Source organism: Pseudomonas sp. TNT2022 ID642 (assembly GCF_028656995.1).
In the GTDB taxonomy this organism is placed as follows: Bacteria; Pseudomonadota; Gammaproteobacteria; order Pseudomonadales; family Pseudomonadaceae; genus Aquipseudomonas.
The window spans coordinates 1-57210 of the sequence record NZ_JAMDGW010000033.1; the positions used below are offsets into that span (position 1 = coordinate 1).

Consider the following 57210-nt stretch of genomic DNA (forward strand, 5'->3'; position numbering starts at 1 on the left):
CCCAGCCCTCTCCCGGAGGGAGAAGGGGTCGACCGAGGTGTCTTGCATCAGACATCGACCTGAAAGACCGAGTCGATTGTGGATTCATTGGATATGAGCTCAAAAGCCCCTCACCCCAGCCCTCTCCCGGAGGGAGAGGGGGCCGACCGAGGTGTCTTGCGTCAGACATCGACCTGAAAGACCGAGTCGATTGTGGATTCATTGGATATGAGCTCAAAAGCCCCTCACCCCAGCCCTCCCGAAACGTCGGACCGCCCGGAGGGAGAGGGGGCCGACCGAGGTGTCTCGCGTCAGACATCGACCTGAAAGACCGAGTCGATTATGGATTGATTGCTGCGGTATATAGGGTCGTGAAATTTGGTTCGATCATGGATTCCCAACTGAGCTTTCAAGTCGGTGAACCTCTCCAATATCCCCCAATCGGTCCCCTCTCCCCCTGGGAGAGGGCTAGGGTGAGGGCAATTCCAGCGCCGAAAGTCGCCCTTCAATAAACCGCCGCTCCGGCTCTTGTCGGGTCAACTCCAAGGCCCGCAAATACGCCGCCCTCGCCTCTCCCACCCTGCCCAACTGCCGGCAAAACTCCGCCCGCGCCGAATGCGCCAAGTGGTAATCCTGCAACTCGCCCCGCGCCAGAATCCTTTCAATCAGATTCAATCCGGCCAACGCCCCATCGCGCTTGGCCACTGCCACCGCCCGGTTCAACTCGATCACCGGCGAAGGCACCGCGCGCAACAGCACGTCATACAAGCCGACGATCTGCTCCCAATCGGTTTCTGCCGCGGACGGCGCCTCGGCATGCACTGCGGCAATCGCCGCTTGCAGACAATAAGGCCCAAACCGCCGCGTGGTCAGCGCACGCTCAACCAGCGCACAGCCTTCGTCGATCAACGCGCTCTCCCACAATGAACGATCCTGATCATCCAGCAGCACCAACTCACCACTCGACGAGGTACGCGCCGAGCGTCGCGATTCGTGCAACAGCATCATCGCCAACAGCCCCATGACCTCCGGTTCCGGCAGCAACTCCATCAACAACCGCCCCAGCCTGATCGCCTCACGGGTCAAATCCTCACGGGTCAATTCAGCCCCGCCCGACGCCGAATACCCCTCGTTGAACACCAGATAAATCACCCGTAACACGCTGTCGAGGCGCTCGGGCAATTCGCTCAGGCTCGGTACTTGATAAGGAATTTTCGCATCACGGATCTTGGCTTTGGCCCGCACGATGCGCTGGGCAATCGCCGCTGGCGCCGAGAGAAATGCACGGGCGATTTCCTCGGTGGTGAGGTCGCAGACTTCACGCAAGGTCAGCGGCACTTGTGCATCCGCCGCCAGCGCCGGGTGACAACAGGTGAAGATCAGCCGCAGACGATCGTCTTCCACGTCTTCGCCACTCCAGTCGGCCTGTTCCAGTTCTTCCAGTTGCGCCAACAGCAAGGGTTGCGAGGCCTTGAACCGCGCACGCCGGCGCAACACGTCAATCGCCTTGAACCGCCCGGTGGACACCAGCCAGGTGCGCGGGTTGTCCGGCACGCCGTCGCGCTGCCAGCGCTCGACCGCGACGAAGAACGCCTCATGCAAGGCTTCTTCGGCGAGGTCGAAATCACCCAACAGGCGAATCAGCGTCGCCAGAATCCGCCGCGAGTCTTCGCGATAGACCTGCTCGACCCGCGCCCGAACCTCAGACATTCAACTGCCGCACCGGCCGCACTTCCACGCTGCCAACCCGCGCCGCCGGAATGTTGCCGGCAACCTGAATCGCCTCGTTGAGGTCCTTGGCGTCGATCAGATAGAAGCCGGCCAATTGCTCTTTGGTTTCGGCGAACGGGCCGTCGGTAATCGACAGTTTGCCGTTGCGCATCCTGACGGTCGTGGCGGTCTGCACCGACTCCAGCGCCTCGGCGGCAACCATCCGCCCGCTGCCCTGAATCGACTCGGCATAAGCCCAGCACTCGGCGTCTTCCGGGCTGTCGGGCGACGAATGCAGCAGGCGCTCATCGCTGTAGACCAGGCATAAATACTTCATGGCGTTCTCCTGAATCGGACGTTTCAACTATGGCTGAAGATCAGGGAGTCACATCAAACAGGGTCGCGCCGCTCATCGGATCGAACGGCGCCGACCAGTGTTCGTGGGCGATTTTCCAGGCCCCGCCAACCTGCCGATAGCAGGCGGTGACGCGCATCCAGCAGCTCTGGGTTTCGCCTTTCTCATTGGTGCCGCCGCAGTTGGCCACCCAGTGGGCGAAGGCGATGTTGTCGGCGCTTTCGATGGCGATTTCATGGAATTCGAAAATGTGCGGGCCTGGGCACATTTCCATGCACTCGACCCAGTGCGCGCGGTAGGCCGGTTTACCCTTGAATTGCAGGGCCTTGATCGCATCGAACGAGACGATGTCGTCGGCGTACAACCCCATGACTTTCTCCACGTCTTTGGTCATGACGGCTTCGCGGTAGGTGTTGATCAGGGTCTGGATTTCAGATTGTGCGCTCATGCTGTTCTCCGTGTTTTTGTTGTGAAGACACCCTTAGTCGTTCGGCAATCGGGTAGATCGACAGACGAAACAAAAAATTTCCACTGAAGCCAAAATCGCTAGAATCCGAGGCTCATCTTTGTAGGAAAAAGGAAATTCCCGTGTCAGCCCAACTCGTGCCGTACGACAGCCTCAACGCCTTGCAGCGTGAGCAAGTCGAGGCGATTGAAATCCATGCCGAGCAGATCAAATTCTCCGGCGATATCCATGGTGCCTTGCACACCCTGCTGTCGAAACCCGGCCCGGGCGTGAAGGGTTTTGCCCTGTTGGCAGACGACGTGCCAGTAGCGTTTTTGCTGCTCAAACGCCCGCCGGTGTTGCCGGCCTGGGCCGATGAACACAGCGCCACGTTGCATGCGTTGCAGGTTGATCGCCGGGCGCAGGGCAAGGGTTACGGCAAGGCCTGTCTGCAAGCGTTGCCCGAAGTTGCGCGTCAGGCGTGGCCGGAGATCAAGGGGCTGGAATTGTCGGTGGACGCAGACAATGATGCGGCGATCGCGCTGTACGCCAAGCACGGTTACGTCGACAGCGGCGAAGCGTACAAGGGCCGGATCGGTTACGAACGGCGCATGGGCCTGTTTTTCTAAGTCATCGAGGGATGCACGATGATCGATTCAATCGAAGCACTGGAAGCGATTTACGGACTGCCGCATGAACGAGCGGTGCGCAAACAGATTGGTTTTCTCAACGAGGATTATCAAGCGATGGTGCGCCTGTCGCCGCTGGTGATCGTCAGCTCGGTAGGCGCTGATGGCCTTGATAATTCGCCGCGTGGGGACAAGGCCGGGTTTGTGCGGATCATTGATGAACGCACCCTGGCCCTGCCGGATCGCCCGGGCAACAACCGCATCGATACCTTGCGCAATGTGCTGCACGATTCGCGGGTGTCGTTGCTGTTCATCATTCCGGGGATTGGCGAGACGTTGCGGGTCAATGGCACGGCGAGGATCAGCGCGGAGCAGCAGTTGTTGGAGAGTTTTGCGGTGAATGGCAAACCGGCGAAAACGGTGTTGCTGGTGACGGTGGAAGCGGCGTTTTTTCATTGTTCAAAAGCGTTCGTCCGCTCGGATGCGTGGAACCCGGACACGCATCTGCCGCGCTCGGCCCTGCCCTCTGCCGGCGCCTTCCACAAGCGCCTGAATGATGGGCAGTTCGATGCCGACACCTACGACCGTGAAGCGCCGAAACGGGTAAGCGACACCCTCTACTGACCCTCCCGTGAATGATCGTTCCCACGCTCTGCGTGGGAATGCCTCTTGTGACGCTCTGCGTCACGATTTTGGGACGCAGAGCGTCCCCGGCTGCATTCCCACGCGGAGCATGGGAACGATCATTGACAGGAAGAAATGGGTCAGAGGGTCAGGATCATCTCGTGCCACGCCATGCCGCCGTGGTCGGACTCAGACGGTTTGATATAGGCAAAACCAAACCCGGCATACAGCGGAATGTGCTTTTCCTTGCACATCAAATGAATTGTCGCCTTATCCATCCCGCGCATACGTTCAATGAACTCGCCCATCAAGCGCTTGGCCAAGCCCTGCCCCTGATAATCCGGATGCACCACCACCGACATGATCACCACGTTCGGCCCTTGCGGGTCGTGGCCAATCAGTTCCTTGAAGGCCTCGTCCGACATCTGCACATCAAACGCCGCGCCGGAATTGACGAAGCCTGCCACCACGCCATCCACTTCAGCGACGATAAACCCTTCCGGCCAAGTGGCAATGCGCGTGGCGATTTTCTCGCGAGTGGCGGCTTCGACACCTTCGTAGGCAACGGTTTCGATGGCGTAGCAGCGGTCCAGGTCGGCGGCGGTGACGTTGCGGATGACGGTGTTCATGGCGGCTCGAAAATCAGCAGAAGAAAGTGCCGAAAGCATAAAGGAATAAGGCCTGCATATCGATGCGCACGGGCGGCGTAAAGCCTGCGTATAAGTGCTTTTCTTCGTGTTCGCGGCGGGCTATTTCTCAGGTGTGTCTCTGATCACCCTTGGGGGAAACCGTTTATGAGCAGCGTTGAAATCGGCCTGTTGATGGTGTTGGGCATCAGTACGTTCGGCTTTATCACTCTCGGCATCGACCTGTTGCGGGCGCGACGGTTGGGCAAGGGTAAACGCGGTTGAAAACCATGAGGCGGATCATTGATCCGCCTCATGGTTGTCGGCTCAGGCCTTGGTATCGACCGGTACGCAGATTTCCAGTTTGCCGGTGTGCAGCCGCGGATTGAAATCGGCGCTGTAGCGCTCCAGTTCCGGGGCGTTGAGCTCCACGTAATGAGAGCTCGGCAGCCAGGTCTTGTAGATGTATTGCAGGGTTTGCGGCAACTGATCGAGCGGTCCCTTGTGCTCAAACACCGCGTACTGCCGGGGCAGCACTTCTACCCACTGATAAACCTTCTGGTCGAGGTCATCGAGCTTGCTGATTTCCACCCCGGCGATGTAATCGAAGCCACCCTTGCCGTCGAAATTGCTGCAAACACCGTAGGTCACTTCGTTCTTTTGCCCCTGGATCTTTCCCAGGTGCGGCAAGAACTTTTCCCACAGCGCCGGGATGTCTTTGGCTGTGTCTTGAGTAAATCGACCGCGAAAGCCTGCAATCAGCAGGAAGTGTCCATGTTCGAAGCGAGGTTCAGCCACTTCGACGCGTGTTTGCTCATCCATGACTCGACTCCTGGAACAAAAAAGGGGTTCGGCTGGGAGTATAGAAAGCCAAACCCAATTCGCACGCTTACAGCGAATGCAACTGCTCGACGGCGCCCGAACCGACAAACTCGTTATAGCCGGATACGATCACGTAGACCGCGAAATAGCAGAAGATCGCTGCAGATGCCATATAGGAATAGCGCAACAGCTTATCGCCCAGCAGCTTGCCACCGTGGCTCGCGGCGAAGCATAAACCCGCCGACCAAAGCAGCCCGGCGCAGAGGAAACCGCCAAGGAACAGCGCCGAACTCAAAGGGCCGCCGCCACCGGAACGCGCGATCAAGGTGCCGCCGACCGCTGCAAACCAGAGAATCGCGCTTGGCGATGACATAGCGAGAAAAATCCCCCGGAAGAACTCCTTGCGATGGGAGTTCTGCCCTACCTCGGCGGTCGCGGCCAGTTGCGCTTCGTGATGGATCGCCGAGTAGATCATCTTCGCCGCAAAGTAGATCAGCAGCGCCGAACCACCGATCCACAGCACCCAGCGCACGGTTTCGAACTGCAGCAAAACCGTCATCCCGGCCAGCGCCAGCACCGCGTAGATCAGGTCGCCGACGCAGGTGCCGAGGCCCAGCGCAAAGCCCTGAAAGTAACCGCGCTGCATCGCCAGGGTGATCATGGCAATGTTGGCCACGCCGATATCCAGGCACAGCGAGAGGCTCAGCAAGAAGCCGCTGGTGAATTCCATCTACCGATTTCCTTGGGACAAAATTGTTTACAAACGGGCTGGACAGTATGCCATCACTGACCTTATCTTCCGCCACAGGTCACCGCAGTGACCAGCGTCGCTCGGACGGTTCCGGGCGCTTACGTTATCCGAGGCAACAATGGCCGAACAAGGTTCGCCGCGCCGCTTTGCGCGCATAGATCGACTCCCCCCTTACGTTTTCAACATCACCGCCGAGCTGAAAATGGCCGCGCGTCGTCGTGGTGAAGACATCATCGACTTGAGCATGGGCAACCCCGACGGCGCCACGCCGCCGCACATTGTCGAAAAACTCGTACAAGTTGCCCAACGCGAAGACACCCACGGTTACTCGACGTCCAAGGGCATTCCGCGCCTGCGCCGGGCGATTTCCAACTGGTACAAGCAGCGCTACGAGGTCGATATCGACCCGGAAAGCGAAGCCATTGTCACCATCGGCTCCAAGGAAGGCCTGGCGCATTTGATGCTGGCGACCCTGGATCAGGGCGACACCGTGCTGGTGCCGAACCCGAGCTACCCGATTCATATCTACGGTGCGGTGATTGCCGGCGCTCAGGTGCGTTCGGTGCCGCTAGTGCCGGGTGTGGATTTCTTCGATGAGCTGGAACGGGCGATTCGTGGCTCGATCCCGAAGCCGAAAATGATGATCCTCGGCTTCCCGTCGAACCCGACTGCGCAGTGCGTGGAGCTGGATTTCTTCGAACGGGTGATCGCCCTCGCCAAGCAGTACGACGTGCTGGTGATTCACGATCTGGCTTACGCCGACATCGTCTACGACGGCTGGAAAGCCCCGTCGATCATGCAAGTGCCGGGCGCCAAGGACATCGCGGTGGAGTTTTTCACCCTGTCCAAGAGCTACAACATGGCCGGCTGGCGCATCGGTTTCATGGTCGGTAACCCGGAACTGGTCAACGCGCTGGCGCGGATCAAGAGCTACCACGACTACGGCACCTTTACCCCGCTGCAAGTGGCGGCGATTGCTGCGCTGGAAGGCGATCAGCAATGCGTGCGCGACATCGCCGAGCAGTATCGCCAGCGCCGTAACGTGCTGGTCAAAGGTCTGCATGAACTGGGCTGGATGGTCGAGAACCCGAAAGCTTCGATGTATGTCTGGGCGAAGATTCCTGAGCAGTACGCGCATCTGGGTTCGCTGGAGTTCGCCAAGAAACTGCTGGCCGAAGCCAAGGTCTGTGTTTCGCCGGGGGTGGGGTTTGGTGAGTATGGCGACGATCACGTGCGCTTTGCGCTGATCGAAAACCAGGACCGCATTCGTCAGGCCGTGCGCGGCATTCGCGGGATGTTCCGGGCGGATGGCTTAGCCCCGAAATCCATAGCCTGACGCACTGATCGTTCCCACGCTCCGCGTGGGAATGCCTCAATGGACGCTCTGCGTCCGCTTTGGGACGCAGAGCGTCCCGGGCTGCGTTCCCACGCAGAGCGTGGGAACGATCACCCACAAAAAAACCGCATCGCTGCGGTTTTTTTGTGCCTGCGAGAAGCCGCTTAAACGAACAGCGACAACAACAGGATAAAGCCCAACGCAACGATGGACAGGATGGTTTCCATCGCCGTCCAGGTCTTGAACGTCTCGGCCACGGTCATGTTGAAGTACTGCTTCACCAGCCAGAAACCGGCGTCGTTCACGTGGGACAGAATCAACGAACCGGCGCCGGTAGCGAGTACCAACAGCTCACGGTTAACGCCCGGAATCATCCCCACCACCGGCACGACAATGCCCGCGCCGGTAATGGTCGCCACCGTGGCCGAACCGGTCGCGATACGAATCACCGCTGCCACCAGCCACGCCAGCAGGATCGGCGAGATCTGCGCGCTGACCGCCATGTGGCCGATCACGTCGCCCACGCCGCTGGTCACCAGCATCTGCTTGAAGCCACCGCCAGCACCGATGATCAGGATGATCGCGGCGGTTGGCGCCAGGCTCGCGTCGAGCCACTTGAGCATCTGCTGGGAACCGATGCCCTGCTTGTGCCCGAAGGTGTACAGCGACAGCAGCAACGCCAGCAGCAGTGCCGAGATCGGGTGACCGATCATGTCCATCCAGGTGCGGAAGAAGTGGCCGTCCGGCAGCGCCACGTCAGCGAAGGTTTTCAGCAGCATCAGGAACACCGGCAGCAGCACGGTGATCAGGGTAATGCTGAAGCTCGGCAGCGTGGTCGAGTCGTCATTTTCACGGGCCAGTTGATCGACCAGTTCCTGATTCGGGTGACCCGGAATGTGCTTGGCGATAAACGTACCGAAGATCGGACCGGCAATGATCGCGGTCGGCAGCGCAACGATCAGACCATAAAGAATGGTCTTGCCGATGTCAGCGCCGAACACGCCGATGGCCAGCAGCGGGCCCGGGTGCGGTGGCACCAGACCGTGCACCGCGGACAGGCCGGCGAGCAGCGGGATACCGATCTTGATGATCGACACGCCGGTGCGACGCGCAACGATGAACACCAGCGGAATCAGCAGGACAAAACCGATTTCGAAGAACAGCGGAATGCCCACCAGGAACGCGGCGAACATCATTGCCCACTGGACTTTGTCTTTACCGAACGCACGGATCAGGGTCTGGGCGATCTGATCCGCCCCGCCCGACTCGGCCATCATTTTGCCGAGCATGGTGCCCAGCGCGAGGATGATGCCGACGAAACCGAGCACGCCACCGAAGCCGTCCTGGAACGCCTTGATGATGGTGCCGATCGGCATGCCCGACGTCAGACCGAGGAACGCGGCGGCGATGGTCAGGGAAATGAACGGGTGAATCTTGAATTTGGTGATCAGGATAATCAGGCCGATTACCGTGACCACTGCATCGAGCAGCAGGAACGTCTCATGGGACATGCCAAACATTGGGGGTGTCTCCTGGATTGTTGTTGTTATTAAAGCGGGTTAAACAGAAGTCGGGAGGACAGCGCTATCTCTTTCAACACACTCATACCGCCTGCTTCAGACCGTTGGCCTGCCACCAGACATGAGCCTGGGAAGCCAGTTGTTCAACGCTGTGGACCGAAGCATTCAGAGCCAATGTCAACGGCTCGCCTACCGGCGATTCGAGCGTGGCGAACTGGCTTTCGATCAACGTGGCCGGCATGAAGTGGCCCGGACGATGGGACACACGCTCAGCGGCAACTTCAGGGGTCAATTCAAGAAACACGAAGCCCAGGCCGGGCAAGGCGCTGCGCAACACTTCGCGATAGCTGTGTTTAAGGGCCGAGCAGGTCAGCACCGGGCGTTTGCCCGATGCATCGACGCGACGCAGTTCATCGCACAGGCTGTCGAGCCAGCCGGCACGGTCGTCGTCGTTCAGGGGGATCCCCGCGCTCATCTTTTCGATGTTCGCGGCCGGATGGAAAGTATCGCCTTCAATGGCAGTGGCGCCGCTCAATTGGCACAGGGCCTCGCTGACGCACGTCTTGCCGCAACCGGCAACGCCCATGATGACCAGGGCGGTGATGGGATGACTCATATAACACCTCAGCGCGCAGACAGCGCTACCTTTGCTAGCTATGACTCTAGTGCACAGGCAGAAGTTGCCGACGCCTTCTTGTCGTTTTTTTGGGTTGCAGCAGGTTTGTTCCCAACACCAAAAAGCGAAGATCAGGCAGGACCTCGCTTACGCATTTACAGCTGCATCAGGACAGCGCTACCTTAGTGCCTTGATTTTTGTTTGGCAAGCCGTCGATGACCACCCCTAAAAACGATAAAAATACTCGCACCACCGGCCGTCCCACCCTCAATGAAGTTGCCCGCCTGGCCGGTGTCAGCCCGATTACCGCCTCCCGCGCCTTGCGTGGGGTCAGCACGGTCGCCACCGAACTGGTGGAAAAAGTGCAGAAAGCCGCGCTCGAGCTCAACTATGTCGTGAACCCCGCTGCCCGCGCGTTGGCCTCGGCGCAGAGCCATTCGGTGGTGGTTCTGGTGCCTTCGTTATCCAACTTGCTGTTCATCGATACGCTGGAAGCCATTCATCGGGTGCTCACGCCCAAAGGCTTTGAAGTGCTGATCGGCAACTTCCACTACTCGCGCGATGAAGAAGAAAACCTGCTGCGCAACTACATGGCCTATCAGCCACGTGGTTTCTTGCTGACCGGGTTTGACCGCACGGAAAGTTCGCGGCGGATGATCGAGGCGAGCAACATTCCCTGCGTGTACATGATGGAGCTCGACAGCGCCGCCGGAGTGAACTGCGTTGGCTTCTCGCAACTCAGTGCGGGTGAGACGGCGGCTGAGCATTTGCTCTCCCGTGGGCGTAAGCGTCTGGCTTACATTGGCGCGCAGCTCGATCAGCGCACCTTGTTGCGTGGTGAAGGTTTTCGCAAAGCGCTGCAGAAGGCCGGGCGTTATGACCCGGATCTGGAAGTGCTGACGCCTCGCTCTTCATCGGTGGGCTTGGGCGGGGAACTGTTTATGCAATTGCTCGCGGCGCATCCGGATGTTGATGCAATCTTCTTTGGTAATGACGACCTGGCGCAGGGAGCGTTGCTGGAAGCACTGCGCCACGGCATCAGGATTCCCGAGCAGGTGGCGATTCTGGGTTTCAACGACTTGCCGATGTCCGAGCATATGGTGCCGCGCCTGAGCAGCATCAACACCCCGCGTGAAGCGATTGGCCGGCGCGCGGCGGAGCAGATGCTGACGTTGATGGCGGGTAACAGCGTAGCGCGCCCGGTTGAAGACATGGGCTTTGAACTGAAGATCCGCGAAAGTACCTGAAACTGTCGCGATCCCCTGTAGGAGCTGCCGAAGGCTGCGATCTTTTGATTTTGCTCTTAAAAACAAGATCAAAAGATCGCAGCCTTCGGCAGCTCCTACAGTTTTATGTGGTGCTCACAAATGCTGAGTTGAAACACAATCCCTGTGGGAGCGAGCCTGCTCGCGAAAGCGCTATGTCAGATAAGCGTGTGCCGACTGACACGACGCTTTCGCGAGCAGGCTCGCTCCCACATTGGATCTCCACAGTCGCTAGTGGCTGAGCAGGTCAACGAGGGCATGCGCGCCTTTCTGTAGCGGCTGGCTCTTGAGCCACACCGCGTGCACGGGCATCACCAGACCGTTTTCGATGTTGCGAAAATTCAGTCGTTTCAGTCGCCCGGACTCGATCCGCGACTGCACCACCGACAGCGGAAAATTGCCCCAGCCCAATCCCGCCTCGACCATTTCCATCGCTGTCTCAAGGCTGTCCGTGCGCCAGTACGACTCCGCCACCAACGGTCGCGTCTCACTGATCGGCAAGTCGCGACTGGCGACGATGATCTGCCGCACATGCACCAGATCCTCGAGAAACACATCCTGCCCCTGCAACAGCGGGCTGTCCGCCGCCAGCGTAGCGATCATCCGTTCGCTGCCGACGAACTGGAAACGCTCCAGCACATTCATGCTCAATCCGGCGAACGCCAGACACACGCTGACCCGGCCGCTGTGCAGCATCGCCAGCACGTCATCCTGCGGCGCGGTCAGCACTTCGATGTCGAGCAGTGGATGACGCTCGGCGATCACCTTGATCGCCGCCAGCAAACGCCGCCGGTCGATGTCCGCAACCACGCCGATCGACAACTTGCTCTCCAGCCCCAACGACAGTTCCACCGCGTGCACTTGCAGTTGCTTGAGTTGCTCGGCGATCAGCCGTGCGTGCGGCACCAGCGACAGCGCCATCGCCGTGGGTTGCGGTTCGCGATGGCTGCGGTCGAACAGCAGATAACCCAGTTCGGCTTCAAGGTTGCCAATGCTCATGCTGACGGCGGAAGGCACCCGACCCAATGCGCGAGCCGCCGCCGAAAACGAGCCGCGTTCGATCACGGCAAGAAACAGCTCGATGCTGTCGCTGTTGAAATTCACCCTGAACACCTATCAATAGAACTGAAAGTAGCTGACTTTTTCTGTCAGCCCTATTGAAGCTATCTTTCGCCGCCTTCGCCAGTCCCACTGGCCAACAAACGGCAAGAAAGAGGCAAATCCCCATGCAAGGCGTCAAACGCAAACTGGTCTATGTGTCGCTCTACGAAGTGATCGGCATGACCTTCTCCGCCCTCGGTCTGGCGCTGTTGTCCGGCACATCCCCGGGCAGCACCGGGCCGCTGGCGGTGATCATCACCACCATCGCCGTGACCTGGAATTTCATTTACACCACGATGTTCGAACACTGGGAAAGCCGCCAGCAATCGCGCACCCGCACGGTGAAACGACGCATCGCCCACGCCGTCGGCTTTCAACTGACGCTGATCGTGTTCCTGATACCGCTGATCGCGTGGTGGATGAACATCAGTCTGGTGCAGGCGTTTCTGCTGGATCTGGCGCTGATCATTTTCATTCCTTGCTACACGTTCGCCTTCAATTGGCTGTTTGACCGGATCTTCGGCTTGCCGGCCTCGGCGCTAGCGGATTCGGCGGCTGCGGCATAAATCGTTAATTCGTAAGCAGATATTGCGAGAATTCAGCGGTTTATCTGTTTAATCCGCCGATATTCACAATCCGTCAACTCCGATAGCAGGCTAAGCTTTTCCATCAATAAAAAATGGATCAGCCCATGACTGCACACGCCCCCGCCGCCGCGACAAGCAACGGCATCGACCCGATCCGCGCCGCCCAGGTGTCCGCCCGCATCGATCGCCTCCCCGCTGTCGCGACGATTTGGCGCTTGGTGGCGCTGCTGTCGATCGGTGGTTTTTTCGAACTCTACGACCTGTTCCAAACCGCCTACATCAGCCCCGGGCTGATTCGCGACGGCATCTTTGCCACTGGCAATCAGGGCGTATTCGGTTTCTCCGATCAGGCTGCGTTTGCTTCGGCGACGTTCCTCGGCCTGTTCCTTGGCGCCAGCCTGCTCAGCCCGTTGGCGGATCGCTTCGGGCGACGCGCGATCTTCACCTTTGCGCTGGTCTGGTACACGGTGGCGACGGTGTTGATGGGGATTCAGAGCTCGGCGCTGGGCATCATCTGCATGCGCTTTCTGGTTGGTATTGGTCTGGGCATCGAGTTGGTGACCATCGACGCCTACCTCTCGGAACTGGTGCCCAAACGCATGCGCAGCTCGGCCTTTGCCTTCGCGTTTTTCATACAGTTCCTCTCGGTGCCGGCCGTGGCGCTGATGTCATGGTGGCTGGTGCCTCAGGCGCCGTTCGGCATCAGCGGCTGGCGCTGGGTGGTGTTGGCCAGTGCGGTGTTTGCGCTGTTTATCTGGTGGCTGCGCAAGCGTCTGCCGGAATCGCCGCGCTGGCTCGCGCAGCATGGCCGCTTTGATGAGGCCAACCGAATTCTCGACACTATCGAAGCCCGCTGTGAAAAGGATCACGGTAAACCGCTGGACGCCCCCGAAGCCGTTCCGGTCGATGTCGAAGGCAAGGGCCGCTTCGCCGATATCTGGCAGCCGCCGTATCGCCGTCGCGCATTGATGCTGATCGTTTTCCACATTTTCCAGGCCATCGGTTTCTTCGGTTTCGGCAACTGGCTGCCGGCGCTGCTGTCCGGTCAGGGCGTCAGCGTCACTCACAGTTTGATGTACGCCTTCATCATCACCCTCGCCTACCCGCTCGGCCCGTTGCTGTTCGTGAAATTCGCCAACCGCTTCGAGAACAAGTGGCAGATCGTCGGCTCGGCCCTCGGCGCGATGACCTTCGGCACCTTGTTCGCCTTGCAGACCAGCGCGTTCGGGCTGATCTTCTGCGGGGTGATGATCACCTTCTGCAACGCCTGGTTGAGCTTCAGTTATCACTCGTACCAGAGCGAACTGTTCCCGACCAACATCCGCGCCCGCGCTGTGGGTTTCTGTTATTCGTTCAGTCGCTTGTCGACGGTGTTCAGCAGCTTGCTGATCGGCCTGTTTCTCGACAACTTCGGCACACCGGGCGTACTGGCGTTTATCGTCAGCAGCATGCTGATCGTGATGTTGACCATCGGCTGGTTCGGCCCGCGTACACGCAATCTGGCGCTGGAGAACATTGCCCATCGCTGAGGGTGGCAACGGTCATCCTCTGCCGCTTATCGGCAAGGGATGACCGCCACCAACACCTGACTGACGAGCAACTTGTTGAAAAAAAAGAATTTATTCAGAAGGCACGGTAATTGCTCCGCTACGCCAGTCAGCAATTACCTACAGGTCCACACATCATGTTGATCAGTGCCAAACAACAGCAAATCATTCATCTGCCAAAAGCGCTGAATGACGATGCGACGTCCACCGCTGCGGCCGGTCTGCAAGGTGGCCTGCACGGCGCCATGCTGCAAACCCTGCAAAACCAGACCCAGGCGCAAACCGCTGAAGCCACCGCCAAGGTGCAGGACTCGGCCACGCAGATCGCCACCCAGCAAGTCAGCGAAGCCTCGCGTATCAGCGACAACGTTGACGAAGCGTTCGCCAAGACCCGCGTCAACCTGCAAGCCACCGATGCCACCACGGCCTCGGCAAAATCCGCCACCGATGAATTCAAGGACTACATGAGCAAGACGCCGGAACAGCGTCTGCGCGACAGTATTCTGCAGTCGATGGGGCTGACCGAAGATGACATCAAAGCCATGCCGCCGGAGAAACAACTGGCCATCGGCAAAGAGATCGCCGAGCGCTTGCAGGACAAGATGAAGCTGGCGCAGGCGGAGAAAGACAACGATGTGAAGGACAGCGACAAGCAGGCGGACAAGTTTCTCGCTGCGCTCTGAGACCCCGCATTCCTGGCTACCGCACGGTATCCCTGTAGGAGCTGCCGAAGGCTGCGATCTTTTGATCTTGCTTCCAACAACGAATCAAAAGATCGCAGCCTCGTTCCACTCGACAGCTCCTACAGGCCACTTTGTGGAATCAGTTCAGTTGCAGGGTTTCGTTGAACTGACTGATCGCATCCACCACATGCCTTGAGCCCTGCTGAATCTCCAGAATCACCTCCCCCGCCTCATTCGCCAGCTCAACCCCGAGCCCGGTGCGGCTCAGACTTGATTGCATGCTCGACACCGCACTCAGCGACAGGTCATGGTTCTTGCGCACCACATCGACAATTTCCAACGTCGCCTGACTGGTACGCGCCGCGAGGCTACGCACCTCGTCCGCAACCACCGCAAAGCCGCGCCCATGCTCCCCGGCCCGCGCCGCTTCAATCGCAGCATTGAGCGCCAGCAAGTTGGTCTGATCGGCAATGCCGCGAATGGTCTGAACGATGGTGCCGATGATGTCCGACTGTTTGCTCACCGCATCGATACTCGCCGCGGCTTCGTTGAGGTCGCGGGAAATGTCCTGAATGATCTGCACGGTTTGCTGCACGACCTGTGAGCCTTTTTGCGCGCAGGCGTCATTTTGTACCGAGGTGCTGTGGGCCGATTCGGCAGCGTTCTGCAGCGTGGTCATCTGATGGGTGATGTCGCTGGCGAACTTGACCACTTTGTACAAGCGGCCCTTGGCGTCGAACAACGGGTTGTACGAGGCTTCGAGGTAAACCATCTGCCCCGACTTGTTCTTGCGCTCGAAACGGTGCGAGTGATATTCGCCGCGATTGAGCGAGGCCCAGAATGCCTTGTACTGCGAGGACTCGGCTTCAGCGCGATGGCAGAACAGGCTGTGATGATGGCCGACGATTTCGTTGAGCGAGTACTGCATGGTCTTGAGGAAGTTGTCGTTGGCGGTGATGACATTGCCTTCCGGGGTGAACTCGATCACCGCCATGGAGCGACTGATCGCTGCCAGCATGCTTTCTTCTTCGTGTTCTTTATTCACCCGAGCGGTGATGTCGGCAGCTACTTTGATCACACTTTGGACTTGCTTGTCCGGGCCATACACCGGCATGTAACTGGCTTCGAGCCAGACTTCCCTGCCGGCCTTGTTCAAACGCAGAAAAGTCCCGCTGATCGGCTCACCGCGAGCCAGGTCACGCCACAATTTGGCGTACTCCTCGCTGCGATAGAAAGCCTCTTCACAAAACACCCGGTGATGTTTGCCGCGTACTTCATCGGCGCTGTAGCCCATGGTCTTGCAGAAGTTTTCATTGGCATCCAGAACGATACCGTCAGGGCTGAACTCGATCATTGCCATCGAACGGCTGATGGCGGCCAACTTGGCATTGGCCTCGGTCAGGGCGCAGCTGAAGCGCTCGATTTCCTGCAGGTCAGCCTTGTGATGTAGGTTGAACATGGTTGTATCACCTTCCGCGCGGACTTTTGATTTGATGAAAGTTCGTTTCTTTCACGATCCACCACTACGTTCCACAGAACAGGCACACGCATTCCTCCACGGGAGGAAGTTGTCAGGTGATAAATGATGATCAATCGGAGCGTCCATGCAGCGACGCTCTAATCAAGACATCCTTCTCTTGATAGCCCGCACGCGGGCCAGCCCTAACGCGTTGAAGAACTTCCATGTAAGCGACGCTCCTTGTTGGTTCAGTGTCGGTGCCTTGGGTTGCGCACTCTGGCAGCATGAATTCACGGACCAACGATGTGTTTCAGCCATGTTTTGACATGACGGTCGACATAGTTAGTTACGAGAAGCATAGCCAGTGCCAAGACCTGCGCAAGGCCACTAGTCGGCCAGTATCTGGCACTTTTTGCACAAGAAACGGTTCAGCGCCGGGAGAATTGTTGCCGGGGCAGACGCTTTCGCGAGCAGGCTCGCTCCACATTGGAATGCGTCTCTCCTGTGGGAGCGAGCCTGCTCGCGAAGGCAAAAATTGTAGCGCTACAAAAACAACAGCGGAATCAGCAGCAAGGTGCTCAAGGCACGGCCCAGCCAATGACTATTAAGAACAATAGCGAACCAGCCGCCATAGACGCCGATCAGTAACAGCCAGGTCGGCCACTCGGTACGGGCAGTGAAACGTTGGCGCAGGGTTTCGATCTGCTGACGATGGGCGGCGTCGAAGTAATGGGGCATGGCGTTGCTCGGAACGGGATTCTTGCCCATCTGTGCAACGACGCTGCGCAATCTTGCAGATTATTTTCAGGTTCAGGCAGGAGCCCGAGAACCGGGCTCCGGAAAGGCGTGATCAATGGCCGAAGATGTCGACTTTCTTGGCTTTCTTCTCCGCGCGCTTTTCAATCGCGGTCTTGGCCGGTTTCTTCTTCGCGGCATTCTTTGAATCCATACCTTTGGACATGATGCGTACTCCACTCACAGGGGATGTGAGGTCAGGTATACACCTATCCAGAGCCGTGCGTTCTTTTATAATCGCCGCTTTGCACGCCGACAGTCCGATCCCATGCCCGACACCCAATACAGCCTGCTCGACGAGTCGCTTTGGCCGTTGATGAACAAGTTTTACCGCAGCCACCAGTCCTCTATGAAAGCCGTTCGCGATGCGCAATTGTGGGTCGCGCGACGGGGCGAGATTGTTGCCGCGTTGTGCTTGCGGCCGGTGGCGGGCGGGCACTGGTTGACCGGGTTATTTGTTGACCCGGGGTGTCGCGAACAAGGGCTGGCCGCGCAGCTGATCGCGGCGGCGGTGCAGGATGTGAGCGAGCCGGTGTGGCTGTTCTGTCATCCGGATTTGCGTGAATTTTATGAACGGCGCGGGTTCACCTTCGATCCGGCCCTGCCCCAGGCGATGGCCGAGCGGTTGAGCCGGTATGCGCGGAGCAAGCCGATGATTGCGATGGAGCTGATTCCTGCTCAATCCTGATGTGCAATGCAAAACCAATGTGGGAGCGAGCCTGCTCGCGAAAGCGGTGTGCCAGTCACAGATCTGTCACTGATATTGCGCATTCGCCAGCAGGCTCGCTCCCACAGGGATATGTGCTGGGTCTTGGATCAGTCGTCTGCTGTGGGATCAAGATCCGGGAACATCACTTCGGTAAAACCGAACTTGCTGAAGTCGGTGATCCGCGACGGGTACAACCGGCCGATCAGGTGATCGCATTCGTGCTGCACAACACGTGCGTGGAAGCCCGACGCCGTGCGCACAATCGGCTCGCCCTTCGGATCAAACCCTTCGTAACGAATCTGCTGATAACGATCCACCGCACCGCGCAAACCCGGCACCGACAGACACCCTTCAAAGCCCTCTTCCGTCAACGGACTCAACGGCGTGATCAACGGATTGATCAGGATCGTCTGCGGCACCGCTTCAGCGTCCGGGTAACGTTCGCTGTGTTCAAAACCAAAGATCACCAATTGCAGATCGACACCGATCTGCGGCGCGGCCAGGCCAACGCCACCGACGCTTTCCATGGTCTGGAACATATCGTCGATCAACTGCCACAGCTCAGGGCTGTCGAACATCTCGGCCGGTACTGGCGGGGCGATACGCAGCAGGCGCTCGTCGCCCATTTTCAGAATTTCACGGATCATGATCAGACTTCGTCAGTGTCCGGCTTGAGCGAATGATCGCGGCCCAGGCCCGAGACGTGTTGTTTGGGATGTTCATCGAGTTCGCCGGGGACTTTCTCACCCGCGTCCTTGCCCTCGCTGGACATGTGCTCGATCACCGCATTCATCTCGGCGCCAAGCAACAACACCGCGGCGGAAATGTAGAAATACAGCAACAGCACGATGATCGCCCCGATGCTGCCATACATCGCGTTGTAGTTGGCGAAGGTTTTCACGTAGAAAGCGAAGCCCAACGAGGCGATGATCCACACCACCACGGCCAGCACCGAACCTGGGGTGATAAAGCGAAATTCCTGTTTCACGTCCGGCATCACGTAGTAGATCAGCGCCACGGCGACCATCATCAGAATCACGATCACGGGCCAGCGTGCAATCGTCCACACGGTGACGATGAAGTCTTCCAGCCCCACCTGCGCGGCAATCCAGCCCATCACCTGCGGCCCGAGCACCATCAGCGCGGCGGCCACCAGCAGCATGCCGGCAATGCCGACGGTGTAGACAATCGACAGCGGGAAACGCTTCCAGATCGGCCGGCCTTCGACCACGTCATACGCGGCGTTCATCGCGCTCATCATCAAGCGCACGCCCGCGGAGGCGGTGTACAGGGCGATGACGATACCGACGGAAAGCAGGCCACCCTTGGATTGCTGCAACTGGTCGATCACCGGATTGACCTGCTCCAGCGCCTGCGGGGGCAACACCAGTTCCGATTGCAGGCGCAGCCAGGAGAAGAAATCCGGCAGGTGCAGGAAGCCGATCAGAGCGATCAGAAACAGAATGAACGGGAACAGCGAAAACAGCATCTGGTAGGCCAGTGCCGAGGCATAGGTCGACATCTCGTCGTCGACAAATTCAGTGACCGTGCGCACCATCACCCGGTGCAGGGGCAGACCTTTCATGTCCGGAAAAATCATTCGCGTCTCCTTTCGCCGCAATACAGGTTGAAGTCGTGGCGACTCAGGGGCCGTTTTTTACATCACGGTAGCCTGTTTGGCGAACCTCGTCGGGTTGCTGCAGGCTTTTGACACAAAAACGGCCATCCTTGGATGGCCGTTCATGTCTTTCGTTCAAGGCTGAATTACGCCTTGTCGACGCCTTTTTTGACCGCGTCCTTGGCTTTGCCGACGGCTTGCTGGGCTTCGCCTTTTTTCTCTTGAATCTTGCCTTCGGCTTGCAGCTTGGTGTTGTCGGTGGCTTTGCCGACGCCTTGCTTGATGTTGCCGACCGCTTCATTGGCCATGCCTTTTACTTTATCGCCTGTGCTACTCATGGTGTTTCTCCTTGGTGCAATTAGGGGGAAAAGTCAGTACGTAATGATTGACTGGCCGGGTTTGCGCCAAGTTTCATTTATTTTCGAGGATTCATTTCGTCGCGGCGTGCAGGTTGGGCTTTATGTTTGCGTGCGTAGCCCCGAGAATGCGCAACATATGGGCGCCAAGCGCCAGGAACTGATCCCGCAGGAATGTTATGAAACTCGATAAAACGCAGGCCATCGCCCGACGCAACAAGGAACTGGGCGGTGCCGTGCTCGGCACCAACAACTGCCACTTCGCCGAACTGAACCGTAACCGCAACATCTGGTGGTTCGACTTGCCGGTGTCGCGTCTGGCCATCGGTCAGTACGAGTGGATTCACCTGCTGATGCACACGCCAGCCACTGACGAATTGCTGCATCTGAAAGTGCCGACGGTGTTCCTGCGTGAAAAGCTTGAAGGGCTGGTGATTCGCAACGAAGGCAAGCGTAAAGCGGCGTTGAGCCTGGAATTGAGTGCAGACAAGGATTCGTATCTGCAGGACATGCGTCCGGCGGGGACCAATGTGAATTTTGCGCCGTTCCGTCAGTAGGATTTGTGCTGTCCCCTTTTCCCCTCACCCTAGCCCTCTCCCAAGGGAGAGGGAACTGACCTAGGTGTCTGGACGAGGTACACCGACCTGAAATATCGAGTCGAACTCAGATTCTGAAAAGCCCCCGATCAGCTCCCTTCCCCCTCGCCCCCCTGGGTGAGAGGGTTGGGGTGAGGGGGTAGGATTTACCGGACACTGCAAACTCTCCCGCATACACCAACAAAAAGCCCCGCATCTGCGGGGCTTCGTGTTTTTAAGCGGCGGACTTGGCCTTGATCTTCTTCAGTTCTTCATCGCGCAGCTCACGACGCAGAATCTTGCCGACGTTGGTGGTCGGCAGCGCATCGCGGAATTCCACCGAACGCGGCACCTTGTAGCCGGTGACGTTGGCACGCATGTGATCCATTACCTGCTCTTTGGTCAGGGTCACGCCCGGCTTGGCAACGATGAAAATCTTGATCGCCTCGCCCGACTTCTCGTCCGGCACGCCGATGGCCGCGCACTGCAACACGCCCGGCAGGGTCGCCAGCACGTCTTCCAGTTCGTTCGGGTAGACGTTGAAACCGGAGACCAGAATCATGTCTTTCTTGCGATCGACGATGCGCATGTAGCCGTCCGGCTGGATCAGCGCGATATCACCGGTCTTCAGCCAGCCTTCGCTGTCGAGCATTTCATCGGTGGCCTCCTGACGCTGCCAGTAGCCCTTCATCACTTGCGGGCCTTTGACGCACAGTTCGCCGATTTCACCCAGCGGCTGCTCGACACCGTTATCGTCGATGACTTTGCACAAAGTAGATGGCACCGGAATACCGATGGTGCCGATCTGAATGTTCTGGATCGGGTTGACCGTGGCCACCGGGCTGGTTTCGGTCATGCCATAACCTTCGCAAATGGCACAACCGGTGACCGCTTTCCAGCGCTCGGCAGCGGCCAGTTGCAAGGCCATGCCGCCGGACAAGGTGACTTTCAGCGCGGAGAAATCCAGCTTGCGGAAACCTTCGTTGTTGCACAGCGCCACGAACAACGTGTTGAGGCCGACGAAACCGCTGAACTTCCACTTCGACAGTTCCTTGACCATCGCCGGCAGGTCGCGCGGGTTGCTGATCAGGATGTTGTGGTTGCCGATCAGCATCATCGCCATGCAATGAAAGGTGAACGCGTAGATGTGGTAAAGCGGCAGCGGCGTGATCAGGATCTCGCAACCTTCATTGAGGTTGGAACCCATCAGCGCTTTGCACTGCAGCATGTTGGCAACGAGGTTGCGATGGGTCAGCATCGCGCCTTTGGCTACGCCGGTGGTGCCACCGGTGTATTGCAGCACGGCAACGTCGCCGCTGTCGGGATTGGCTTCAGCCACAGGCTGGCCCTGGCCCTTGCTCAGCACGTCGTTGAACTTGACGGCTTTTGGCAAGTGATAGGCCGGGACCATTTTCTTCACGTACTTGATGACGCTGTTGATCAGCAGACGCTTGATCGGCGGCAGCAGGTCGGCAACTTCAGTAACGATGACGTGTTTGACGCCGGTTTTCGGCACCACGGCTTCGGCCAGGTGCGCCATGTTTGCCAGGCAAACGAGGGCTTTGGCACCGGAGTCATTGAATTGGTGTTCCATTTCCCGCGCGGTGTACAGCGGGTTGGTGTTGACCACGATCAGCCCGGCGCGGATAGCACCGAAGACGGCCACCGGGTACTGCAGAACGTTGGGCAGTTGCACGGCGATTCGATCGCCGGGCTGCAAATCGGTATGCTGTTGCAGATACGCGGCAAACGCACCGGACAATTCGTACAATTCACCGTAAGTGATTGTCTTGCCCAGGTTGCTGAAAGCCGGTTTGTTGGCGAAGCGTTGGCAGGATTGCTTCAACACTGCCTGAATGTTCGGATACTCGTCCGGATTGATGTCGGCAGCAATTCCAGCCGGGTATTTATCCTTCCAAAAGTCTTCGATCATGGAAGCCCACTCCTCAGCAACGCGAATTCTTCACCGCATTTGATGCGATTATTATTGGTGTGTGTTTGGTATTGGTGAATCTGGCTTTTATATAGGCCGAGAAGTCACAAAGCGCGCCGAGAGTAGCAGCTTTGCCAAGGGTCGACTAGAGCCAAAAGCGGCCCCTACAGTCATTATCATGACTCAAGACTATCTAGCAGTCATTTTAGAGCAAAAATCCTAGAACACCTTTGAAGCCCCGGTTTTCGGGGACTTAAAGCAAAAGATCGCAGCCTTCGGCAGCTCCTACCCTGGAATGCTTTTCCTGTAGGAGCTGCCGCAGGCTGCGATCTTTTCGCTTCTGGTCTTTAAGCGATATCGCGCAACTCACGCCGCAGAATTTTCCCGACAGGCGTCATCGGCAATGACTCACGCAACACGATGTGTTTCGGCACCTTATACGCAGTGAAATTCTCTTTGCAGTAAGCCTTGAGCTCTTCAAGACTGACCCCGGTTTCCCGCGCCACCACAAACAGCTTCACCGCCTCGCCCGAACGCTCGTCCGGCACACCGATCACTGCGCAGTTGGCGACTTTCGGATGGGCCATCACCACGTCTTCGATCTCGTTCGGATACACATTAAAACCGGAGACGATGATCATGTCCTTCTTGCGATCGACGATGCGCACGAAACCGTCCGGATCGATCACCGCGATATCACCGGACTTGAACCAGCCCTCGGCATCCAGCACTTCGGCCGTGGCCTCAGGCTTGTGCCAGTAGCCCTTCATGATCTGCGGACCTTTGATGCACAACTCGCCGCGCTCGCCCATCGGCTGCTCGACACCGTCATCGTTGATGACTTTGAGCAACGTGCCCGGCACCGGCAGGCCAACCGTGCCCAGCCGCGATTGATCGCCGTACGGGTTGGTGCAGGCCACCGGTGAGGTTTCGGTCAGGCCGTAACCTTCGGTGATGCGGCAACCGGTTATCTGCTCCCAGCGCTCGGCGGTGGCTTTGACCAACGCGGTACCGCCGGAGTTGGTGAGCTTCAGGCTGGAGAAATCGAGGGTCTTGAAATCCGCGTGATCCATCAGCGCCACGAACAAGGTGTTCAAGCCCAGCAGCGCCGAGAAGCGCCAGTTCTTTAGCTCTTTGATGAAGCCGGCGATGTCGCGCGGGTTGGTGATCAGCACGTTGTGGTTGCCGGAAACCATCATGCACATGCAGTTCGCGGTGAAGGCATAGATGTGATACAGCGGCAGCGGCGCGATCATCACTTCCTGGCCTTCGCGCAGCAGCGGCTGGCCGTCCGGGCCGAGCTGGGCGAGACAGGCGCGCACTTGCTGCATGTTCGCCACCAGATTGCCGTGGGTCAGCATCGCGCCTTTCGCCAGCCCGGTGGTGCCGCCGGTGTATTGCAGCACGGCGATGTCGTCGAGGCTGACTTTCAGCGGTTTGATACCCAGGCCGCGGCCCATACGCAGTGCGCTTTTGAAAGAGATCGCCTGCGGCAGCGAATACGCCGGGACCATCTTCTTCACTTTGCTGACCACAGTGTTGACCAGCCAGCCCTTGGCGGTGGGCATCAGGTCGCCCATCTTCGCTTCGATCAGGTATTGAATATCGGTGTCGGGCAGCACTTCCTGGACTTTCTGCCCGAACATGTTCAGGTACACCAGCGCCCGTGCGCCGGAATCCTTGAACTGATGGCGCATCTCCCGCGCGGTATACAGCGGGTTGGTGTTGACCACGATCAGCCCGGCACGCAGTGCACCGAATACGGCAATCGGGTAATGCAGGACGTTGGGCATCTGCACCGCAATGCGATCCCCCGGGACCAGATCGGTATGCGCCTGCAAGTAACCGGCGAAGGCGGCGCTCTGGCGCTCGAGTTCGGCGTAGGTCAGGGTGATACCCATGTTGCTGAACGCCGGGCGATCGGCGAACTTCTTGCAGGAACGCTCGAACACCTCGATCACCGACTTGAACTCACCCATGTCGATGTCCAGCGGTACGCCGGCCGGGCGTTTATCGTTCCAGAAATCAGGTTGCATTGTTCTTGTCCTCTTTACCTGAGCCGATCCGGGCCGCTTTCTGTCATTTCTGAAAAAGCGGAGCTTCACGGACACTAGCAGTTATGGCCATTGAGGCAAATATGGACAAAGCCGTCATTGACCGTGTGAATCTTCCTGCCGTGGCGTGGGCTGATCAGACGCGCTATACAATGTCCCGACTCTGAGCAAAGGAATCGCCATGATCCACGACACCCTATGGCTGGACGCGAGTGACCGCAGCCGCCTCTTCGTCAATCAATGGCTGCCCGCCGCGCCATTGAAAGCGGTGATCCTGCTGGCCCATGGCATGGCGGAACACAGCGGCCGCTACGCACGACTGGCCGACACGTTTTGCGACAAAGGATATGGCGTGTACGCCCCGGATTTGCGCGGACATGGCAAAACCGCCAATCACGGTACCCTCGGCCACTTCGCCGATGATGATGGCTGGTGCAAAGCCATCGGCGATCTGGCCAGCCTCAACCAACACATCGGCCAACAGCACCCCGGCGTGCCGATCATCTTGCTGGGCCACAGCATGGGCAGCTACCTTGCCCAAGGTTATCTGCTGCACCACAGCGCCAGCCTGCACGGGGCGATCCTCAGTGGTTCCAACTTTCAGCCCGTTGCGCTGTACCGCGCTGCGCGGCAGATCGCCCGTGTGGAGAAACTGCGCCAGGGTGGCAAGGGCCGCAGCGCGTTGATCGAATGGTTGTCGTTCGGCTCGTTCAACAACAAATTCAAACCGGTGCGCACACGCTTTGACTGGCTGAGTCGTGATCCCGCCGAAGTCGACCTGTACGCCAATGACCCGTTGTGCGGCTTTCGCTGTACCAATCAACTGTGGATCGACCTGCTCGGCGGCTTGCAGCAGATCAGCAAAGCGTCCAATCTCGCGCAGATCGACCCGGGCCTGCCGCTGCTGGTAATCGGCGGCGAATGTGATCCGGTGAGTGAAGGCAAGCGTCTGACAGATCTGGCCAATGCCTTGCGCTCGGCCGGCAGCCAGCACCTGCAATTGAAGATTTACCCGCAGGCGCGGCACGAATTGTTCAACGAAACCAACCGCGACGAAGTGATCGCTGATGTGCTGGCCTGGATCGATCAGGCCCTGAGCCATCCGCGCCCTCAGCGCAGCGAATAAATTTTTAGTGGATTCACTGAATCCGTCACAGGAATCGAGACCGATGACCCAGGTTACCAACATCCCTTACGAAGCCCTTGAAGTCGGCCAGACCGCCAGCTACAGCAAGACCGTCGAAGAGCGCGACATTCAACTGTTTGCCGCGATGTCGGGCGACCACAACCCGGTGCACCTGGACGCCGAGTTTGCCGCCGCGAGCATGTTTAAGGAGCGTATCGCTCACGGTATGTTCAGTGGCGCGCTGATCAGTGCCGCCGTTGCCTGCGAGCTGCCTGGGCCGGGCACTATTTATATCGGTCAGCAGATGAGTTTTCAGAAGCCGGTGAAGATCGGTGACACGCTGACAGTGCGTCTGGAAATCCTCGAGAAGCTGCCGAAGTTTCGTGTACGCATTGCCACGCGCGTGTTCAACCAGCGTGATGAGTTGGTGGTGGATGGCGAGGCGGAGATTCTGGCGCCGCGTAAGCAGCAGACGGTGACGTTGCCGACTTTGCCGGCGATTAGCATTGGCTGATTGATTAGCGGGGTGTCAGGTAAAGCTTTTCCCCCTCACCCCAGCCCTCTCCCCAGGGGGGCGAGGGGGAAAGGGAGCCGATCTTCGTGCTTTTCAAAACCTGAGTTCACCTCAGATCGCTAAAGTCGGTGTATCTCCAACAGCCACCTCGGTCAGTCCCCTCTCCCTCCGGGAGAGGGCTAGGGTGAGGGGCTTCTGCTTTTTCCAGACACAAAAAACGCCAGACTAGCTGGCGTTTTTTATAACCGACAAGCGCTTAAGAACGAGCGCGAGCCTGGTTACGCAGGGCTTTCACCTGGTCGTGGTTGCGTTGTACGCCGTGGTATTGGCGTTCAACCAGGTCACGAATACCTACCAGATTGTGCTTGCTGATTTTCTCGAGGGCTTCTTTGTAAGCCTTCAGCGCATGGTCTTCACCGCGCTCGGCTTCGTTCAGCACAGCTTCTTCGTCCTTGCCGGTGAACATGGCTTTGACGTCGACCCAGCGACGGTGCAGGTCGCCGCTGACGCTGGTGGAAGTTTCCGGATCGCCGCCCAGCTTGCGAACTTCGGCTTGCAGTTCTGCTGCAGCGGTTGCGCAATCGGCAGAGCGGGTGACAAACAGGGTTTTCAGTTCTGGATGCTTGATGTCTTCAGCGCAAGTCTTGAACCCTTCCTGACCGTCCTTGCTGGTTTCAATCAGGTCATTGAGTACAGAGATGGCTTCTTTATTCATGTCGGTCATTTTTCAATTCCTTGCGATTGGTTGAAGATGCAAGGGATGTTGCAGTGTGCGTGCCAGCTTTTTTATTTATAGAATTTCTTTAATTATCAATGATTTAAAGATAAGTGAACTATCTGTATCACGGTTATTTGCATGATCTGTCATTTGGCCTGCATGCAGAATGCCTGTATTTTCCAAGCTGATTTGAAGCCAGGCGATCTCACTGATGAATCCCGAAAAACTCGAACTGTTGATCACCCGCGAAATGCCCTTCGGCAAGTACAAGGGCCGGATCATTGCCGACCTCCCGGGGCCGTACCTGAACTGGTTTGCCCGTGAAGGTTTCCCTCACGGCGAACTCGGCGGCCTGCTCGCGCTGATGCAGGAGATCGACCATAACGGCCTCTCGGACTTGCTCGAACCGCTGCGCGCCAAACACGGCAAACCTGCCCCGCGCCATTGAAGCGCCCTCCTCTCTAGAGTCAGCCGACCATGCCCGACAACACCCGCCGCGCCCGTGACGAAGCCTTTTGGCAAACGTTCGCCGACCGTTACGACGTTCAACCCGGCCCCGTGAACCTGGAAAACGGTTATTTCGGGCGCATGTCGCGCACGGTGATCGAGGAATACCAGCGCAATATCGAGCTGATCAACACCAGCAATTCGGTGTACGTGCGCCAGCGTTTCGAGCAGCACGACAACCTCGATATCCGTGCGCAACTGGCCGAGCTGATAGGCGTACGCGCGCAGAGCGTAGCCTTCACCCGTAACGCCACCGAAGGTCTGCAGTCGCTGATCCGCAACTACAACCGCTTGCAACCGGGCGATCAGGTGCTGATCAGTGATCTGGAATACGACACGGTCAAAGGCGCCATGCGCTGGCTGGCCAGACATCGTGGTGCCGAGGTGATCGAGATTGCCCACGCGCATCCGGCGAGTTACGACAGCCTGCTGGAGACTTACCGCGAAGCGTTCAGCGGCCACCCGAAGATCAAGCTGATGGCCCTGACTCACGTCACTCACCGCACCGGCCTGGTCATGCCGGTACAAGCCATCGCCGCGCTCGCCAAAGAGCATGGCGTCGATGTCATCCTCGACGGCGCCCATGCGCTCGGTCAGATCGAGTTCGATCTTGAAGCACTGGGCATCTCTTTCGCCGGATTCAACCTACACAAATGGATCGGCGCGCCACTCACCCTCGGCTTCCTCTATATCGCCCCGCAACGATTGGCCGATATCGATCCGGACATGGATGAAATGCATTACCCGGCCAATGATATCCGTGCGCGCACGTCGTACAGCACGCCCAACATTCCAGCACTGATGACCTTGCCGCTGGTGTTCGAGGAGCACCGCTCCCTCGGCGGTGCGCCGGCCAAGGGTGCTCGCGTCAATTATCTGCGCAATCTGTGGGTCAGCGCGGTGCGGCATTTGCCGGGTATCGAGGTAATGACGCCAGACGATCCACGGCTGTATTGCGGCATCACATCGCTGCGCTTCACCCGCCACGACAATCAACAGGCGATGGCCGAGCGTCTGCTCAACGACTACAACCTTTTCACCGTGGTGCGCAACGGCGCCGCCAGCGGGCCGAGCATCCGCATTACACCGGGGCTGACCACCACCGCTGCCGACATGCAGTTACTGGTGCGGGCGCTGAACGAACTGCGCTAAAACACCGCGCCTGTGGACTTCTCGTAGCCAGCAAGGCCGATCTGCGACGACACCGCAAAGGTGTCGACGCCGATCGTCAGGCTGCCGAAGTAGCCGTCCTCAAGACCTTCCTCGCCAATCGGTCGCAACACCAGTCGCGAAGCATCATCCCCCGCCGTTTCACAGCTACAGACATCCGGAAGATGCAGCCGTCCAGCCCAGGCCTCCTGATGTGACTGCGGGTGTTGATCATCACTGGCGATGCACACGGTCATGGCGATGCACGAGGCCCCGCCAGAGTGCTGATCCGGGTAAATACTGGTAAACCGCACGATGCCTTGGCTGTCGGTCGACTGGGCGCCGCACAGGCTGTCGGCGCCAATGTCCTGTTCGATCCGGACCTGGGCGCCAACCACTGGCTCACCGGTCATGGCGTCGACCAGGGCCAGACGTAAAACCAAGGGCAGGCCTTCGATGCCGCCACTGATGTTGCGCACCTTGCCTTCGGTTTTGCGCCAATCGAAGCTGCCAGGGATATGAGTTTGCCGTTGCCGAAGAGGCTGATGGGGCAAGTCTGCTGATTGATGGTCGTCCATGAGGCGTTCTCTCTTCCGTAAGATGAACGCAGATTAGCGCCACGCCAACGCGGCTGTGCGGTAACTATGTATCGCGTCGTAACGGTGTCGATGTAGGAGCTGCCGAAGGCTGCGATCTTTTGATGTTGGCGCTCAAGAGCAAGGTCAAAAGATCGCAGCCTCGTTTCACTCGACAGCTCCTACATAGCTTCTACATAGCAATTTTCAGGCAAAAAAAAACGGTGCACCGACCAAGCGCACCGTAAAGCCGTAGAACACACAACGAAGTGTCTGGTAACAATCAGTCCAGCAGCGCCAACGCCTCTGCGGTGCATTCCTGAATACGCGCCCAGTCGCCATTCTTGATCCACTCCGGATCAAGCATCCAGCTACCGCCCACGCACATGACGTTTTTCAGCGCCATGTAGCTCTTGATGTTGGCCGGGCCGACGCCGCCAGTCGGGCAGAATTTCACTTCGCCGAACGGGCCGCCGAGGGCCTTGATTGCCGCCACGCCACCGCTGACTTCCGCCGGGAACAACTTGAAGCGGCGATAGCCCAGACCATAGCCTTCCATGATGCCGGAGGCGTTGCTGATGCCCGGCAACAGCGGAATCGGGCTGTCGACGCTGGCTTCCAGCAGGTCACGGGTAATGCCCGGGGTGACGATGAATTGCGAACCGGCCGCTTCGGCAGCAGCCAGCATGTTGCGATCCAGTACGGTGCCGGCGCCGGTCATCAGTTCCGGGCGCTGGTCGCGCAGGATCTGAATGGCTTTGAGGCCAAACTGCGAACGCAGGGTCACTTCCAGCGCGGTGAGGCCACCGGCGGCCAGGGCGTCGGCCAGTGGCAGCACGTCCTGTTCGCGAGCGATGGTGATCACCGGCAGGATCCGCGCCTTGGCGCAGAGGCTGTCGATCAGGGCAACTTTGTCCGCCATGGAAACGGTCGGGGATGGGGTTGTCATAGCGGCTGTTCCTTGGCTCATGGGCACCAGTAAATCTCTAACGTAGGTTGCAGAAACGCGCGCACCGGCATGGCGGCGACGTCGTCGGATGCCAGTGCGGCATTCAGGGTGATCAGTTTCGACTGACCGGAAATCGACAGAATCTTGTGCCGGGCCGAAGCCAGCAGCGCACGGCTCATGGTCAAGCGCTGACGCGGCACGCTCGGCGCCAGCATCGGCCAGCAACGGCGTGTGCCATCGGCTTGCAAGGCTTCGGTCAGGTTCGGGCTGTCGGGGAACAGCGACGCGGTGTGGCCGTCATCGCCCATGCCCAGCACCAGCACGTCAATCGGCGGCAATTCCGCGAGCAATCGATCAGCCTGTTCAGCAGCCTGCTCGACGTTGGCCGCCGCGCTATAAAGGCTGAGGAACTGCGCCTTGGCCGCCGGGCCTTTGAGCAAGTATTGCTTGAGCAAACCGGCATTGCTGTCGGCGTGTTCAACCGGCACCCAGCGTTCGTCGGCGAGGGTCACGACGACCTTCGACCAGTCCAGATCCTGCTTGGCCAGGTGCTGGAAAAACGCCACCGGGCTACGACCGCCAGACACCACCAGCACCGCGTTGCCGCGTGCCGCAATGGCGTCGCTCAATTGCTTGGCGACGTTCAGCGCCAGACCTTCGGCCAACAGCACCGGGCTCTTGAATTCGTGAGCGTTCACGCCCGCAGGCAGTTGCACATCAGATATCGCCATACCACGACCTCCCGTCCCGCGTGATCAATGCAATGGAGCTCATCGGCCCCCACGACCCGGCCGCATACGGCTTGGGCGCGTCACCGGATTTTTTCCACCCGGCGATCAGCTGGTCACACCACTTCCACGCGGCTTCGATTTCATCTTTACGGACAAACAGGTTCTGATTGCCGTTCATCACTTCCAGCAACAACCGCTCATAGGCATCGGGGATCCGCGCGCTACGCCAGGTGTCGGAGAAATTCAGTTGCAGCGGGCCGCTGCGCAGTTGCATGCCTTTGTCCAGGCCCTGCTCTTTGGTCATCACGCGCAAGGAAATGCCTTCGTCCGGTTGCAGGCGGATGATCAGTTTGTTGCTGATCTGCAAGCGCTGCTCAGGGGCGAAAATGTAGTGCGACGGTTCCTTGAAGTGGATGACGATCTGCGACAGTTTCTGTGGCATACGCTTGCCGGTACGCAGGTAGAACGGCACGCCGGCCCAGCGCCAGTTGCGGATATCGGCACGCAAAGCGACGAAGGTTTCGGTGTCGCTCTGGGTGTTGGAATTCGGTTCTTCGAGGTAACCCGGTACGGATTTGCCTTCGCTGTGGCCGGCGATGTACTGGCCGCGCACCACCTGAGTGGTCAGGCCTTCCGGGCTGATCGGTGCCAGCGCCTTGAGCACTTTTACTTTCTCGTCACGGATGCTGTCGGCGGAAAGATCGGCCGGCGGGTCCATGGCGATCAGGCAGAGCAACTGCAACAGGTGATTCTGGATCATGTCGCGCAGTTGGCCGGCCTTGTCGAAGTAGCCCCAACGGCCTTCGATGCCGACCTTCTCGGCCACGGTGATTTCCACGTGGGAGATGTAATTCTGGTTCCACTGGGTTTCGAACAGGCTGTTGGCGAAACGCAGGGCGATCAGGTTCTGAACGGTTTCTTTGCCCAGGTAGTGGTCGATGCGGTAGGTGCGGTTTTCCGGGAAGAACTGCGCTACCGCGTCGTTCACCTTGCGCGACGATTCGAGGTCGGAGCCGATCGGTTTTTCCAGCACCACGCGGGTGTTTTCCGCCAGACCGACTTTCGCCAGATTCTCGCAGATCGCGCCGTACACCGCTGCCGGTGTGGCGAAGTAGGCAATCATGCGTTGCGTGCTGCCGGCCAGTTCGGCCAGCGCCACATAATCTTCGGATTTGAGGAAGTCGACGTGCAGGTAGGTCAGGCGTGCGAGAAAACGCTCGGCGACGGCCTCGTTCAGCTCTTTGCCCACATAGCGACGCAGTTCGGCGGCGATGAACGCCATGTGCTGTTGCTGGGAACCTTCTTCACGGGCCAGCGCGATGATGCGCGTGTCCTCGTGCAGCAGGTCGGCGCCATCGAGATGATAAAGGGCAGGAAACAGCTTGCGCAGGGCCAGATCGCCAAGCGCGCCGAACAAGGCAAAGGTGCACGGTTCAACCGTAATCGAAGGCATGATGTTTGTTCTTTTATCAAGTTAAGCTACAAATACCTTTTTTCAAGGCATCACTCAAGGGAAAATGTAGTAATAACCACAACATTTTCGCAAAATACAGATTCCGAGTGGTGGTCGGTCGGAGCCATCAGTAGGATAGGCCACCGTTACGGGCCATATCAAAGGCCCAATTTGCATAGCCCGGCGCACCTTTGCGCAGGTGAATTAGGAATTCCATATGGACCGCGTGCGAAATTTACTGGAACAGATCCAGAGTCGCCTTGAAGACCTGAACAAGGCCGAACGCAAAGTCGCCGAGGTGATCCTGCTCAACCCGCAGCAGGCCACCCGCTTCAGCATCGCCGCCCTCGCCCAGGCAGCCTCGGTGAGCGAACCGACGGTCAACCGTTTCTGCCGTTCGTTCGGTGTCAGCGGCTATCCCGAACTCAAGCTGCAACTGGCGCAGAGCCTGGCCAGCGGCGCGGCGTATGTCAGCCGCGCGGTCGAGGCCGACGACAATCCCGAGGCCTACACGCAGAAGATTTTCGGCAGCGCCATCGCGTCCCTGGACAGTGCGTGTCAGGCACTGGATCCGAACCTGATCAGCCGCGCTGTCGACCTGTTGATTCAGGCGCGACAGATCCACTTCTTCGGCCTCGGCGCTTCGGCACCGGTGGCACTGGATGCGCAGCACAAGTTCTTCCGTTTCAACCTCGCCGTCACCGCGCACGCGGATGTGCTGATGCAGCGGATGATTGCGTCGGTGGCGCACACCGGTGAGTTGTTCGTAATCATTTCCTACACCGGCCGTACGCGCGAGTTGGTCGAGGTGGCGCGCATTGCTCGCGAGAACGGCGCTTCGGTGCTGGGTTTGACGGCGGAAAATTCGCCGCTGGCCAAGGCGAGTACCTTGAGCCTGAATATTCCGTTGCCGGAAGACACCGACATTTATATGCCGATGACTTCGCGGATCATTCAGTTGACCGTGCTGGATGTGTTGGCGACGGGGATGACGTTGCGTCGTGGCGTGGATTTCCAGCCGCATTTGCGCAAGATCAAAGAGAGCTTGAATGCGAGCCGGTATCCGGTGGGTGACGAGTTTAATTAGGACGCTTCGCGTAAAAGATCGCAGCCTTCGGCAGCTCCTACAGGGGTTGATCGTTCCCACGCTCTGCGTGGGAATGCAGCCCGTGACGCTCCGCGTCACTGGACGCGGAGCGTCCCTTGAGGCATTCCCACGCAGAGCGTGGGAACGATCATCAAGCCGCCGCCCACGCCTGCAAACTCAAATGCGCCTTCTCCCCCGGCGCCAGATGCAGACTGTCCGTCCCGCCCGCCGCCGCTTCAACACAGACAAACTCGGAAATCTCATCCCACGTCACGCCCAACAGCGGCCGCGCGCCCGGATGCCACACCACCGTGTCCGCACTGTCGCCGGTATCAATGCACAACTCACGCTGCCAAGCGTGATCTTTCAACTGCAATTCGCCGTCATGCTGGAACACCCGCTGACAGCCGCCATCCACCCGCAACTCGCCTTCCTGCTGGCAAACCTGGCGATTCAACTGGTCATAACCCTGCGCACCTTCAAGCCCAGACAGCGCTATCTCACCAACATCGCCAATACGCCAGTAAGCATGCAAAGCCTGGCTCAACTGGCACGGCATGTCGTCCTGATGCTCGGTGCTCAGGCGTAACTCCATGCGTTCGCCCAGATGTGCGTGCAGGTCAACCTGCCAGTCGCACAGCTGCAATTGCCAGTGCAGGCGCACGCCATCTTCGGCGCTGCTGCTGTCGAGCAACTTCCAGTCGAGCAAACGCGCCCAACCATGCGATGGCCAGGCGTTTTCGCTCGGATGACGGCCATACCACGGCCAGCACACCGGCACACCACCGCGAATAGCGCCGACATGCGGCCACTTCGCCGCACACCACAACCACGGCTTTTGCCCGCGCGGCTGAAAGTGCAGCAACTGCGCGCCCTGACGACTGAACACCGCCTGACACAGCGGGTGATCGATCACCAACACGTCGCGCATCTGATAGCGCTCCCAGGCGAACACCGGTTGTTCACGCAGGGATTTGAAGAAGCGTTGCAGCGGATGCTCATGCATTTGCCACGATCCTGAACTCGACTTTCACCGGGCGGCGCCAGCCCCAAAAAAAAGCGGACAGCCTTGGCTGTCCGCAAATATGCGCACATAGAGAGGAGCTTATCGCAGACGCGTTAGAACGTAGACTGAATTTTCAGGCCAGCGACCAATGCGTTGTCCACTTCATCCACACCACCCGGGTGAGTGATGTACTGCAGGTTAGGACGTACGGTCAGCCAGTTGGTGACGTGGAAGCCGTAGTTGATCTCGTAGTTGTATTCGGTTTCACGAATTGGCGAGAACACCGGATTGTCGTAGTCCGACACACCGTTGGAAGCGTTCAGCAGCTCGGCGTTTTTCTTCACGTCATCGTTGACGTGGATACGCGCCGCACCGATACCGACGTCATCCTTCGGACGCGCGTCGAACGGGCCTTTGTAGACAAACATCACCGACTGATAGTTGTCGATGAAGTTGGTGTCTTTGTCGTGGAACGTGGCGTTGGCGGCGATATTCAGACCGCGAGAAGCATCACCGTTGTGGCTGGTGAGTTGCTGTTGCGCCACGAACCAGTAGCCGCTTTTGCTGCTGTGGGTTTTGTAAGCGTCGCGCGTGGTTGCCGCGTCGAAACCGTTGACGTCTTCACGAACGTCGTCGGCATCGGCCGTGCTCTTGTAGTAACCGACGCGGTATTCGCCTGGCAGGCTGTTGACCTTCGGCGACCAGACCAATTCAACCGGCAACACAGTACCTTTGGTGCCGCTGCCGCTGAGCTTGAAGCCGTTGCCGTGTTCCAGCTGCGACGGGTTCTGGTTGTACGCGCCGATCTGCGCGTAGAGCTCGTCGTTGATGTTGTACTTCACACGGATCGCGGCCTGGCTGACGGGCCAGTTGTACCAGATGTTGGTCGCCCAGTTACCCACTTGGGAGCCGCAGAACGCGAGGTTCTGGAAGTCGCACGGGAAGGTGTTGAAGTCTTCGCCTTCACCGAAGTAACCGGCCTTGACGTCGAGTTTGTTGTCGAAGAACTGGTGCTGAATCCACAACTGGGTCAGACGCACCATGTGGCCACGGCCGTAAACTTCTTGCGAGGAGCTGAGGGTGCCGGCACGCGGATCGCCAACGCGGTCGTTGGAGATGTTGTAGCCGTTACGGTTGGTCAGCTGGATCTTCGCCTGAGTGTTATCCCAGCCCCACAGCTTTTGCAGATCGAGTGCCACGCCCAGACCGAACTGGTCAGCGTAACGCGCGGTCTTGTCGTCGTTGTAGCCACCGTTCAGGTTGCCACCGACTTCCCCAACGTAGTCGGCCTTGATGTCGATACCCTGCTCGATCAGCTTGGTACGCTCGCCACCCCAGTCGCCGGTCATCCATTTCGAATCGGAACTGAAGGCATCCGCCGCCATGGCATTACCGGCCAGCACCAAGGCCGCCGCAGCCGACACTTGGCAGATCAACCGGGCATTGACGTGTTTCTTTTTCATCCCTACATCCTCGTCTTTATTGTTATTAACTGTTTTTATCTAACGCGGTTTACATAAATTGCGATGGATTACAGGCAATCCACCGCGTGCTCCTTTTGGAATCCAGCTCCCACATGACCGCATTCCAGCATTGATCTTCAGCGGCCTTTGAATTGCGCCACGTTCGCAGACCGCGCATCGGTCTGTGGTTGCCCGGCAGTGCCGAGGCGCTCGCCAGTGTTGGCATCGAACAACAACACTTTCGACGGATCGAATTGCAGCGTCAGGTTCTCGCCCACCTGCGGTGCCACGTCCGGCGCCAGACGGCAGCAAACCTTGGTGTCATTCAGATTGACGAACACCAGCGTGTCCGGACCGGTCGGCTCGGTGACCTGCACTTCGGCACGAATGCTCGGCAGGCCATTGCCCTCGCCGTTCGCCAACACGATTTGCTCCGGGCGCAGGCCGAGGATCACTTCGCGATCTTCAAGACCGGCGTCCTGCATGCTCATCGGCAACTCGCAACGCGCCTGGCCGCTGTCGAGCAGCGCCAGCAGACGACCGTCCTTGCGTTGCAGGCGCAGCGGGATGAAGTTCATCGGCGGCGAACCGATGAAGCTCGCCACGAACAGGTTGGCCGGGTCGTTGTAGATCTCTTTTGGCGTGCCGAACTGCTGGATGATGCCGTCCTTCATCACCGCAACCTTGTCGCCCAGGGTCATCGCTTCGATCTGGTCGTGGGTCACGTAGACCGTGGTGGTTTTCAGGCGCTGGTGCATCAGTTTCATTTCGGTGCGCATCTCGACGCGCAGTTTGGCATCGAGGTTGGACAGCGGTTCGTCGAACAGATAAATCTTCGGCCGCCGCGCCAGTGCACGGCCCATCGCCACACGCTGTTGCTGACCGCCGGAGAGCTGACCCGGTTTGCGATTGAGCAGGTGTTCGATCTGCAGCAGCTTGGCCACGCGCGCGACTTCTTCGTCGATCGCCGACTGCGCCATCTTGCGGATCTTCAGACCGAACTCAATGTTCTCGCGCACGCTCATGGTCGGGTACAGCGCGTAGGACTGGAACACCATGGCGATGTCGCGATCCTTCGGGCTCATGCCGCTGACGTCCTGATCACCGATCATGATCGCGCCGCCGGTGATGGTTTCCAGGCCGGCGATGCAGTTCATCAGGGTCGACTTGCCGCAGCCCGACGGGCCGACGAGGATCAGGAACTCACCATCCTTGATCGACAGTTCGATGTTCTTCAGGGTGTCCGGCAGGCCGGCACCGTAGGTCTTGTTTACGTTGCGAAGTTCGAGCGTTGCCATGATTACCCCTTGACTGCGCCGGCCGTCAGCCCGCGCACGAAATACTTGCCTGCGACCACATAGACCAGCAGGGTCGGCAGGCCGGCGATCATCGCCGCTGCCATATCAACGTTGTATTCCTTGGCGCCGGTGCTGGTGTTGACCAGGTTGTTCAGCGCCACCGTGATCGGTTGCGAATCACCGCTGGAGAACACCACACCGAACAGGAAGTCGTTCCAGATTTGGGTGAACTGCCAGATCAGGCAGACCATGATGATCGGCGTCGACATCGGCAGAATGATCCGGCGGAAAATCGTGAAGAAACCCGCACCGTCGAGGCGTGCAGCTTTGACCAGCGCATCCGGAATGCTCACGTAGTAGTTACGGAAGAACAGCGTGGTGAACGCCAGACCGTAAACCACATGGATAAACACCAGACCGGTGGTGGTGCTTGCCAGGCCCATCTTGCCGAGGGTGAACGAGGCCGGCAGCAGCACGGTCTGGAACGGCAGGAAGCAGCCGAACAACAGCAGACCGAAGAACAGCTGCGAACCGCGAAAGCGCCAGAACGACAGCACGTAACCGTTCAACGCACCGATGGCGGTGGAGATGATCACGGCCGGAACGGTGATCTTGATCGAGTTCCAGAAGTAACCGTCAACCGTGGCCCAGGCCTTGACCCAACCGATGCCGCTGACCACGGTCGGCCAGCTCAGCAGGTTGCCGGTGCTGATGTCTTCCGGGGTCTTGAAGCTGGTCAGCAACATGACCACCAGCGGCACCAGATAAAGCAGTACGGCGATGATCAGCACCGCGTAGATCGCGATGCGACTCAGGCTGATAGCAGGTTTGGCAGCGAGACTAGTCATTGCGCTTGGTCCTCAGCTCGGAATACAGGTAAGGCACGATGATCGCGAGGATCGCACCGAGCATCAGAATCGCACTGGCCGAGCCCATGCCCATCTGGCCGCGACTGAAGGTGAAGGAATACATGAACATCGCGGGCAGGTCGGAGGAATAACCCGGACCGCCGGCGGTCATCGCCGCGACCAGGTCGAAGCTCTTGATCGCGATGTGCGCCAGAATCATCACCGCACTGAAGAACACCGGACGCAGGCTTGGCAGCACCACTTTCCAGTAGATCGTCGGCATGCTCGCGCCATCGATCTGCGCGGCACGGATGATCGATTGATCAACGCCACGCAGGCCGGCGAGGAACATCGCCATGATGAAGCCCGAGGCTTGCCACACAGCAGCGATCACCAGGCAGTAGACCACGCGATCAGGGTCGATCAGCCAGTCGAGACGGAAGCCTTCCCAACCCCAGTCACGCAACAATTTGTCCAGGCCCATGCCCGGGTTGAGCAGCCATTTCCACGCGGTACCGGTAACGATCATCGAGAGCGCCATCGGATACAGGTAAATGGTGCGGATAAAGCCTTCGCGACGGATGCGCTGGTCGAGGAACACCGCCAGCAACACACCGATAACTAACGTAATGCCGATGAACATGCCGCCGAACACCGCGAGGTTTTTGCTCGCGACCCACCAGCGGTCGTTGTCGAACAACCGCGCGTATTGCGCCAGACCGGCCCACTTGTAGTTGGGCAGGAACGTCGAGGTGGTGAACGACAACACGAACGTCCACAGGATGTAGCCATAGAAGCCCACCAGCACGATGAACATGCTCGGCGCCAGCACCAGTTTGGGTAGCCAGCGTTGCAATGCATCGAACGGCGAGGCCTTGCTGAACACAGCAACAGAACTCATGGGGAAATCCAGTACAGGGAATAAAAACTACAGTGAGATCCCTTGTGGGAGCGAGCCTGCTCGCGAAGGGCGTGTGTCACAACGCCGTCGCAAGCAGGCTCGCTCCCACAGGAGAAGCCTGTGCTACCGACGCTTATTTGGACGACTTGATCGCTGCGCCCAGTTTCTTGGCAGTGTCGGCCGGGTCGGCTTTCGGGTCGTTGATGTAGTTGGTCACGACATCAAAGAACGCGCCTTGCACGGCCAGCGTGGTCGCCATGTTGTGCGCCATGCTTGGTTGCAGGCCGCCGGACTTGGCGTCTGCCAGGAAGTCCTTGGCAGCGGTCTGTGCGCAGGAATCGAAGCCGAGTTTCTCCATGTCGTTCAACATGTCGTTGCGAACCGGGATCGAGCCTTTGTTGATGCTGAAGACTTTCTGGAAGTTTTCACCCAGCACGACTTTGGCGATGTCCTGCTGACCGGCCGCAGTGCCTGCGTCCTTCTGCTTGAACACGGCCAGCGAGTCGATGTTGTAGGTGAACGCCTTGTCGGTGCCCGGGAAGGCGACGCACTCGTAGTCCTTGCCGGCGACTTTCTTGGCGGCGGTCCATTCGGACTTGGCCCAGTCACCCATGATCTGCATGCCGGCCTTGCCGTTGATGACTTTGGCCGCTTCCAGGTTCCAGTCCTGACCTTTGCCGTCGGCATCCATGTAGGTCGCGACTTTCTTCAGCTCGGTCAGCGCCTTGACCATTTCCGGACCGGTCAGCGCGGCGTTGTCCAGATCAACCAGAGCTTTCTTGTAACCATCGACACCCATGACCGAGAGCACTACAGCTTCGAACACGGTGCTGTCCTGCCAAGGCTGACCGCCGTGAGCCAGCGGAATGAAGCCCGCAGCCTTCAGCTTGTCGCCAGCGGCATAAAATTCTTCGAGGGTGGTCGGGTTTTTGGTGATCCCGGCTTTCTTGAACACTTGCGGGTTGATCCACAGCCAGTTCACGCGGTGAATGTTCACCGGCACGGCCACGTAATCACCGTCGTACTTCACGGTATCGGAGACTTTCTTGTCGAGCAGGCTGTCCCACTTTTCCGACTTGGCGACGTCTTTCAAAACGTCGGTGTCGAGCAGGCCAGTGGACGCCCATTCCTGAATGTCCGGGCCTTTGATCTGGGCGACGCCAGGCGGGTTGCCGGCAACGGCACGGCTTTTCAGCACAGTCATGGCAGTCGCACCGCCACCACCGGCGACAGCGCCGTCTTTCCAGGTGAAACCGTCTTTTTCGACTTGCGCCTTGAGCACATCAACAGCGGCTTTTTCGCCACCGGACGTCCACCAGTGCACGACTTCGACCGAACCTTTGGATTCGGCAGCGGAAACACTGAGAGGCAGAATTGCGAGCGGGAACAGGGAGGCGACAGAAATGACAGTAGCGAGGCGAGAAATCGCATTCATCTGAGATGTACCTTTCTTGTTGTTATGCATGCAAGTCTGGTGCTTGCGCTGCACAGGAGTTTAAACAGGACGTTTCCCTTCGCAGGTAACGAAGGGACGCGCGAATGTCACCGTATGGTTACACAGGAGTGCCCTGAGACAACTGCGCCAAAGCAGTCGCCATGCTGGGTGACAAGGGTAGACGAGGGATCAGCACGGCTTGCCAGGCGTGATACAGATCGGGTTTACCCGGCCAGATATCGGCACTTGGCAGGTTTTGCGGATTGAGTTCGTGGTGCCAGCTACCGCCGCAACGGTCGATGAAATTCATCTCGCAGAATTCCCAGAACAGTCGGTACCAGGTTTCGTATTGCGCATCGCCGGTGCGTTTGAGCAAGGCACTGGCGGCGGCGCTGGCTTCGGCGTGGGTCCAGTGCAAGCGGTGGCGAACTACCGCTTTGTTGTCCCAGTCGAGGGTGTAGACGATGCCCGGCAGACCATCGACGTCCCAACCGTTGCGGCAGTTGTTCTCGAACAGTTTTTGCGCATCGGTGGCGAGCCAACCGGGCGTGAGCATGCCGGCCTGAACCCGCGCCGCTTCGAGGTGCAGCAACAGCCGCGCCCACTCGAAACCGTGGCCCGGCGTGGTGCCGTAAGGGCGGAAACCATCGGCGGGATTGTCGTGGTTGTATTCGCGCAGTGGCTGCCAGTCGCGGTCAAAGTGCTCGATGACCATATAACCGTTGCCGGCGGCGTGACCGTGAATCACTCGCTCGACGATGCGTTGCGCGCGCACCAGCCAGCGCGGATCTTCGGTGACATCAGCAAGAGCGAGGAACGCTTCGGTCGCGTGCATGTTGCTGTTGGCGCCGCGATAGGCTTCTTCTTCGCTCCAGTCACGGTTGAAGAATTCGCGCATGGCGCCCTCTTCTTCGCTCCAGAAATACGTGTCGATGATGTCGATGGCGTCATCCAGCAACGCTTGGGCGCCGGGACGTTTGGCGACCACCGCAGAGCTGGCGGCCAGCGCAACAAAAGCATGCAGATAGGCGTTCTTGCCGGTGTTGTCATCGCGGTGTTCGGCGACGGCAAACCAGCCGCCGTGCATGGCATCACGCAACGGCCCACGCAGGGCGGCGATGCCATGATCGACCAATTCAGCAAAACCCGGCAGGCCCTGAATGTGGGCCATGGCGAAGCTGTGGGTCATGCGCGCGGTGTTCATGGTTTCGGCCTGCGCGTTCGCTGGCAGACGGCCGCGTTCGTCGAGGTTGCCGAAGCCTTGCGGGAGTTTTGCTGCCTTGGCGAAATCCAGCAGACGCAGGCCTTCGGCGGCGAGCCATTGCTGGTGGGCAGAGGCGTTCAGCCAACTGCTGAAGCCGGGTTGGAAGAGATCCATGGGTGGCCTTTTTTGTTGTTATGACTGCGGGGAGTCTAAACAACGGGCCGGGGTGGGCTTGTAACGAAGGGGGCGGGGTTTGTCACCAGATCGTGACAAAAAGCGACCCTCACCCCAGCCCTCTCCCGGAGGGAGAGGGGGCCGACCGAGTGGTGCTGAGGTATCCGACGACCTGACACATCGAGTCGATTATGGATTCGCTACCGGACTTCCAGGTCGGCGTATCTCTGCAGCATCCCCCCGGTCAGTCCCCTCTCCCGGAGGTAGAGGGGGCCGATCGAGGTGTAATGAGCTTTCCGCCGACCTGAAATACCGAGTCGATTATGGATTCGCTACCGGACTTCCAGGTCGGCGTATCTCTGCAGCATCCCCCGATCAGTCCCCTCTCCCTCTGGGAGAGGGCTAGGGTGAGGGGCTCTTTTGATCTAATCCGCTGAACGCGGCAACTGCAACGTCACCCGCAACCCACCCTCACGCAGATTCTGCAACGTCACTTCCCCACCATGACTGTGGGCAATGTTGCGCGCGATGCCCAATCCCAAGCCATACCCCTGCTGCTGCCCCGCCAATCTGAAGTGCGGCTCAAACACCTGCTCCAAACGCTGCTCCGGCACCCCCGGTCCTTCATCATCAACGTGCAAGACAAACGCGCTGTCATCGTCATCAATGTGCAGATGCGCGTTCTGCCCGTACTTCAAGGCGTTGTCGATCAGGTTGCCGATGCAACGCTTCAACGCCAAAGGTTTACCCGGATACGCCGCCAACGCGCGACCATGCTGAGTCACCCGACCGTTGCCGTTCGGCGCAAGATAGGGCTCGACCAGACAATCAAGCACGTGGTTGAGATCCACCGGTTCGATGTTCTCGTGAATATCGGTGTCCTTCACACATTGCAACGCGCCTTTGACCAGCAGTTCCAGCTCATCCAGATCGCGGCCGAATTTGGCTTGCAACTTCTCGTCTTCAAGCAATTCGACGCGCAAACGCAAACGCGTAATCGGTGTACGCAGGTCATGGGAAATCGCGCTGAACAACTGGCTGCGCTCGGTCAGGTAACGGCTGATGCGCTCGCGCATGGTGTTGAAGGCGCGCCCCACTTCGACCACTTCACTGCCACCGCCCTCGGCCACCGGCTCGACATCAGCGCCCAGTGACAGATCCCGTGCGGCACGCGCCAGACGCTTGAGCGGCCGGCTCTGCCAATGCACCAGCAGGCCGATGAACAACAGCAAGAATCCGCTGGTGAGGACGATGAACCACACCTGCTGCGACGGCAGTCCCTGTTCTTCAAGACTGGTGTACGGCTCGGGCAACAGTGAGGCGATGTACAGCCATTCGCCCGGGGCCATTTGAATCTGCGTGACCAGTACGGGTGGATTCACCGGCTCCAGGGTCAGCGCGTAATGCGCCCAGGAACGTGGCAATTCATCCAGCTTCAGCCCGGCGTTGAAGATGCGCAGGTCTTCGGGACTGACAAAGGTCACCGAGATATCGGTGTCATGGCCCAAGGTCTGCCGCAGCACTTCGTCGACCGCTTTCATCACCGCCGCTTTACGCGGCGTGACCGGCAGTACGTCCATGCCCAGCGGCTTGTCGTTGAGCGTCACGACAAAGCGGGTACCGCCCATGCTGCGCAACTGATCGAGCACCAGCGGCCGATAAGCCACCGGCAACGAGCGGAAGTAACTGACGCTGGCGGTCATCGAATGGGCAAGGCTGCGAGCGCTGGTGACCAAGCCTTCGAGCTGCGTGGCGCGCAATTGCGAGACCCAGATCACGCTCGACAATGTTTGCGCGAACAGCACCGCGAGCAAGGTCAGCAGCAACATCCGCCCGAGCAGCGAACGCGGCACCGGCACTTTGGCGGCGAGTTTGCGCAACGACTCAGTGACCATTGCCGGCAACCACGTTGGCTGCCAGTTGATAGCCACTGCCGCGCACGGTGCGAATCAGTCGTGGCGGTTTCTCGGTATCGCGCAGACGCTGGCGCAAACGGCTGACGGCCATGTCGACAATGCGATCGAGCGGCATCAGGTCGCGGCCCCGGGTGGCGTTGCCGATGGTGTCGCGGTCGAGGATTTCCTGCGGGTGATCGAGGAACAGTTTCAACAGGGCGAAGTCGGCACCGGAGAGAATCACTTCCTCGCCGTCGGTGTGAAACAACCGATGGCTGACCATGTCCAGCCGCCACTCGTCGAAGGCCAGTACGTCACTGCCGCTGCGCTCCTGACCGAATTGCGCACGACGCAGCAATGCCTTGATGCGCGCTTGCAGTTCGCGGGGGCTGAAGGGTTTGCCGAGGTAATCGTCGGCGCCGAGCTCCAGACCGATCACACGGTCGGCTTCGTCGGAACTGGCGGTGAGCATGATAATCGGCACCTGCGCCTGACGCGGATGCTGACGCACCCAACGGCACAGACTGAAGCCGTCTTCGTCGGGCAGCATGACATCGAGGATCACCAGATCGCTCGGCGCCTCGTTGAGGGCCTGGCGGAAACTGGCACCGTCGGCGGTGGCCCGTACCTGAAACCCGGCGCGGGTCAGGTAGGTTTCCAGCAACTCGCGTATTTCCTGGTCGTCATCGACCAACAATATCGACTTGTTGACTGAGCTCACTTCGAAGGCATCCTTGTTGTTGGAATTGGGGCGGATTATGCCTGATGAACCTTGGATATTTGTTGCCTGTTCTGGCCTCATCGCTGGCAAGCCAGCTCCCACAAGGATCTGTGTCGTTCACAAAACCTGTGGGAGCTGGCTTGCCAGCGATGAAGGCGACTCGGTATCAAGCCTGTTCCAAGGCCACACCCGCGCCAACCAGGCCAGAATACGGCGCTGTCACCAGCCACACCGGAATGCCTTTGAAGTAATCGCTCATGCACCCCTTGTCGGTGAAGCTGCGAGCGAAACCGCTTTCGAGGAAAAAATCGGCAAAGCGTGGAATCACACCACCAACGATGTAAACCCCGCCCCTTCCGCCCGTGGTCAGCACGTTGTTGCCAGCGACACGTCCGAGCCAGCAGCAGAACTGCTCGAGCACTTCCAGCGCAATCGGATCACCCGCCAGACCGGCCGCCGTGATCGCTTCCGGCGTATCAAGCGTTGGCTCATGCCCGTCCACTGCGCAGATCGCACGATAGACTCGCGGCAAACCGCCGCCACTCAACGCGGTTTCCGCGCTGACATGGCCAATCTCGTTGTGGATGTGCTGCCACAACTGGGTTTCACGCGGGCTGCTCAGCGGCAGATCAACGTGACCGCCCTCGCCCGGCAATGCCGCAAAACGACCTTCACCCAAGTCAAGCAAGGTGCCGACACCAAGGCCAGTGCCCGGGCCGATCACCACCGCCGGACGCAACGGCTCCGGCGTGCCCTCGCAGACCACACGAAATTCGCCCGGCTGCAAACGGGTCATGCCCAACGCCATCGCCGAGAAGTCATTGACCAACAACAACTGCTCGACCTGCAAGGTTTTGCAGAACGCGCTGCGGCTCAGGCGCCAGTGATTGTTGGTGAACTTGAACTCATCACCACTGACCGGGCCGGCCACCGACAGGCACACCGAACCGATCGAACCCGGCGCCAGACCGAGCCCGCTCAGATAGAGGCTGATCGCCTCTTCCGGGCTGGCGTGGTCGGCCGTGGCCAGCACCTGAACCGATTGCAGTTGCTGGTTTTTCCACAACGCAAACCGCGCGTTGGTGCCTCCGATGTCACCGACCAAAGCCAGTTTCAATTAAGCGTCTCCAGGGCAGAAGTGAAGGCGCTGGCGCCCTGCTCCGCCGAGCTGAAGGCCATGCGCATAAAGCCAAACAGTTCGCGCCCGCTGCCGATGTTATTGCCCAACAGGCCTTTGGCGGGTTCGCGCGCTGCAAATTCTGCGGCGTCGACTTTAAGTTCCAAAGTACCTTTGACGCCATCGACGCGGATGATATCGCCCTCTTGCACGCGCGCCAAAGCGCCACCGACATAAGCCTCGGGGCTGACGTGAATCGCTGCGGGGATTTTCCCCGAGGCGCCGGACATCCGGCCGTCAGTCACCAGGGCGACTTTGAAGCCACGATCCTGCAGCACGCCGAGGAACGGCGTCATCTTGTGCAGTTCGGGCATGCCGTTGGAACGCGGGCCCTGGAAGCGCATCACGGCGACAAAATCTTTTTCCAGCAGGCCGGCCTTGAACGCGTCGGCGAGATCCTGCTGATCCTGGAACACCATTGCTGGCGCTTCAACGATCTGGTTTTCCAGCGCCACGGCGGACACCTTCATCACGCCGCGACCGAGGTTGCCTTCCATCACGCGCAAACCGCCCTCCGCCGAGAACGCACGGGCGACTGGGCGCAGGATGTTTTCGTCGAGGCTGTCGACCGGACCTTCACGCCAGACCAGTTCACCGTTATCAAGGAACGGTTCTTTGGTGTACTTGCTCAAGCCGTGGCCAAGCACGGTGTTGACGTCTTCGTGCAGCAGACCGGCGCCAAGCAGTTCGCGGATCAGGAACGACATACCGCCCGCTGCCTGGAAGTGGTTGATGTCGGCTTTGCCGTTCGGGTAGACGTGGCTCAGGGTCGGCACGACTTCGGAGAGGTCGGCCATGTCCTGCCAGGTCAGTTGAATGCCCGCCGCCATGGCGATGGCCGGCATGTGCAAGGTGTGGTTGGTCGAGCCGCCGGTGGCGTGCAGCGCAACAATGGAGTTGACCAGCGACTTCTCGTCGACGATTTCGCCGATCGGCATGAAGTTGCCATTTTGTTTGGTCAGACGCGTCACTTGGTGCGCGGCTTCGCGGGTCAGCGCATCACGCAGCGGCGTGTTCGGGTTGACGAACGAGGCGCCCGGCAAGTGCAGGCCCATGACTTCCATCAGCAACTGGTTGGTGTTGGCGGTGCCGTAGAAGGTGCAGGTGCCCGGGCTGTGGTAGGACTTCATCTCCGATTCCAGCAGCTCTTCGCGGGTCGCTTTGCCTTCAGCGTACTTCTGGCGCACGTCGGCTTTTTCCTTGTTGGAAATCCCCGAAACCATCGGCCCGCCCGGGACGAAAATCGTCGGCAGGTGACCGAAGCGCAGCGAGCCCATCATCAGGCCCGGGACGATCTTGTCGCAGATGCCGAGCATCAGCGCGCCGTCGAACATGTTGTGCGACAGCGCCACGGCCGTCGACATGGCGATCACTTCGCGGCTCGGCAGGCTCAGTTCCATGCCCGGCTCACCTTGGGTGACGCCGTCGCACATCGCCGGAGTGCCGCCAGCGAACTGGCCGACCGAGCCGATTTCGCGCAGGGCGTTCTTGATCTGTTCCGGGAAGACTTCATACGGCTGATGCGCCGAGAGCATGTCGTTATACGAAGAAACAATGGCGATGTTCGCCGAGTTCATCATCCGCAGGCTGTGCTTGTCTTCGCTGCCGCAACCGGCCACGCCGTGGGCGAAGTTGGCGCATTGCAGCTTGCCGCGCATCGGCCCGTCGGTGGCGGCGCCGCGAATCAGTGCAAGGTAAGCCTGACGCGTGGCGCGGCTGCGGGCGATAAGCCGTTCGGTGACCTCAAGGACGCGGGGATGCATGTGTAGAACTCCAGGCTAACGGATGTGGCGACCTGATTGTCTATGCTGATCAAACGCCGTTGTTGTTGGAATGACAGACGGCTTTTTTGACCATTCGGACCAGTTGATTCAGGTCACTCGTTGTAGATAAAACAAAATATTGCCACTAAAAAGGCTTGTTTTCTATTTTTATGCGAATAATCTTGTAATTCCAACAACAAAACGACGGCGGCGCTGTTCCATGACTCTTCGAATCGCAATCAATGGTTTTGGCCGCATCGGCCGTAATGTCCTGCGCGCACTGTATACCCAAGGCTATCGACAGGATCTGCAGATCGTCGCCATCAACGATCTGGGCGACAGCTCGATCAATGCTCATCTGCTCAAATACGACACCGTTCACGGCACGTTCGACGCGCAAGTCGAGCATGACAATGAAAGTCTGACCGTCAACGGCGACCGCATTGCGGTCAGCGCGATTCGCAACCCGGCCGAATTGCCATGGGCGGCGGAAAAGATTGATGTGGTGTTCGAATGCACCGGTCTCTTTACCGATCGCGCCAAAGCGGCCGCGCATCTTACTGCCGGCGCGCGCAAAGTGATCATCTCGGCTCCGGCCAAAGGTGCCGACGCCACTGTGGTTTATGGTGTGAACCACGACATTCTGCGCCAGTCGCACCAGATCATCTCCAACGCTTCGTGCACCACCAACTGCCTGGCGCCAGTGGCGCAGGTGCTGCACCGTGAGCTGGGCATTGAAAGCGGTCTGATGACCACGATTCATGCCTACACCAACGATCAGAACCTCACCGACGTCTATCACACCGACCCGTACCGCGCGCGTTCGGCCACGCAGAACATGATTCCGAGCAAGACCGGCGCCGCTGAAGCGGTGGGCCTGGTGCTGCCGGAACTGGCGGGCAAACTGACCGGCATGGCCGTGCGCGTGCCGGTGATCAATGTGTCGCTGGTGGACCTGACCGTACAACTGAAGAAAGAAGCCAGCGCCGAAGAAGTCAACGCGCTGATGAAAGCGGCTAGCCAACACTCGAAGATTCTCGGCTTCAACACCCTGCCGCTGGTATCCAGCGACTTCAACCACAATCCGCTGTCATCGATATTTGATGCCAACCACACCAAATCCAGCGGCAAACTGCTGAAAGTGCTGGCCTGGTATGACAACGAGTGGGGCTTCTCCAACCGCATGCTGGATAACTGCCTGGCGCTGTGCAACGCCGAGTAAGGTTGTCCCGATCCCCTGTAGGAGCTGCCGAAGGCTGCGATCTTTTGATCTGGTTTTTAAGATCAACATCAAAAGATCGCAGCCTTCGGCAGCTCCTACATTTCGATCCGCACAAGACCTTTACCGTTCTTTGACAAATCAAGGCTTGACCATATCGGCAGATGACAATCATTATCATTCGCTCAAAATGGATCAGGTCCTCCCGTGAGTCAATCGCGCTTCAACCACGTCTTCCTCACCCAGCGCACCTCCTTGCTGCGAACGCTGGAACGGATGGTCAACAATCACAGCACCGCTGAAGACCTGCTGCAGGAGACCTACCTGCGCGTGACGCGGGCGTTGAGCGAGCGGGCCATCGATCACCTCGAACCTTTTGTCTTCCAGACCGCGCGCAATCTGGCGCTGGATCATTTGCGTGCGCGCAAGATCCATTCGCGGACCATGGTCGATGACGTGCCGCAGGATGTCGTGCACAGCATCGCCGCCCCGGCCAGCAGCGCCGAAGATGCCGCCCACGCCGAACAGATGCTGGAGCGCTTGAACGTGAGCCTCAGTCAACTCAGCCCCCGCCAGCAGCAGATTTTCATCCTCAGCCGTTTGCACGGGAACAGCTATCAGGAAATCGCCGACGAGCTGAATGTTTCCCTCAGCACCGTGCAGAAAGAACTGAAGCTGATCATGAGCATTTGCATCGGTGTCGCTGAACGTCTGAATGGCGACTGAGATCGTAGGCCTTTTCTGTAAGTGCTCGGATCGCCTGCACGGATCATCGGGCTTTGTTACCCTTGCCCGACTTTTACGCTTCACTTGAAAAAACAGCCGTGCGCAGACACTGCCGAGGAAACACCGTGACGGACACCCACCGCTCGCCTTCGCCGGATTCGGTGCAGGACGCTGCAAACGCAATGGACCAGGCTTTGGACTGGCTCATCGTGCTCGGCAGCCCGGACGAGGAGCAGACCCGGCAGTTTCATGCCTGGCTCGCGGCCGATCCGTTGAATGCCGAAGCGTTCGCCAAGGCCCAAGCGATCTGGGACGGCCCGCAAGTCGCCCAGTGCGCGCAAAACCTGGCGGCCAAGCCTGAGAAAGTCACCGTCCTCAAGCGTCTGCGTCCGCACTGGAAACCGCTGGCCACTGCTGCGGTACTGGTGCTCGGTCTGTTCAGTTTCAGCAATTTGCCCATGCGCCTTCAGGCCGATCACCTCACGGTGGTTGGCGAGCGTCAGCGCCTGCAATTGGAAGACGGCTCGAAAGTCCTGCTCAATACCAATTCGGCATTCTCCAGCACCATCAACGATCAACAGCGCGTTGCCCGGTTGTTTCAGGGCGAGGCGTTTTTCGAAATTGCCAGCGGGCGCAGTCAACCACTGGAAATCGATGCCGGCCCGGTCACCGCCAGCGTGCGCGATACCGCGTTCGCCGTGCGTTATCTCGATGGCGTCGCGCAGGTCAATGTGCAGCGCGGCGACGTCGATTTGCGCGCCACGCACAACGACGCCCGCGTGCGTCTGACTGCCGGTGAGAGCATCCGCATCGGCCCCAACGGTTTCGACCGCCCGGCCAAACTCGATGCCAACACGGACCTGGCCTGGGTGCAGGGCCGGCTGGTGTTCGAAAACTGCCCGCTGAATCAGGTGCTGGCCGAATTGCGCCGCTACTACCCTGGCTGGATCATCAACAACAACGAGCAGTTGGCCGACGTTGCCGTGACCGGCAATTACCGTCTCGACCAGCCGCTCGACGTAGTTCGTTCCCTCGCTCAGATCACCTCGGCGCAACTGAAAGAATTCCCCGCGCTGGTGATTTTGAACTAAATGAGAATTATTTTTACTCGATAGCCAACGTCAGTACGTCTCGTTATAGCCAATGCAATTGATTCGCAACACGCGAATCAATCAGCACCTATAAAGATTCGTGCGACACGGAGCGCTATCGATGTCCTCACGCCTTACTCGCCAGACTTCCTCCCCTTCCCGCGTATTGTCACTGCTGACCGCGGCCATCCTGATGGCCGGCACTGCGCCGCTGATGGCGGCCACCGAGCAACCGACACGCAACATGGGCGATTACACGTTCGCCATCGGCCAGCAGCCGCTGGTGTCGGCGCTCAATGCCTTCACCGCCGTGACCGGTTGGCAGGTCGGCTTGCCGGCGGAACTGGGTCAGGGCGTGTCGTCGCCGGGCGTGCGTGGCTCGTTGCCCCCGGAAAAAGCCCTGGAGCGCCTGTTGGTGGGGACCAACCTGAGCTTCCGCAAAATCAGCAACAACAACGTGGTGCTGGAAAAGCGCAACAACAGCGGCACACTCAACCTCGATCAGGTGACCATCAGCGCCACCCGTCAGGAGCAGTCGGTCAACAGCGTGCCGGCCACCGTCACCGTGCAGACCCGTCAGGATCTGGACCGCAACAACGTCAACACCATCAAGGATCTGGTGCGTTACGAGCCGGGTGTTTCCGTCGGTGGCGCCGGTCAGCGTGGCGGTATCAGCGGCTATAACATTCGCGGCATCGACGGCGACCGCATCCTGACCCAGGTCGACGGCGTCGAAGTGCCGGACGGTTTCTTTAACGGCCCGTACGCCAAGACCCAGCGCAACTACGTCGATCCGGAAATCGTCAAACGCGTGGAAATTCTCCGTGGCCCGGCCTCGGTGCTGTACGGCAGCAACGCCATCGGCGGCGCCGTCAGCTACTACACCCTTGATGCCGACGACATCATCAAACCGGGCAAAGACGTCGGCGCCCGTTTGAAAACCGGTTACAGCTCGGCCGATGACAGTTGGCTGAAGTCCGCCACCGTCGCCGGCCGTGCCGACCAGTTCGACGGTTTGCTGCACTACAGCCAACGCGACGGTCACGAAACCGATTCCTACGGCAGCAACAATGGCACTGGCCTTGAGCGCACCGCCGCCAACCCGGAAGACGTCAACGCCTACAACGTGCTGGCCAAGATCGGCTGGAACTACAACGAAGATTCGCGTCTGGGTCTGACCTACGAAAAGTACAAGGATGATCGCGACACCGATCAGAAAAGTGCCTACGGCGGCCCATACTTCAATGGCGCACCGACCATCCCCGACAGCGTGTTGCCCGGCGGCATGTATCAGTGGCGCACCGGCAACGACACCATCACCCGTGAGCGTTTCGGCATCGAGCACTCGTTCGCCCTCGACAGCCTGCTGGTCGATAACGTGAAGTGGAGCCTCAACCACCAGATCGCCAAGACTGACCAGAGCACCACCGAGTTCTACTACCCGATCACCCGTAAAGTGCTGCGTACTCGCGACACCATTTACGAAGAGAAACAGTGGGTCTTCGATGCGCAACTGGACAAGGCGTTCGCCATCGGCGCCACCGATCACGTCCTGACTTACGGCACCACCATCAAGCAACAGAAGGTCACCGGTTCGCGCAGCGGCGACGGCACTTGCCTGGCCGTCGGTCGTGGCTGCACCGCCATTGGTGCAACCAGTACCGCTGACGTATTGGCCAAAGCCACCGACTTCCCGGACCCGACCATCAACACCTACAGCGTGTTTGCTCAGGATCAGATCAGCTGGAACAACTGGACCTTCCTGCCGGGCCTGCGCTACGACTACACCCAGCTCAAGCCGCACATCACTCAGGAATTCCTCAACACCGTGGCGGCGGACGGCCAAGGCACGGTCAGCGACGAGAACAAGACCTGGCACAAAGTCTCGCCGAAATTCGGCCTGACCTACGCCCTGACCGAGAACTACACCTGGTACGGTCAGTACGCCGAAGGCTTCCGCACCCCGACCGCGAAAGCCCTGTACGGCCGCTTCGAAAACACCACCACTGGCTACAGCGTGGCGCCGAATCCCGACCTGGAACCGGAAAAAAGCAAAAGCTATGAAACCGGTCTGCGCGGCAATTTCGAACACGGTTCGTTCGACGTAGCGGTGTTCTACAACAAGTACCGCGATTTCATTAACGAAGATGCTGTGACCCCGGGCCGCAACGAGCTGACCTTCCAGTCGGCCAACATCAAGCACGCCACCATCAAGGGTGCGGAAGTCAAAGGTCGTCTGAATCTGGATGCGTTTGGCGCGCCGCAAGGCCTGTACACCCAAGGTTCTATCGCCTACGCCTACGGTCGCAACAACGACAACGGCGAGCCAATCAACAGCGTCAACCCGCTGACCGGCGTGTTCGGTCTGGGTTACGACCAGGACAACTACGGCGGCCTGCTGAGCTGGACGGTGGTGAAGAAAAAGGATCGCGTCGACGACAGCAACTTCAAGTCGCCGGATGGCGTCAGCAGCCAGTTCAAAACTCCGGGCTTCGGCATTCTTGATCTGGCCGGTTATTACAAAGTCACCGACGACGTCACCGTCAGCGGCGGCATCTACAACCTGACCGACAAGAAATACTGGCTGTGGGATGACGTGCGCGGTTACGACAGCGTCGGTGAAGCCTCGGTGACGCAACCGGCCAACCTCGATCGACTGACCCAACCGGGCCGCAACTTCGCGATCAATCTGATCTGGGACATCTGATCCGGTCAACCTCACTGCGCGTGTTCAGGCACCGCGCAGTGAGGTTTTTTTACGCTTGCACGTCGTCTTGTTCGTCTCGTTATCAAGCGCCTCTTTTATCAAGGACATGTCATGACCACTTCGGAAAAAGCCCTGCGTTCACAACGCCTGAACCAGATCACCCATGAGCCGCACAGCAAACTTGATGCACTGGTGAAGGCGCACGCGCCGTTCGAGACCCGCGCCAATTTCGCCCGTTTCGTCGTCGCGCAGTACCTGTTCCAGTCGGAACTGGTCGAGCTGTACAACGATGCAGAATTGACTGCGATCGTCCCGGATCTGCCGGCGCGTTGCCGCGCCGAAGCCGCCAAGGCTGACCTGGCAGATCTGGACACCGAAGTACCGGCCCCGGTAGCCGGCGCGGTGAAGAACCCGAGCAAGGCTCGCGCGCTGGGCTGGATTTTTGTCTCCGAAGGTTCGAAGCTCGGTGCGGCGTTCCTGATCAAACGCGCCGTGGCGTTGGAGCTGAGCGAAACCTTTGGCGCCCGTCACCTCGGTGAGCCTGAAGGTGGCCGTGCCGAAGGCTGGAAAAGCTTCGTGCGCACCCTCGATTCGCTGCAGTTCAGCGCTGAAGAAGAAGCTGAAGTCGAGCAAGGTGCGATCGACGCGTTCAACCGCTTTACCGTGCTGCTGGAACAGGCTTACGCCACCGAAGCCGAACCTGCCTGACACAACACACATCCCCCTGTAGGAGCTGCCGAAGGCTGCGATCTTTTGATGTTGTTTTCAAGATCAAAAGATCGCAGCCTTCGGCAGCTCCTACAGGGGAACTGCGTAAGCCTGTAAGATCTCCATTCCGCTTCAGAAGCCTCCGCGTAGCCCATGCCGCAACCCGCCTCCACGAAACTCGCCCGCGTGCTGTTCGGCCTCTTGGCCTACGTCAGCCTTGGCATCGGCCTGATCGCCATCGTCGTGCCCGGCCTGCCGACCACCGAGTTCATCCTCCTCGCCGCCTGGGCCGCGACCCGCAGTTCGCCGCGCCTGAGTGCCTGGCTGGAAAACCATCGGCTGTTCGGGCCGATCCTCAGCAATTGGCGCAACGGCAAGATCATCGCGCGCAAGGCCAAAGTCAGCGCGACAGTGAGCATGTTGCTTTGCGCGACGTTAATGCTGGTGATGCTCGATCACGGTTGGCCGGTCTATCTGGCGATTGCCGGGATGAGCCTGGGCAATCTGTGGATCTGGTCACGACCGGAATCCATCCGGGTCTGCACTGACCCGTCTTCGCGGTGAAACATCCCTGTAATTAATCGCTTTTTCAGCACATTCTCCTGCGCAAACGTTTAGCGGTGACCGTCCGTCGGCACGCGCCTCATGCCCTCTCGCCTCGCGCCGATGAGCATTGAATGGCGCTGAATGGATTTGGCGAACCGGATAGTTCATATCCGCCTGCCACCCGTTTATTCATTCGCGAGATCGCCCCATGTTCGACTCTCTGTCCATTCGCCTGAAAATCGTTCTGCTCTCCGGTCTGTGCCTGCTCGGTGTGGTCGCGCTGATCGTCGGCATGAACATCTACCAGACCAACCAGAACGACGAACTGGTCAGTGACTCCAGCAACAAATTGCTCACCGCCAGTGTGCAGAATCTGTTGCAAGCCAAAGCCGCCGAGCAAGCCGTGCGGGTGCAGAAAACCTTCGGCGAAAGCCTGACGGTGATCACGGCCGTGGCGGATCAGATCAAGGACCTGCGCGTCATGGCCGCCAAGCGTTCGCTGGACGCCGGGGCCTTGCGTGAAGAGTTGAACCTGAGCCTGAAAACCGCTTTTGAGCGCAACGATAAAGTGCTCGGCATCTGGCTCGCTTTCGAACCGAACGCTCTGGACGGCAAGGACAGCGAGTTCGCCAACGATGCCGCCCGCCAATCCAACGAAGCCGGACGTTTTGCCACGTACTGGAGCCGCGCCGCCGGCGCCTCGCTGAACACCATCATGGTCGAAGAAGACCTGACCAAAACCACCCTCAGCGTCAGCGGCACGCCGTACAACAGCTGGTACACCTGCCCTCGCGATGCCAAGCGCACCTGCCTGCTCGACCCGTATGCCGACACGGTCGGTGGCAAGGAAATGCTCATGACGACCATTTCCGTGCCGTTGATTGTCGACGGCAAGGCCATCGGCGTGGTCGGTGTCGACATCGCCCTCGACGCCCTGCAAGCGGCCGCCGTGGATTCCCAGCGCAACCTGTTCAACAACGCCGGGCACATGCTGATCGTCTCCGGCAGCGGCGTGCTTGGTGCCGACAGTTCAGACGCCACCAAGGTCGGTAAAAAAATCAGCGACACCCTCGGTGCCGATGGCAAGGATGTGCTGCAACTGCTGAGTTCCGGCACGCCGAAGATTCTTGAACAGGGCGACCTGATTCGTGCGGTGTACCCGGTCGATCCGATCGGCAACTCGCGCGCCTGGGGCGTAGTCATCGACCTGCCGAAACAAGTGCTGCTGGCCGATTCGGTCAAGCTGCAAGCGGTACTCGACGACGCGCAGGAAACCGGCGTGATCACTGCGCTGCTGGTCGCTGTGATCGCCGGTCTGGTCGGCCTGTTGCTGATCTGGCTGACCGCGTCCGGGGTGACTCGTCCAATCAACAGCGTTGCCGAGATGCTGAAGAACATTGCCAGCGGCGAAGGCGATCTGACCCAACGCCTGAACTACAGCAAGCAGGATGAACTGGGCGAACTGGTGAACTGGTTCAACCGTTTCCTCGACAAGCTGCAACCGACCATCGCGCAGATCAAACAGAGCATCACCGAAGCCCGTGGCACCGCCGACCAGTCTTCGGAAATCGCCCGCCAGACCAGTGAAGGCATGCAGGTGCAGTTCCGCGAGATCGATCAGGTCGCGACCGCCTCCAACGAAATGAGCGCCACCGCCCACGACGTCGCCAACAGCGCATCGAACGCAGCCAATGCCGCGAAAGGTGCCGATCAGTCGGCGAAGGACGGCATGTCGATCATCGAACGCAGCACCCGCGACATCAATCAACTGGCCGATGAAGTCAGCAAAGCGGTGACCGAGGTTGAAGCGTTGGCGGTGAACAGCGAGCAGATCGGTTCGGTGCTGGAAGTGATCCGCAGCATCGCCGAACAGACCAACCTGCTCGCCCTCAACGCGGCGATTGAAGCCGCCCGTGCCGGTGAGAGTGGCCGTGGTTTTGCCGTGGTTGCCGACGAGGTACGCAACCTGGCCAAACGTACGCAGGATTCGGTGGAAGAGATTCGCATCGTGATCGAGCGCATTCAGACCGGCACCCGTGGCGTGGTCGCGACCATGCATTCGAGCCAGACCCAGGCGCACAACAACGCCGGACAGATTCGTCAGGCCGTGGATGCGCTGGGCAAGATCAGTGATGCGGTGACGGTGATCAGTGACATGAACCTGCAGATTGCCAGTGCGGCTGAGCAGCAGAGTGCGGTGGCTGAAGAGGTCAATCGCAACGTTTCGGCGATTCGTACCGTGACTGAAACCCTGACCGAGCAGGCCACCGAGTCGGCAGCGATCAGCAGCCAGCTCAATGCCCTGGCCAGTCAGCAGATGAAATTGATGGATCAGTTTCGCGTCTGACCGCGCCATTCAATCCACCACAAAACCTTGTGGGAGCTGGCTTGCCAGCGATGGCGGCACATCAGTCAGTACATTGTTGACTGACACTCCGCTATCGCTGGCAAGCCAGCTCCCACAGGGTCAAGTGGCAACCCTGCAATCGGGGATTTCATCTGACTCGGGATTGTTTTGCACTATCATCGCCCTCTCGCTCCGGAGGGCCTTTGATGACTGATTTGCTCACGTCCATTCAAGCCGCACTCGGCTTGTCACACACGCCGATTCCGTTCACAGATCGTGGCGCCCTGCCCTCGGCGTTCGCCGTCACTGAGCTTGCCTGCGCCAGCATGGCCGCGGCCGGTCAGGCCGTTAGCCAATTGATCGAACAGCAGACCGGTCACTTGCCCGCCGTTGAAGTCGACCGGCGTTTGGCCTCGTTCTGGTTCTCGACCTCGCTGCGCCCCATAGGCTGGCAAGTCCCGCCACTGTGGGACCCCGTCGCTGGCGACTACGCGACCCGCGACGGCTGGATCCGTCTGCACACCAACGCCCCGCATCACCGCGCCGCCGCTGAAAGCGTGCTTGGTGCCTGTGCCGACCGTGCTGCGATGGCCGCCAAAGTCGCGCAATGGGCGAGTACGGATCTGGAGCAAGCGGTGGTCGAGGCCAAGGGCTGCGCCGCCGAAATGCGCAGCTGGGCACAGTGGCAGACGCATCCGCAGGGGCTCGCGGTGAATGCCGAGCCGCTGGTGCATTGGCTTGATTCGCAGGATGAACAGCGCCAAGCATGGCAAGGCTCGGTGGCGCAACCGTTGGCCGGGATCAAGGTGCTGGATCTGACACGCGTGCTCGCCGGCCCCACCGCCAGCCGTTTTCTCGCTGGCCTTGGCGCCGATGTATTGCGCATCGATTCCCCGACCTGGAACGAGCCTGGTGTCGTCCCGGAAATGACCCTCGGCAAACACTGCGCGCGGCTGAACTTGCAGGATCCGGCGGATCGCGCGGTGTTCGAAGGATTGTTGAAAGACGCCGACATTTTGCTGCACGGTTACCGCGCCGATGCGCTGGAGAAACTTGGTTTCGGCGTTGAGCGCCGTC

Annotated in this window: 52 protein-coding genes and 4 pseudogenes (1 of these 56 only partly in view); 23 read left to right on the top strand and 33 right to left on the bottom strand. The window is 59.2% G+C overall.

Annotated elements, in window-relative coordinates; genetic code table 11:
- Nucleotides 1–447: 447 nt before the first annotated feature.
- The 3 genes from M5G26_RS25105 to M5G26_RS25115 are packed head-to-tail and all read right to left on the bottom strand — an operon-like array spanning nt 448 to nt 2492.
- A complete protein-coding gene (locus M5G26_RS25105) occupies nt 448–1689 on the bottom strand; it encodes an RNA polymerase sigma factor (protein ID WP_273916770.1) in 1242 nt (413 codons plus the stop codon).
- The gene (locus M5G26_RS25110) at nt 1682–2026 is read right to left on the bottom strand and encodes a YciI family protein (RefSeq protein WP_008081988.1); all 345 of its coding nucleotides are present in this window, start codon (nt 2024–2026) and stop codon (nt 1682–1684) included. The genes M5G26_RS25105 and M5G26_RS25110 overlap by 8 nt, the downstream gene beginning before the upstream one ends.
- Nucleotides 2027–2066: 40 nt before the next feature.
- The gene (locus M5G26_RS25115) at nt 2067–2492 is read right to left on the bottom strand and encodes a YybH family protein (protein ID WP_273916771.1); all 426 of its coding nucleotides are present in this window, start codon (nt 2490–2492) and stop codon (nt 2067–2069) included.
- A 140-nt stretch (nt 2493–2632) separates the two neighbouring features.
- Here M5G26_RS25115 and M5G26_RS25120 point away from each other — a divergent pair, with 140 nt between their 5' ends.
- Together M5G26_RS25120 and M5G26_RS25125 are read left to right on the top strand one after the other, a co-directional pair.
- Entirely contained in the window at nt 2633–3118 is a 486-nt protein-coding gene (locus M5G26_RS25120; protein WP_016984185.1) for a GNAT family N-acetyltransferase, read from the top strand.
- An 18-nt stretch (nt 3119–3136) separates the two neighbouring features.
- Nucleotides 3137–3742: a pyridoxamine 5'-phosphate oxidase family protein gene (locus M5G26_RS25125; protein WP_273916772.1), complete on the top strand. Its 606-nt coding sequence runs from the start codon at nt 3137–3139 to the stop codon at nt 3740–3742.
- Nucleotides 3743–3882: 140 nt separating this feature from the next.
- Here the strand turns inward: M5G26_RS25125 and M5G26_RS25130 are convergent, their stop codons facing one another.
- From M5G26_RS25130 to M5G26_RS25140, 3 genes are all read right to left on the bottom strand, one after another.
- Nucleotides 3883–4371: a GNAT family N-acetyltransferase gene (locus M5G26_RS25130; RefSeq protein ID WP_273916773.1), complete on the bottom strand. Its 489-nt coding sequence runs from the start codon at nt 4369–4371 to the stop codon at nt 3883–3885.
- A 324-nt stretch (nt 4372–4695) separates the two neighbouring features.
- Complete coding sequence (locus M5G26_RS25135) at nt 4696–5190, bottom strand: GyrI-like domain-containing protein (RefSeq protein ID WP_038362587.1); 495 nt, start codon at nt 5188–5190, stop codon at nt 4696–4698.
- A 67-nt stretch (nt 5191–5257) separates the two neighbouring features.
- Nucleotides 5258–5920, bottom strand: a complete 663-nt coding sequence (locus M5G26_RS25140; protein WP_102900890.1) for a LysE family translocator — start codon at nt 5918–5920, stop codon at nt 5258–5260.
- A gap of 139 nt (nt 5921–6059) precedes the next feature.
- On the opposite strand from M5G26_RS25140, the gene alaC reads away from it, so the two are divergent.
- Entirely contained in the window at nt 6060–7277 is a 1218-nt protein-coding gene (alaC, locus tag M5G26_RS25145; protein ID WP_273916774.1) for an alanine transaminase, read from the top strand.
- 164 nt (nt 7278–7441) lie between these two features.
- Here the strand turns inward: alaC and M5G26_RS25150 are convergent, their stop codons facing one another.
- Nucleotides 7442–8797, bottom strand: a complete 1356-nt coding sequence (locus tag M5G26_RS25150; protein ID WP_038362591.1) for a GntP family permease — start codon at nt 8795–8797, stop codon at nt 7442–7444.
- A gap of 82 nt (nt 8798–8879) precedes the next feature.
- Nucleotides 8880–9413, bottom strand: coding sequence for a gluconokinase (locus M5G26_RS25155; RefSeq protein ID WP_273916775.1), 534 nt, complete (start codon nt 9411–9413; stop codon nt 8880–8882).
- A 215-nt stretch (nt 9414–9628) separates the two neighbouring features.
- Here M5G26_RS25155 and M5G26_RS25160 point away from each other — a divergent pair, with 215 nt between their 5' ends.
- Nucleotides 9629–10660 (top strand): LacI family DNA-binding transcriptional regulator, encoded by a 1032-nt coding sequence (locus tag M5G26_RS25160; protein ID WP_273916776.1) that lies wholly within the window; start codon nt 9629–9631, stop codon nt 10658–10660.
- 249 nt (nt 10661–10909) lie between these two features.
- On the opposite strand, the gene M5G26_RS25165 is transcribed toward M5G26_RS25160, so the two are convergent.
- Nucleotides 10910–11782, bottom strand: a complete 873-nt coding sequence (locus tag M5G26_RS25165; RefSeq protein WP_273916777.1) for a LysR family transcriptional regulator — start codon at nt 11780–11782, stop codon at nt 10910–10912.
- A 122-nt stretch (nt 11783–11904) separates the two neighbouring features.
- Here M5G26_RS25165 and M5G26_RS25170 point away from each other — a divergent pair, with 122 nt between their 5' ends.
- The 3 genes from M5G26_RS25170 (at nt 11905) to M5G26_RS25180 (ending at nt 14596) form a co-directional block, all read left to right on the top strand.
- Nucleotides 11905–12345 (top strand): PACE efflux transporter, encoded by a 441-nt coding sequence (locus M5G26_RS25170; RefSeq protein WP_273916778.1) that lies wholly within the window; start codon nt 11905–11907, stop codon nt 12343–12345.
- Between the two features lie 125 nt (nt 12346–12470).
- Nucleotides 12471–13895 (top strand): MFS transporter, encoded by a 1425-nt coding sequence (locus tag M5G26_RS25175; RefSeq protein WP_273916779.1) that lies wholly within the window; start codon nt 12471–12473, stop codon nt 13893–13895.
- A gap of 155 nt (nt 13896–14050) precedes the next feature.
- Nucleotides 14051–14596 (top strand): hypothetical protein, encoded by a 546-nt coding sequence (locus tag M5G26_RS25180; RefSeq protein ID WP_273916780.1) that lies wholly within the window; start codon nt 14051–14053, stop codon nt 14594–14596.
- 139 nt (nt 14597–14735) lie between these two features.
- On the opposite strand, the gene M5G26_RS29655 is transcribed toward M5G26_RS25180, so the two are convergent.
- From M5G26_RS29655 to M5G26_RS25190, 3 genes and pseudogenes are all read right to left on the bottom strand, one after another.
- Nucleotides 14736–15275 (bottom strand): methyl-accepting chemotaxis protein, encoded by a 540-nt coding sequence (locus tag M5G26_RS29655; protein ID WP_224789345.1) that lies wholly within the window; start codon nt 15273–15275, stop codon nt 14736–14738.
- Nucleotides 15276–15278: 3 nt separating this feature from the next.
- A pseudogene (locus M5G26_RS29660) lies at nt 15279–16055 on the bottom strand (PAS domain-containing protein); the annotation flags it as partial.
- A gap of 546 nt (nt 16056–16601) precedes the next feature.
- Nucleotides 16602–16793, bottom strand: a pseudogene (locus M5G26_RS25190) (fatty acid desaturase); the annotation flags it as partial.
- A gap of 325 nt (nt 16794–17118) precedes the next feature.
- On the opposite strand from M5G26_RS25190, the gene M5G26_RS25195 reads away from it, so the two are divergent.
- Nucleotides 17119–17538, top strand: coding sequence for a GNAT family N-acetyltransferase (locus M5G26_RS25195; RefSeq protein ID WP_150693299.1), 420 nt, complete (start codon nt 17119–17121; stop codon nt 17536–17538).
- 128 nt (nt 17539–17666) lie between these two features.
- Here M5G26_RS25195 and def read toward each other — a convergent pair whose 3' ends face one another.
- The 3 genes from def to M5G26_RS25210 form a co-directional block, all read right to left on the bottom strand.
- Nucleotides 17667–18206 (bottom strand): peptide deformylase, encoded by a 540-nt coding sequence (gene def, locus M5G26_RS25200; RefSeq protein ID WP_038362614.1) that lies wholly within the window; start codon nt 18204–18206, stop codon nt 17667–17669.
- A 2-nt stretch (nt 18207–18208) separates the two neighbouring features.
- Complete coding sequence (locus M5G26_RS25205) at nt 18209–19159, bottom strand: YihY/virulence factor BrkB family protein (protein WP_007917840.1); 951 nt, start codon at nt 19157–19159, stop codon at nt 18209–18211.
- A gap of 164 nt (nt 19160–19323) precedes the next feature.
- On the bottom strand, nt 19324–19515 hold the full coding sequence (locus tag M5G26_RS25210; protein ID WP_093430455.1) for a CsbD family protein: 192 nt from the start codon (nt 19513–19515) through the stop codon (nt 19324–19326).
- Between the two features lie 197 nt (nt 19516–19712).
- Here M5G26_RS25210 and M5G26_RS25215 point away from each other — a divergent pair, with 197 nt between their 5' ends.
- A complete protein-coding gene (locus M5G26_RS25215) occupies nt 19713–20090 on the top strand; it encodes a hypothetical protein (protein WP_007917843.1) in 378 nt (125 codons plus the stop codon).
- 253 nt (nt 20091–20343) lie between these two features.
- On the opposite strand, the gene fadD1 is transcribed toward M5G26_RS25215, so the two are convergent.
- Together fadD1 and fadD2 are read right to left on the bottom strand one after the other, a co-directional pair.
- Nucleotides 20344–22041: a long-chain-fatty-acid--CoA ligase FadD1 gene (gene fadD1, locus M5G26_RS25220; RefSeq protein WP_134176761.1), complete on the bottom strand. Its 1698-nt coding sequence runs from the start codon at nt 22039–22041 to the stop codon at nt 20344–20346.
- A gap of 347 nt (nt 22042–22388) precedes the next feature.
- The gene (gene fadD2 / locus M5G26_RS25225; protein ID WP_273916782.1) at nt 22389–24077 is read right to left on the bottom strand and encodes a long-chain-fatty-acid--CoA ligase FadD2; all 1689 of its coding nucleotides are present in this window, start codon (nt 24075–24077) and stop codon (nt 22389–22391) included.
- A gap of 199 nt (nt 24078–24276) precedes the next feature.
- On the opposite strand from fadD2, the gene M5G26_RS25230 reads away from it, so the two are divergent.
- Entirely contained in the window at nt 24277–25221 is a 945-nt protein-coding gene (locus M5G26_RS25230) for an alpha/beta hydrolase (protein WP_273916783.1), read from the top strand.
- Between the two features lie 43 nt (nt 25222–25264).
- A complete protein-coding gene (locus M5G26_RS25235) occupies nt 25265–25735 on the top strand; it encodes a MaoC family dehydratase (protein ID WP_003227420.1) in 471 nt (156 codons plus the stop codon).
- 256 nt (nt 25736–25991) lie between these two features.
- On the opposite strand, the gene M5G26_RS25240 is transcribed toward M5G26_RS25235, so the two are convergent.
- The gene (locus M5G26_RS25240) at nt 25992–26459 is read right to left on the bottom strand and encodes a ferritin-like domain-containing protein (protein ID WP_016983691.1); all 468 of its coding nucleotides are present in this window, start codon (nt 26457–26459) and stop codon (nt 25992–25994) included.
- Between the two features lie 205 nt (nt 26460–26664).
- Between M5G26_RS25240 and M5G26_RS25245 the strand changes: the two genes are divergently transcribed.
- Nucleotides 26665–26901 (top strand): DUF3820 family protein, encoded by a 237-nt coding sequence (locus M5G26_RS25245; RefSeq protein ID WP_003227425.1) that lies wholly within the window; start codon nt 26665–26667, stop codon nt 26899–26901.
- A 29-nt stretch (nt 26902–26930) separates the two neighbouring features.
- Nucleotides 26931–28112 (top strand): aminotransferase class V-fold PLP-dependent enzyme, encoded by a 1182-nt coding sequence (locus M5G26_RS25250; protein ID WP_273916784.1) that lies wholly within the window; start codon nt 26931–26933, stop codon nt 28110–28112.
- Here M5G26_RS25250 and M5G26_RS25255 read toward each other — a convergent pair.
- The 4 genes from M5G26_RS25255 to zwf all read right to left on the bottom strand — a co-directional run bounded on the left by M5G26_RS25255 (nt 28109) and on the right by zwf (nt 31817).
- Complete coding sequence (locus tag M5G26_RS25255) at nt 28109–28687, bottom strand: hypothetical protein (RefSeq protein ID WP_273916785.1); 579 nt, start codon at nt 28685–28687, stop codon at nt 28109–28111. The genes M5G26_RS25250 and M5G26_RS25255 overlap by 4 nt on opposite strands.
- Before the next feature lie 280 nt (nt 28688–28967).
- Entirely contained in the window at nt 28968–29633 is a 666-nt protein-coding gene (locus M5G26_RS25260; RefSeq protein WP_008082815.1) for a bifunctional 4-hydroxy-2-oxoglutarate aldolase/2-dehydro-3-deoxy-phosphogluconate aldolase, read from the bottom strand.
- 17 nt (nt 29634–29650) lie between these two features.
- Complete coding sequence (gene pgl, locus M5G26_RS25265) at nt 29651–30364, bottom strand: 6-phosphogluconolactonase (RefSeq protein WP_273916786.1); 714 nt, start codon at nt 30362–30364, stop codon at nt 29651–29653.
- On the bottom strand, nt 30351–31817 hold the full coding sequence (zwf, locus tag M5G26_RS25270; RefSeq protein ID WP_186614516.1) for a glucose-6-phosphate dehydrogenase: 1467 nt from the start codon (nt 31815–31817) through the stop codon (nt 30351–30353). Before zwf ends, pgl begins: the two co-directional genes overlap by 14 nt.
- 226 nt (nt 31818–32043) lie before the next feature.
- On the opposite strand from zwf, the gene M5G26_RS25275 reads away from it, so the two are divergent.
- Nucleotides 32044–32904 (top strand): MurR/RpiR family transcriptional regulator, encoded by an 861-nt coding sequence (locus tag M5G26_RS25275; protein ID WP_171057240.1) that lies wholly within the window; start codon nt 32044–32046, stop codon nt 32902–32904.
- Nucleotides 32905–33055: 151 nt separating this feature from the next.
- On the opposite strand, the gene M5G26_RS25280 is transcribed toward M5G26_RS25275, so the two are convergent.
- From M5G26_RS25280 to edd, 11 genes are all read right to left on the bottom strand, one after another.
- Complete coding sequence (locus tag M5G26_RS25280; RefSeq protein ID WP_007917868.1) at nt 33056–33910, bottom strand: D-hexose-6-phosphate mutarotase; 855 nt, start codon at nt 33908–33910, stop codon at nt 33056–33058.
- Between the two features lie 113 nt (nt 33911–34023).
- The gene (locus M5G26_RS25285; RefSeq protein ID WP_150693291.1) at nt 34024–35373 is read right to left on the bottom strand and encodes a carbohydrate porin; all 1350 of its coding nucleotides are present in this window, start codon (nt 35371–35373) and stop codon (nt 34024–34026) included.
- A gap of 137 nt (nt 35374–35510) precedes the next feature.
- Nucleotides 35511–36671, bottom strand: a complete 1161-nt coding sequence (locus tag M5G26_RS25290) for an ABC transporter ATP-binding protein (RefSeq protein WP_273916787.1) — start codon at nt 36669–36671, stop codon at nt 35511–35513.
- A gap of 2 nt (nt 36672–36673) precedes the next feature.
- Nucleotides 36674–37519 (bottom strand): carbohydrate ABC transporter permease, encoded by an 846-nt coding sequence (locus M5G26_RS25295; protein WP_093430462.1) that lies wholly within the window; start codon nt 37517–37519, stop codon nt 36674–36676.
- Nucleotides 37512–38420 carry a carbohydrate ABC transporter permease gene (locus M5G26_RS25300; protein WP_007917874.1) on the bottom strand — a complete coding sequence of 303 codons (909 nt, stop codon included), beginning with the start codon at nt 38418–38420 and terminating at the stop codon, nt 37512–37514. The genes M5G26_RS25295 and M5G26_RS25300 overlap by 8 nt, the downstream gene beginning before the upstream one ends.
- A gap of 133 nt (nt 38421–38553) precedes the next feature.
- Nucleotides 38554–39855 (bottom strand): ABC transporter substrate-binding protein, encoded by a 1302-nt coding sequence (locus M5G26_RS25305; protein WP_127929495.1) that lies wholly within the window; start codon nt 39853–39855, stop codon nt 38554–38556.
- Nucleotides 39856–39973: 118 nt separating this feature from the next.
- Nucleotides 39974–41233, bottom strand: a complete 1260-nt coding sequence (locus M5G26_RS25310; RefSeq protein WP_273916788.1) for a D-mannose isomerase — start codon at nt 41231–41233, stop codon at nt 39974–39976.
- Between the two features lie 425 nt (nt 41234–41658).
- Nucleotides 41659–43128, bottom strand: coding sequence for an ATP-binding protein (locus tag M5G26_RS25315; RefSeq protein WP_038366571.1), 1470 nt, complete (start codon nt 43126–43128; stop codon nt 41659–41661).
- A complete protein-coding gene (locus M5G26_RS25320) occupies nt 43118–43849 on the bottom strand; it encodes a response regulator (RefSeq protein WP_003227460.1) in 732 nt (243 codons plus the stop codon). The genes M5G26_RS25315 and M5G26_RS25320 overlap by 11 nt, the downstream gene beginning before the upstream one ends.
- A gap of 166 nt (nt 43850–44015) precedes the next feature.
- Complete coding sequence (locus tag M5G26_RS25325) at nt 44016–44966, bottom strand: glucokinase (protein ID WP_273916789.1); 951 nt, start codon at nt 44964–44966, stop codon at nt 44016–44018.
- Nucleotides 44963–46789 carry a phosphogluconate dehydratase gene (edd, locus tag M5G26_RS25330; RefSeq protein WP_095112266.1) on the bottom strand — a complete coding sequence of 609 codons (1827 nt, stop codon included), beginning with the start codon at nt 46787–46789 and terminating at the stop codon, nt 44963–44965. Before edd ends, M5G26_RS25325 begins: the two co-directional genes overlap by 4 nt.
- Before the next feature lie 220 nt (nt 46790–47009).
- Here edd and gap point away from each other — a divergent pair, with 220 nt between their 5' ends.
- The 9 genes and pseudogenes from gap to M5G26_RS25370 form a co-directional block, all read left to right on the top strand.
- Nucleotides 47010–48011, top strand: a complete 1002-nt coding sequence (gap, locus tag M5G26_RS25335) for a type I glyceraldehyde-3-phosphate dehydrogenase (RefSeq protein WP_016983705.1) — start codon at nt 47010–47012, stop codon at nt 48009–48011.
- Between the two features lie 204 nt (nt 48012–48215).
- Nucleotides 48216–48734, top strand: coding sequence for an RNA polymerase sigma factor (locus tag M5G26_RS25340; protein WP_122598769.1), 519 nt, complete (start codon nt 48216–48218; stop codon nt 48732–48734).
- A gap of 125 nt (nt 48735–48859) precedes the next feature.
- Nucleotides 48860–49825, top strand: a complete 966-nt coding sequence (locus tag M5G26_RS25345; protein ID WP_273916790.1) for a FecR family protein — start codon at nt 48860–48862, stop codon at nt 49823–49825.
- Nucleotides 49826–49946: 121 nt separating this feature from the next.
- Nucleotides 49947–52532: a TonB-dependent receptor gene (locus M5G26_RS25350; protein ID WP_273916791.1), complete on the top strand. Its 2586-nt coding sequence runs from the start codon at nt 49947–49949 to the stop codon at nt 52530–52532.
- 111 nt (nt 52533–52643) lie between these two features.
- Entirely contained in the window at nt 52644–53240 is a 597-nt protein-coding gene (locus M5G26_RS25355) for a biliverdin-producing heme oxygenase (protein WP_038366589.1), read from the top strand.
- Between the two features lie 153 nt (nt 53241–53393).
- A complete protein-coding gene (locus tag M5G26_RS25360) occupies nt 53394–53804 on the top strand; it encodes a YbaN family protein (RefSeq protein ID WP_273916792.1) in 411 nt (136 codons plus the stop codon).
- Between the two features lie 463 nt (nt 53805–54267).
- Nucleotides 54268–55275, top strand: a pseudogene (locus tag M5G26_RS29665) (PDC sensor domain-containing protein); the annotation flags it as partial.
- Between the two features lie 330 nt (nt 55276–55605).
- Nucleotides 55606–56133 (top strand): annotated as a pseudogene (locus M5G26_RS29670) (methyl-accepting chemotaxis protein); the annotation flags it as partial.
- Between the two features lie 206 nt (nt 56134–56339).
- Nucleotides 56340–57210, top strand: the 5' portion of a protein-coding gene (locus M5G26_RS25370; RefSeq protein WP_273916794.1) for a CoA transferase. The gene runs 479 nt beyond the window's last position; 871 of the gene's 1350 nt are visible here — the first part of the coding sequence; it begins with the start codon at nt 56340–56342; its stop codon lies beyond the right edge, outside the window.

What these genes read in the sequence shown, in the direction of transcription:
- M5G26_RS25105 (WP_273916770.1), bottom strand. Translation starts at nt 1,689, where the DNA reads ATGTCTGAGGTTCGGGCGCGGGTCGAGCAGGTCTATCGCGAAGACTCG.
- M5G26_RS25110 (WP_008081988.1), bottom strand. Translation starts at nt 2,026, where the DNA reads ATGAAGTATTTATGCCTGGTCTACAGCGATGAGCGCCTGCTGCATTCG.
- M5G26_RS25115 (WP_273916771.1), bottom strand. Translation starts at nt 2,492, where the DNA reads ATGAGCGCACAATCTGAAATCCAGACCCTGATCAACACCTACCGCGAA.
- M5G26_RS25125 (WP_273916772.1), top strand. Translation starts at nt 3,137, where the DNA reads ATGATCGATTCAATCGAAGCACTGGAAGCGATTTACGGACTGCCGCAT.
- M5G26_RS25130 (WP_273916773.1), bottom strand. Translation starts at nt 4,371, where the DNA reads ATGAACACCGTCATCCGCAACGTCACCGCCGCCGACCTGGACCGCTGC.
- M5G26_RS25135 (WP_038362587.1), bottom strand. Translation starts at nt 5,190, where the DNA reads ATGGATGAGCAAACACGCGTCGAAGTGGCTGAACCTCGCTTCGAACAT.
- M5G26_RS25140 (WP_102900890.1), bottom strand. Translation starts at nt 5,920, where the DNA reads ATGGAATTCACCAGCGGCTTCTTGCTGAGCCTCTCGCTGTGCCTGGAT.
- alaC (WP_273916774.1), top strand. Translation starts at nt 6,060, where the DNA reads ATGGCCGAACAAGGTTCGCCGCGCCGCTTTGCGCGCATAGATCGACTC.
- M5G26_RS25150 (WP_038362591.1), bottom strand. Translation starts at nt 8,797, where the DNA reads ATGTTTGGCATGTCCCATGAGACGTTCCTGCTGCTCGATGCAGTGGTC.
- M5G26_RS25155 (WP_273916775.1), bottom strand. Translation starts at nt 9,413, where the DNA reads ATGAGTCATCCCATCACCGCCCTGGTCATCATGGGCGTTGCCGGTTGC.
- M5G26_RS25160 (WP_273916776.1), top strand. Translation starts at nt 9,629, where the DNA reads ATGACCACCCCTAAAAACGATAAAAATACTCGCACCACCGGCCGTCCC.
- M5G26_RS25170 (WP_273916778.1), top strand. Translation starts at nt 11,905, where the DNA reads ATGCAAGGCGTCAAACGCAAACTGGTCTATGTGTCGCTCTACGAAGTG.
- M5G26_RS25175 (WP_273916779.1), top strand. Translation starts at nt 12,471, where the DNA reads ATGACTGCACACGCCCCCGCCGCCGCGACAAGCAACGGCATCGACCCG.
- M5G26_RS25180 (WP_273916780.1), top strand. Translation starts at nt 14,051, where the DNA reads ATGTTGATCAGTGCCAAACAACAGCAAATCATTCATCTGCCAAAAGCG.
- M5G26_RS29655 (WP_224789345.1), bottom strand. Translation starts at nt 15,275, where the DNA reads ATGACCACGCTGCAGAACGCTGCCGAATCGGCCCACAGCACCTCGGTA.
- M5G26_RS25195 (WP_150693299.1), top strand. Translation starts at nt 17,119, where the DNA reads ATGCCCGACACCCAATACAGCCTGCTCGACGAGTCGCTTTGGCCGTTG.
- def (WP_038362614.1), bottom strand. Translation starts at nt 18,206, where the DNA reads ATGATCCGTGAAATTCTGAAAATGGGCGACGAGCGCCTGCTGCGTATC.
- M5G26_RS25205 (WP_007917840.1), bottom strand. Translation starts at nt 19,159, where the DNA reads ATGATTTTTCCGGACATGAAAGGTCTGCCCCTGCACCGGGTGATGGTG.
- M5G26_RS25210 (WP_093430455.1), bottom strand. Translation starts at nt 19,515, where the DNA reads ATGAGTAGCACAGGCGATAAAGTAAAAGGCATGGCCAATGAAGCGGTC.
- M5G26_RS25215 (WP_007917843.1), top strand. Translation starts at nt 19,713, where the DNA reads ATGAAACTCGATAAAACGCAGGCCATCGCCCGACGCAACAAGGAACTG.
- fadD1 (WP_134176761.1), bottom strand. Translation starts at nt 22,041, where the DNA reads ATGATCGAAGACTTTTGGAAGGATAAATACCCGGCTGGAATTGCTGCC.
- fadD2 (WP_273916782.1), bottom strand. Translation starts at nt 24,077, where the DNA reads ATGCAACCTGATTTCTGGAACGATAAACGCCCGGCCGGCGTACCGCTG.
- M5G26_RS25230 (WP_273916783.1), top strand. Translation starts at nt 24,277, where the DNA reads ATGATCCACGACACCCTATGGCTGGACGCGAGTGACCGCAGCCGCCTC.
- M5G26_RS25235 (WP_003227420.1), top strand. Translation starts at nt 25,265, where the DNA reads ATGACCCAGGTTACCAACATCCCTTACGAAGCCCTTGAAGTCGGCCAG.
- M5G26_RS25240 (WP_016983691.1), bottom strand. Translation starts at nt 26,459, where the DNA reads ATGACCGACATGAATAAAGAAGCCATCTCTGTACTCAATGACCTGATT.
- M5G26_RS25245 (WP_003227425.1), top strand. Translation starts at nt 26,665, where the DNA reads ATGAATCCCGAAAAACTCGAACTGTTGATCACCCGCGAAATGCCCTTC.
- M5G26_RS25250 (WP_273916784.1), top strand. Translation starts at nt 26,931, where the DNA reads ATGCCCGACAACACCCGCCGCGCCCGTGACGAAGCCTTTTGGCAAACG.
- M5G26_RS25255 (WP_273916785.1), bottom strand. Translation starts at nt 28,687, where the DNA reads ATGGACGACCATCAATCAGCAGACTTGCCCCATCAGCCTCTTCGGCAA.
- M5G26_RS25260 (WP_008082815.1), bottom strand. Translation starts at nt 29,633, where the DNA reads ATGACAACCCCATCCCCGACCGTTTCCATGGCGGACAAAGTTGCCCTG.
- pgl (WP_273916786.1), bottom strand. Translation starts at nt 30,364, where the DNA reads ATGGCGATATCTGATGTGCAACTGCCTGCGGGCGTGAACGCTCACGAA.
- zwf (WP_186614516.1), bottom strand. Translation starts at nt 31,817, where the DNA reads ATGCCTTCGATTACGGTTGAACCGTGCACCTTTGCCTTGTTCGGCGCG.
- M5G26_RS25280 (WP_007917868.1), bottom strand. Translation starts at nt 33,910, where the DNA reads ATGCATGAGCATCCGCTGCAACGCTTCTTCAAATCCCTGCGTGAACAA.
- M5G26_RS25285 (WP_150693291.1), bottom strand. Translation starts at nt 35,373, where the DNA reads ATGAAAAAGAAACACGTCAATGCCCGGTTGATCTGCCAAGTGTCGGCT.
- M5G26_RS25290 (WP_273916787.1), bottom strand. Translation starts at nt 36,671, where the DNA reads ATGGCAACGCTCGAACTTCGCAACGTAAACAAGACCTACGGTGCCGGC.
- M5G26_RS25295 (WP_093430462.1), bottom strand. Translation starts at nt 37,519, where the DNA reads ATGACTAGTCTCGCTGCCAAACCTGCTATCAGCCTGAGTCGCATCGCG.
- M5G26_RS25300 (WP_007917874.1), bottom strand. Translation starts at nt 38,420, where the DNA reads ATGAGTTCTGTTGCTGTGTTCAGCAAGGCCTCGCCGTTCGATGCATTG.
- M5G26_RS25305 (WP_127929495.1), bottom strand. Translation starts at nt 39,855, where the DNA reads ATGAATGCGATTTCTCGCCTCGCTACTGTCATTTCTGTCGCCTCCCTG.
- M5G26_RS25310 (WP_273916788.1), bottom strand. Translation starts at nt 41,233, where the DNA reads ATGGATCTCTTCCAACCCGGCTTCAGCAGTTGGCTGAACGCCTCTGCC.
- M5G26_RS25315 (WP_038366571.1), bottom strand. Translation starts at nt 43,128, where the DNA reads ATGGTCACTGAGTCGTTGCGCAAACTCGCCGCCAAAGTGCCGGTGCCG.
- edd (WP_095112266.1), bottom strand. Translation starts at nt 46,789, where the DNA reads ATGCATCCCCGCGTCCTTGAGGTCACCGAACGGCTTATCGCCCGCAGC.
- gap (WP_016983705.1), top strand. Translation starts at nt 47,010, where the DNA reads ATGACTCTTCGAATCGCAATCAATGGTTTTGGCCGCATCGGCCGTAAT.
- M5G26_RS25350 (WP_273916791.1), top strand. Translation starts at nt 49,947, where the DNA reads ATGTCCTCACGCCTTACTCGCCAGACTTCCTCCCCTTCCCGCGTATTG.
- M5G26_RS25355 (WP_038366589.1), top strand. Translation starts at nt 52,644, where the DNA reads ATGACCACTTCGGAAAAAGCCCTGCGTTCACAACGCCTGAACCAGATC.
- M5G26_RS25360 (WP_273916792.1), top strand. Translation starts at nt 53,394, where the DNA reads ATGCCGCAACCCGCCTCCACGAAACTCGCCCGCGTGCTGTTCGGCCTC.